Raw genomic sequence first — 57,671 nt, 5'->3', positions numbered from 1 at the left:
GCTCGGAGACGACGGGCGGCACCGGCGTCTCGGGCAGGCCGTCGAGGAGGTCCTCGCACCACACGTCCACCGCGTCCAGCACGCCGGCGTCGTCGGGCTCGGGGTAGTCGGTGTCGCGGGGGTCCAGCTCGTCCGGGTCGAGGACCACGTCGGTGGCGCGGACCAGGGCGAAGCCGGCCAGCACCCCGGCCGCCGCGAGCGTCTCCTCGCCCCACTTGTCCGCCAGTTCGGCGTCGCAGGCGGGCAGTTCGCCCTCCCGGATGACGCTCTCGAAGTCGCTGCCGGGGAAGACCAGTTCGGCGGCGGGGGTGAGTTCGCCGTCCTCGTCGGGGAGGGCGAGGGCGCCGAGCCAGGGCTCGTCGCCGGGGGCGAGGCGGGCGTCGCGGACGAGCGCGAGGACGGTGTCGGCCAGCTCCTCGGGGTCCAGCGGTCCGCCGTCGTCCTCGTCGTACCAGGCGTCCTCGGCGTCCAGCGAGGCGGCGACCGCCCCCCGCACCTGCGGGGTGGTGAGCACCGCGCGGGGCGTGGCGGGGGTGGCGCCCAGCTTCTCGAGCAGCGGATGGGCGGCGTCGGGATGCGCGACCTTCAGGCCGAGCCGGGTGAGGGACTCGGCGTCCACCGCGCTCTCCCCGCCGGGCAGCGGCAGCAGCACCTGGCGCGGCCCGACGGCGGTACGTCCGTCGGCGAGCGGGACGGGCAGGCCGGTCAGCCGGTCGGGGTCCACCCCGGCGAGGGAGTCGTACAGCCGCCGCCACCAGGACGGGGCCCGCTCGACCCCGGCGAGCCGGTCGATCAGCTCGCCCAGCGGCACCCGGGGCACCTGGAGGACGCGCAGCTCGGCGCGGCGCTCCAGACCGGCGGGCAGCAGGGCGGGGAACAGCTCGGCGAGGACGGTGACGGTCTCGGCCCCGGTGCCCTCGGCGAGCTCCGCGTCGGCGGGGCGCAGCGCGTAGGGCTCGCCGTTCTCGTCCCGTGCGGCGCTCGCCAGGAACGGCACCCGCGGCAGCCGCGCCAGGACCAGCCGGCGCAGCTCGGTGTCCAGCTCGGCCCGGCCCAGCGGGCCGGGCACCAGGTCGACGGTGCCGTTCGTCACCGGCGCCCAGTCGCGCAGCAGCGCGGCGTAGGCGTCGGCGGCGCGCTGGAGCAGGAACTCGGTCAGCGGGCCCGGCGCGATGTGGCGGCGGGACGGCTCCAGCGGGAAGGAGGCGATCAGCAGCGCGGGCAGGCCCAGCGGCTCGTCGGTGGGGGTGGGGGCGTGGACGACGGGCGCGGTGCGGCTGGGCAGCGGCGCGCCGTCCGCGTCGACGGGCACCGCCCAGGTGACCGACCACACCGGCCGCTCCCGCTCCTCCAGGGGCCGGTCGGCGAGCAGGGCGGCGTCGGCCCGCCCGGCGTCGGAGGCCACCCGCCAGCGGGTGGCCGCGCCCCGGCCCTCGTCGGCGCCGCTGTCCTCGACCACGACGTGGGCGCCGTCGGCGCGGCGGGTCAGCGTCCGCGTGCCGCCGTCGGTCTCGACCACCACCTCGGCCAGGCCGGGGAGGGTGAGCAGCAGCGCGTCGTCGACGGCGAGGAGCAGCCGGGCGGCCAGCTCGCGGGCGGCGGCGTCGCGCAGCGGCAGCACGACGGCCGTGTCGTAGCCGTCCGGGGCGATGCCCCGCGCGGGCAGCGGCAGCCGCAGCAGCGGGACGTGGCCCTCGCGGCGGCGCAGCTCGTCGGCGAGCCCGGGGCTGCCCTCGGCGGCCCGGGCGGCCAGCTCGCGGGCGTCGGCCAGCGACCAGCGGGCGCCGCCGGTGCGGCCGACGATCGCGGGCTCGTCGCTGACTGCCAGCACGGCGGCGAAGCCGACGCCGAACCGGCCGACGAGCCGCGCCGGGTCCGCCGCCGCCTCCTCCCGCTTGGCGGAGGCGCGCAGCGTGGACAGCGACTCCACTCCGGCCGCGTCCAGCGGCGCCCCGTTGTTGGCCGCCACCAGCACCCCGTCGCGCAGGGTCAGCCGCAGCCGGCCGGGCACGCGCGCGCGGGCGGCGGCGTCGGCGGCGTTCTGCGCCAGCTCGATCACCAGCCGGTCGCGGTAGCCGCCGAGCGCGAGGTCCTCCTCGGCGTTGGCGTCCTCCCGGAAGCGGGCGGGGGACGCCGCCCAGGCGTCGAGTACGCCGCGGCGCAGCCGGGCGGTGTCGAAGGGGTCCGCCGCGTCGTCCGCGCCCTGCACCAGCACCGTGCCGCTCACTGTTCCGTCTCCTCCACCAGCCGACGCGTCCGGGCCGCCTGCCCGGCCGCCCTGCCCGTACGCGGCGACGGTACTGCGTCCGGGGCCCCCGGCGCGCGCGGGGGCGGGGGCCAGGGCGTGGACGGACGAGCCGCCCCGGCCGCCCGTACACCGTCCCGGGCACACCCCGGTGCCCTCGCGCACCGGGAGAACGTGCATCCTGCTGCCGGAGGCGCCCATACGGAACGCGCCGGTACCGGGCGGGCATCCCCGTTCCTCCACCTCCGGCCGCCACCCGGCCTGTCACGTACACCAGGAACCGCCGGAACGCCGAGGCATTCGGCCGTGCGTGTCCGGGGGCACACCGGGAGCACTCGCCGCCCTTGACTCCGCCTGGCCCGGCACGTTGAATTCCGGCCAGTTCCGACAGCCGAAGCACCGTCACACCGACGACGGGTCCGGCCGGTGAGGACCGTCCGGCTCCCGCGACCACGCACCGGAGCCGGCGGTCCGGGCGGGCCGCGTCCCCGACCCCTGGAGTCCTCCTGTGCCTGCGAAGCCGACCCGCACCGGGCGCAAGGCCGCCGTGGCCGTGGCCGCCGGGGCGGTGCTGGTCGTGCTCGCTGTCGCGGTGGCCCGGGCCGGTGGCACCGGGGGTACGGACGAGCCGGAGCGGAGCCCCGCCGCGCAGCAGCCGCGCGAGGTGCGGCTGCCGCCCGCCGGAGCGGGTTTCGACTACCAGATCGGCGGGGGCTACGAGCTGCCCGAGGGCGTCGAGGTGGTCAGCCGCGACCGCGAGGACGACCCCGCGCCCGGCGCCTACGGCGTCTGCTACGTCAACGCCTTCCAGGTGCAGCCCGGGGAGCGGGACGAGTGGGACGACGACCTGCTCCTGCGGGACGGCCGGGGCCGGTTCGTCATCGACGACGGGTGGGACGAGCCGCTGCTGGACATCAGCACGGACGACAAGCGCGCGCGGGTGGCCGAGAAGGTCGGCGACTGGTTCGACGGCTGCGCCGCGGACGGCTTCGACGCCGTCGAGCCGGACAACTACGACAGCTTCCTCCGCTCCGAGGGCCTGACGACCGAGGAGCACGCCCTGGAACTCATGAAGCTGCTGGCCGACCGGGCGCACGCCGCCGGCCTCGCCATCGCCCAGAAGAACACCCTGGAGCTGGCGCCGCACCGCGAGGAGATCGGCCTGGACTTCGCGGTCGTCGAGGAGTGCGGCCGGTGGAAGGAGTGCGGTGGGTTCACCGAGTGGTTCGGGGACCAGGTCTACGTGATCGAGTACGAGCCCGCCGGGATGGCGTGGGCGTGCGACAACTTCGGTGACACGCTCAGCGTCGTGCAGCGGGACGAGTACGCGGTGCCCGCCGGCCACCCGGACCACTTCCGGGCCGTCTGCCCCCGCCCGTAGAGCCCCGGTCCTCCGCACCCCCCACGGAAACAGGACGGAGGGCCGGCAAGGGCCACCGCGCGGTCTCCACCCCCGAGGACCGCGCGGTGGTCTCTTCTCCTGTCCGGCCGTTCAGGGGACCGCACGCGGCCCCCTGAACCCGTGCGCCTGGTGACGGAGTACCCGGTCAGGGGGCACGCGGCGGGCGGATCCGGCCGACCTCCGCACCGGCGCACCGGCGTGAACCGTGCGGCGTCAGGCCGGGCCGACGCCGCACGCTCCGCCGACCGTGCGCCCCGCTCCGTTCCCAGGGCTCACCCCGGACACGACCAGCCGGAACATCCGGTCAGCCCGGGCAGCGGGATCGGGGTGGTGTTCCGTGGCCAGGGCGATGCCGACGGCCAGGGTGATCAGGTCGGCGACGGTGACGCCCGGCTCCACCGCGCCGTCCCGCACGGCGCGGTGGAGCAGCGGGGCCCCCGCCCCCTCCAGCGCCGCCGAGCAGGAGTTCTCGTACACCGGGTCGGGTCCGGCCCCGTCGTGGGCCAGTGCGGCCGCCAGCCCGCGGGCGGAGACGCAGCAGGCGACGAGGTCACCCAGCCATTCCAGCAGCGCGCCCCGGCCGTCCTCCTCGCCCTCCAGTTCGTGTGCGCGGGCGCCCAGGGCCTCGACCCGCTGCCGTGACACCGCCTCCAGCAGGGCGCGGCGGGAGGGGAAGTGCCGACGCACGGTGGCCGAGCCGACCCCCGCGTCGCGGGCGATCTGCTCCAGGGAGGCGTCGGCTCCGTGGGCGGCGACCTCCTTCTCTGCCGCGGCGAGGATGCGCGCGTAGTTGCGCCGGGCATCCGCGCGCTGACGAACGGACATGACGTCACCTCCGGCTTGTTAAACGACGGGCCCCGCCATATCGCATCGACAGCTAAACGGCGGACCCCGCCGTTTTCATGTGCCGCCCTGCCCCGAGGAGCATCATGCCCGCAGACTCCGCGTTCGTCCTGGTCACCGGCGCCACCGGCAGGCAGGGCGGCGCCACCGCCCGCGCCCTGCTCGCGGCGGGCGTTCCCGTCCGCGCCCTGGTGCGCGACCCGGCGTCCGCCCGGGCCAGGGCCGTCGAGGCGCTCGGCGCCGAACTGGTCACCGGCGATCTCCACGACCGCGACTCCGTGGTGCGGGCGGCGGAGGGCGCCCGCACCGTCTTCTCCGTGCAGATGCCCGGCATGACCGAGGACGGCTTCGACTTCGAGGGCGAGATCACCCAGGGCGTCAACCTCGTCGAAGGCGCGAAGGCCGCCGGGATGCCGCCTGTGGGAGCCGCACACGAGTGGTTGAACGTGGTCGGCCAGCCGGCCCGCCCCCAGTACGCCAGGGACCTCGGCCTCCCGCTCACCGGCTTCGAGGAGTGGGTCCGGGAGAACCTGCGGGCCACGGCCTGACGCCCCGGCGCCCGGACACGGGGGTACCCGCGCCGCCGCGGCGGGCGTACCGTACCCGCCGGTAAGGTCGGCACGACCGGCCCGTACGTCCCGTCTGGAAGGCGCGTCACATGAGCAGCAGCCCCGAGCAGGCCGAGCGGCCCGGAACGGCCCGGCCCACAACCGATCCGCTGGACCTGGTGGGCGTCGACGAGCTGCTCACCCCGGAGGAGAAGGACGTCCGGGCGACCGTCCGCCGGGTGTGCGAGGCGTCCGTCGACCCGTATGTCGCCGAGTGGTTCGAGAAGGGCGAGCTGCCCGCCGTCCGCGAGCTGACCCGGGAGTTCGGCCGCCTCGGCCTGCTGGGCATGCACCTGACCGGCTACGGCTGCGCGGGCCTGGGCTCGGTCGCGTACGGGCTGGCCTGCCTGGAGCTGGAGGCGTCCGACTCCGGCATCCGCTCCCTGGTCTCCGTCCAGGGCTCGCTGGCGATGTACGCCATCTGGCGGTACGGCAGCGAGGAGCAGAAGCAGCGGTGGCTGCCGCGCATGGCCGCCGGGGAGGCCATCGGCTGCTTCGGCCTGACCGAGCCCGACCACGGCTCCGACCCGGCGGGCATGCGCACCCGCGCCCGCCGCGACGGGGACGACTGGGTGCTCGACGGCCGCAAGATGTGGATCACCAACGGCTCGGTGGCCGAGGTCGCCGTCGTGTGGGCGCGGACCGACGAGGGCGTGCGCGGCTTCGTCGTGCCCACCGACGCCCCCGGCTTCTCCGCCCCGCCGATCCGGCACAAGCTGTCGCTGCGGGCCTCGGTCACCAGCGAGCTCGTGCTGGACGGGGTACGGCTGCCCGCCGATGCCGTCCTGCCCGAGGCGCGCGGGCTGCGCGGCCCGCTGTCCTGCCTGAACGAGGCCCGCTACGGCATCGTCTGGGGCGCCCTGGGCGCGGCGCGCAGCTCACTGCGCACGGCTCTGGAGTACGCCGGGCAGCGCGAGCAGTTCGGCCGGCCGATCGCGGGCTTCCAGCTCACCCAGGAGAAGCTGGCGAACATGGCGGTGGAGCTGACCAACGGCACCCTGCTGGCCCTGCACCTGGGCCGCCGCAGGGACGCGGTGGGGTCGCTGCGGCCGGAGCAGGTCAGCGTCGGCAAGCTCAACAACGTGGGCAAGGCCCTGGAGATCTGCCGCACCGCCCGCACGATCCTGGGCGCCAACGGGATCTCCCTGGAGTACCCGGTGATCCGGCACATGACGAACCTGGAGTCGGTGCTGACCTACGAGGGCACCCCGGAGATGCACACCCTGGTCATCGGCCAGGCGATGACGGGCCTGCCCGCCTTCCGCTGAGGCCACGTCCCGAGGGGAGCGCCGCGGTACTGCTCAGCGCAGGCGCCCGAGGTGGATCACGTTGACACGGACCTGCTGATCGCTGATTCCGTACAGCACCCGGTAGGCACCGACGTGGATCCGCAGCATGTCCGTGCTGCCGAGAGCACCCCGGGGCCTGGGATCGTCGGCGAGCCGGTCGATCGCGGTGAACACCTGCCGCACTCCCTGCGGGTCGTCCTTGGCGAACCGCTCCGCCTGCGCAAGGGCCTCGGGCTCCCAGACGACCTCGTACCTCACGCCTCGTCCCCGCCGAAGACCCGGCGGTACGCCTCGTCGTGCGGGACACCGGCGTCCTCCCCCTGGGCCTGGCGCGCACGGTAGGCGGCCAGGGCCCGCAACTCCTGGAGTTCCAGGGCGTCGGCGGGGCTGACCAGTATCGCGACGGTCTGCCCGTGGTCGGTGATGGCGACCGGTTCCCGGGTGGCGCTGACGTTGCGCGCGATGGCGCCGAGCCGGGCACGGGCTTCCACGATCGAGTAAGCGATCTCCGTCATGCACACCAGCTTACGGAAGTGTGCACATGTGCGCAGCCACCCGCCGTCGCGCTTCCTCGGTTCCGGCCGTCCCCGGGCGGCCGGGTACGGCGCACCCGGCGGGCACACCGGGGAAGGCAACACGGGCGGGGGAGATCCCGAAACTCAGCGCGTACTACGCCGACACGACGGTGCTCGCCGGCTTCTCCGGCTGAACCGGCTGAACCGGCTGAACCGGCCGGTCCGGGACACCTCCGGGACACACCGGGGTGCCGCGAACCGGCCGGCCCGTCCCTCCCGCCGCCCGGGAACCGCTCAGGCGGCGGTGGGGAAGTCCGTGGCGGGCGCGGTGTCCGCGGTGGCGTCGAGGTTCGCCCGGAGGGCTTCGACCTTGGCAGTCGCATAGGCGTGGGCGTCGGAGCCGAGCAGCTGGCGCAGCGGGCCCGCACCGGCCACGACCCGGTCGATGACGGCCGCGGCGCCCCTGGCCGGGTCGCCGGGCTGGCTGCCCTGGAGCCCGAGGTGATCGTCGACCATCTGCCGGATGGCCGGGTAGTGCCCGGTGGTGCCGGCGGGCAGGGCGAGCGAGTCCCGGGTGAGGAAGTCGGTGCGGAAGTAGCCGGGTTCGACGATGGTCACACCGATCCCGAAGTCGGCCACCTCGGCCGCCAGCGCCTCGCTGAGCCCTTCCAGCGCGAACTTGCCCGCGCAGTACAGCGCCCAGCCCGGGACGGCGGTCAGGCCCAGGACCGACGACACGTTCACGATGTGGCCGCCGCGCTGCTCGCGCAGGACGGGCAGCGCGGCCCGCAGCACGTTCCACACGCCGGCGACCTGGACGTCGAGCATGTCGCGGACCTCGCGGTCGCCGGTCTCCTCCACCGCGGCCAGGAACCCGTAGCCCGCGTTGTTCACCACCACGTCCAGGCCGCCGAAGCGGTCGGTGGTCTCCCGTACGGCGGCGCTCACCTGTGCCTCGTCGCGCAGGTCGACGGTGAGGGGGAGGAGGCCGGAGGTGTCGACGCCGTCACCGAGCGCCCCGAGCAGCCGCTCGGTGGAGCGGGTCGTCGCCGCGACCCTGTCGCCGCGCTCCAGCAACTGCCTGACCAGGTGCAGCCCCAGGCCCCGGGAGGTGCCGGTCACGAACCAGATCGCGGGCCGGTCGGTCGGAAAAGTCATGATCGTCCTTTGCTGGTACGGGGCGGCCCCGGGCGGTCCCCGGGGCCGGCATGCATCCAGCGTGGGCCGCCGCACCCCGCCGTGGACGCGCATATCGCGCCCTGCGCGACCGCGGACGGGGAAACCTGGGACTCGCAGGGCCAGTCGGGAGCGCCCGGTGTCGGCGACACTGGTGGGCGTGGCTGCCACCAACCGCGAACTGGCCGACTTCCTGAGACGGGCCCGCGCACAAGTGGACCCCTCGCGCGCCGGACTCCCCCCGGACGGCCGCGTACGCCGCGTCCCGGGCCTGCGCCGCGAGGAGGTCGCCTTCCTGGCCGGGGTGTCGACCGACTACTACACCCGTCTCGAACAGGGCAGGCGCATCACGCCCTCACCCGCCGTCGTCGAATCCCTCGGACGCGCGCTCGGCCTCGACGCCGCGGGACGCGCGCACCTGCGGGACCTCATCGGAGTGACCCCGGGGGCGCCGGCCCGCCGCCCCCGCGGTGTCCAGCGCGTCCGCCCCGGCCTGTACCAGCTCCTGGACGCCCTCGACGGCGAGCCCGTCCTCGTCCTGGGACGCCGCACCGACGTCCTCGCCGCCAACCGGATGGCCCGGGCGCTGTTCACCGACTTCGAGCGGCTGCCCCCGCGGCACCGCAACTACGCGCGCTGGATGTTCCTCGACGACGACGCCCGCTCCCTGTTCGCCGACTGGGAGGACCAGGCACGGGCCGCGGTGGAGAGTCTGCGGTTCGAGTCCGGCCGTGACCCCGGCGACCGGGCCACGCTCGCCCTCGTCGAAGAGCTGCGGGAACACAGCCGCGAATTCGACCGGTGGTGGGAGCAGCACCGCGTCCACCAGCGCACCCACGGCTCCAAACGCCTCCGCCACCCCCTCGTCGGCGATCTCACCGTCGAGTACGAGACCCTCGTCCCGCCCGGGGACCCCGACACCACCGTGTTCGTCTACACCGCGGAGGCGGGATCACCCTCGAAACGGGCCCTGGACCTCCTCGCGAGCTGGACCCTCACCGACTCCGGCACCGACACCGACACCAGCACCGACACCGCACCGGAGCGCCGCCGCCGGTCCGGCCCCGCCCGGGAACGGTGACCGCGCCGTCCCCGGCTCACCCGCGAGGGCACCCCGGAGACGCACACGCCGGCCGTCTGCCCGGCATCCCGGTCACCACCGCCGCACAACACCTCAGGGAGCGCCTGGCCGCTCGCAGGGCCTCGACCTCCTGACACACGACGCCGCGCTCGTCGCCGTCGTCACCGCGCAGAGGACCGCCGCGAGGGCGAGGGGCACGGCCGCACCGCGCCGACCAGCTATAAACCGCGTGTATACATGCCGTGTATAGTCGTTGTGTGGCCCAGACCTATCTCCTGCCCATCAAGACGGCAGCCGCCCTCTTCCCGCTTCTGGCCCTGCTGACGCTGCTGCCGATGGCCGTCACCGTCTACCGCCGGCACGGGGTGCTGTCCTCCGGCCGGGCGCTGTCCCTCTTCGGCTTCCTGTACTACGCCTTCACCGCCCTGTGCATGGCGCTCGTGCCGCTGCCCGTGCGCACCCCCGACATGTGCACGAGGTTCGCCGAGGTCGCCCGCCCGGGGTGGCGGCCGGGCCACACCCTGGGGGACGTGTGGAAGGAGGCCGACCAACAGGTGTCGCTGGGCGCGCTCGTGCTGCACAACCCGGCCGTCGCCGGCGCGGTGTTCAACGTGCTCCTGCTGCTGCCGATAGGCGTCTTCGTCCGCTGCCACGTCCGCCGCGGGCTGGCGGTGGCCACCGCGGCGGGGCTGGGCACGTCGCTGTTCTTCGAGCTGACGCAGGGAACCGGCATCTGGGGTATCTACCCGTGCCCCTACCGGCTCTTCGACGTCGACGACCTGCTGTTCAACACGGCGGGAGCCGCCCTGGGCTGGCTCGTCGCCGGTCCGGTGGCGCGGGTGCTGCCGCCGCTGGAACGGCTCGACGAGCGGGTGCGCCTGCGGCGGGCGGTCCCGTTCGGGCGCCGGCTCACCGCCCTGACGGTGGACCTCGCCGGTCTGGCGGCCGCCTCCGCCCTCACGGGCGCGGTCCTCCTGCTCCTGGGGGAGGCGACGGCGGCGCTGCTCAGCCCACTGGTGCTGTTCGTCCTCTGGTTCGTGGTGCTGCCGGCCGCGACCTCGACGACTCCGGGGAAGCGGCTGCTGCGGCTGAGGCTGACGGGCCCGGACGGCACCGGGCGGCCGCCGCTCTGGCGGCTCCTCCTGCGGGCGCTGCTCCTCGGGGCGGTCGTCTCTCCCCTGGTCGTCGCGCTGGCGGCCGTGCCGACGGCGGTCGTTCTGCTGTTCCCTCAAGGGGTCTCGACCGTGCGGGACGCGGACCCGTCCGGGCTCGTGCACCTCGCGGACTCCCTCCCCTACGGGGCGCTTCTCCTGACGGCGGGATTCGCCCTCCCCTTCTGGTTCTGGTACGGGACGAGGACCCTGCTGCACCCCCGGCAGTCGGCGGCGCACGAGGCCCTGAGCGGAGTGCGCAACACGGCGCTCCCGCCCACCTCGGCCCGCTCCGCCGAGATGGCCGAGGGCATTCCGGCCGTCAGGGCCGCCGCCGATCCCGCGGCCCCCGGACCGGCCGGGCCGGGGACCGGCGACGGTCACCGGGCGGCCGAACTTCTCCAGGTGTGAGGGCGCCCGCACCTCCGGCCGGAGTCCCCGGGCCGCTCCGGGACGAGAGGCTCGGCGCATGTCACGTCGCGGCAGGAAGACCGTCCTGGCGGCGGTGGCCGTCGTCCCGCTGCTGCCCGCGGGCGCGGCCTGGTTCCGGATCCCGCTGGTGAACGGGCTGGAGGACCCGGACCGGGCATGAGCGGCCGGCAGTGCGACCCTGACGCCGGGAACCGCTGACAGGCGCCGCCTGTCCTCCCCACCCGCGGCCGCCGAGGTCACCCCCGTACTCGGAGGCCCGCAGGCCGGCGGCCGGAACGGGAGCAACGACCAGTGGAAACCGGCCCCGCACGGGCCCCGGCGCCACGCGTGACCGGATCGGAACGCCGGAGGAGGTTCCGTGGCCGGGGCCCACAGCCATGGGGTGCGGTCCGACCCGGTGGCCGCCGTACCGGGGCCGTCGGTACCGCCGGGCTCCCGGTCGGCCGCACCGGCGGCCCGCCCCGTCCGGGGAGCGATGCCCGTGACCAGCCGACAGACGACGACCCTGTGGCGCCCCACCGGCCCGGGGAACTGGAGCTGGTGCGGGAGCTGGGCTGGCGTGCCCGGCCGCCCCGGCTCCCCGAGCAGCCGGTCTTCTGTCCGGTCCTCAACGAGGACTACGCCGTCAGGATCGCGCGGGACCGGAACGTGAGGCACGACGGCGCCGGCTTCGTCACGCGGTTCGAGGCCGAGTCCGCCTTCCTGCGCAGGTACCCGGTCCGGCAGGCGGGCGGGCGGGCGCACGATCCTCGAGCTGTGGGTACCGGCCGAGGAGCTCGACGAGTTCAACGCCCACATCGTCGGCAGGATCCAGCTGGTTCACGAGTTCCGCTGAACCGCGGGGTCCGGCGGGCAGACCCCTCCGGGGCCGGCCGGGGTGACCGGGTACGGCCGACGGCGGCGGCGGCCCGGGTGCGGCGGGCGCTACGCCTCCGGGCCGCCGGAGGTGCCGTCGCCGGAGGCGCCTCCGGCGCTGTCCGCGCCGCCGCCCCCGCCCAGGTCCAGCTCGTCCACCCGTGTCTCGTCCAGCACCGGCGGGGCCGGGTGGGGCGGCTTGGGCATCACGGCGGCCTCCGAGTGGGCGCCGCAGCCGTAGGCCAGGGAGACCACCCGGCCGTCCGCCGGGGAGAACTCGTTGGCGCACACCCCGAACGCCTGCTTCAGCGAGCCGGCCATCGGCACGAGGAAACCGCAGCTCATGCAGGAGGCGGGGGCCGCCTGGGCCATCGGGGTCCCGGGGCCGTACGCCTCCTCCCAGCGGTCGGCGGCGGTGCGCAGGCCGTGGCGCGACAGGACCCGGGGGCGGCCCATGCCGATCTCCTCGGCGACCGCGGCGATGCTGCCGCGCGCCGGGACGCCGGGGAACTCGCCGGGCTCGTTGGTGGAGAGGTCGGCGTCCTCGGCCGCCGCCAGGCCCGCGTCGCCCTCCCAGGCCTCCTCGGCGAGGACGGAGTTCGGCGGCGGGATGTCCTCACCGGAGTACCCGGGCTCCAGCCGCGGGTCGTCCGACTCGGTGGGCAGCAGGTCGCCGGGGCCGAGGTCGCCGGGGCGCAGCCGTTCGCTCCAGGGCACCCATTCGGGTGCCAGCAGCGCGTCGGGGCCGGGCAGCAGGGCGGTCTCGTCCAGCGTCACCGACCTCGCCCGCGAGGCGCGGGCGACCGTGACGGCCCAGCGCCAGCCCCGGTAGCCGATCTCCTGGCACTCGAAGAAGTGCGTGACGACGCGATCCCCCTCGGCGACGACACCCAGATGGTCGCCGATCTTGCCGGGGAAGGCGGCGTCCTCGGCCGCCTCCCGTGCCAGGTCGAGCGCCTCGGCGCACAGACGGTCGGGGGTACGGCCTCGCATCGCAGCACTCACGGAAATCGATTCTCTCCTACGCCGTCTCGCGCGCGCGCCTCCTCGTATGCCCAGGTCGAGCGGGTGCGGACGGAGCGGACCGGAGGGCCGCTGCGACGTCCGGACCGATGCGGTTCCGCCGGGCACAGCGCACTGTCCCTCCACGCTACCCCACCCGGGTCCGGCCCCAACCGTCGCACCTTCAACCAGTCGGCGTCGGGTCGCCGGGCTCCGGGTGGGGCACACTGACGGTGTGGCAGCGTTCAGGACGTCCCGGCACGACGAGGGACGGTTTCGTCGGACGGCGCGGGCGATCGCCCGCGCCGTCCGCACGCCTCCCCTGGCGCTCGCCCGGCGGATCCGCCGGGCCACCCACGCGCAGGGCGCGGGGGAGTCCGGGCTGGGCAAGCTCATCGAGCTGCACGCGGTGAACTCCGCGGGCGACATGATGATCACCGTCGCCCTGGCCTCCACGATCTTCTTCTCCGTCCCCACCGGCGAGGCGCGCGGGCGTGTCGCCCTCTACCTCGCCGTCACCCTGGCTCCCTTCGCGCTGCTGGCGCCGATCATCGGGCCGCTGCTGGACCGCATCCCGCACGGCCGGCGCGCCGCGATGGCCGGGGCGATGCTGGGGCGCGCGCTGCTGGCGCTGAGCATGGCGGGGGCAGTGGCCACCGGCTCCCTGGAGCTGTATCCGGCGGCGCTGGGAGTGCTGGTCGCCTCCAAGGCGTACGGGGTGGTCAGATCGGCGGTGGTGCCCAGGCTGCTGCCGCAGCGGATCTCGCTGGTCAAGGCGAACTCGCGGGTGACGCTCGCCGGTCTGCTGGCCACCGGCGCGGCGGCGCCGATCGGGGCCGGGCTGCACCAGCTCGGGCCGTCCTGGCCGCTGTACGGGGCCTTCACCGTCTTCGTCATCGGGACGTTCCTGGCCTTCTCCCTTCCGCACCGGGTGGACTCCGCCAAGGGCGAGCGGAAGGCGCTGCTGACCGAGTACGAGGCGGCGCACAGCGGCGGGGACGCCGGTGTCCCGGACGGCCCCGACGTCCCGGAGGGCGGGACGGACAGCGGGGCCGGGAGCGCCTCCGGGAAAGGCGCGGGCGGCACGGGCGGCAGGGGCAACGGCAAGGCCCGGCGGCCGGGGCTGCGGACGGTCGGCGCCCCCGTCCTCAACGCGCTGATCGCCAACTCCACGCTGCGCGCCCTGTCCGGCTTCCTCACCTTCTTCCTCGCCTTCATGCTGCGCGAGCACCCGCTGAGCGGGCTGGATCCCATGGTCTCGCTCGGCGTCATCGCCGTCGCCGCGGGCGGCGGCAACGCGCTGGGCACGGCGCTGGGCGCCTGGCTGCGGGACCGCGGGCCGGAGGCGATCATCGCCGGGGTGCTGGCGCTGGCGCTGACCGCGACGGTGGTGGCGGCGGTGCTGTACGGCACGGTCACCGTGCCCGTCGTGGCGGCCACCGCCGGGCTGGCGCAGGCGCTGGGCAAGCTCTCCCTGGACGCGCTGATCCAGCGGGACGTGCCGGAGGTGGTGCGCACCTCGGCCTTCGCCCGCTCCGAGACGCTGATGCAGATGTCGTGGGTGGTCGGCGGCGCCGTCGGGATCGTGCTGCCGCTGATCGGCTCGGTCGGCATGGGGGTGGCCGGGGTGATCGTCGCCACGGGCGCCCTGGCGACCGTTCGGCCGCTGCTGTCCGCCGCCCGGCACGGCACGCCCCACCCGCGCACCGCCTGAGGTCAACCGCCGGGTAGCCTGCCTGCTATGACCCACACGATCTCCCGGGGCCGGGGCGGCCGGACCCTCCGCACTGCCGTAGCCATCGGTGCGGCCACCTTCGGGCTCGTCGCCCTCTCCGCCTGCGGGGAGAAGCCGACCCCGCGGGCGACCGTGACCGTCGGCTCCTCCAGCGTGTCCACGGAAGCGACCTGCTACGAGGACGGCAAGGCGATCGGCCAGGACCGGGTGGAGAGCTGCGTCGGCGACGAGACGGACACCTCCATCGCGGTCGGCCAGGGCGACATGCTGCGCATCGGCGTGGACCCCGAGATCGCCGAGACCGGCTGGGTGGTGTTCCTCGGTGACCAGCCCGTCGTGCAGGACCCGATCGGCAAGACCTACCGCAGCTTCTCCAGCGACGGCCTGTTCGCCCAGGGCGGGGGCGGCGGGGCCGAGCAGGCGGATTCGGTGCAGCTGACCATCGCGGAGAGCGACGGCGAGAAGTTCTACGGCACGTGGACCTTCGAGCTCGAGCGCGAGACCGACTGACCTCCTGAGTCCCCGTCCGGATCCCCGTGCGCACCCTGGTCGTCACCGCCGTTCCCGCCGAGCGCGACGCGGTGGCGGCCGTGTGCGCGGCGGCCGGCATCGCCGTGCTCGCCGCGGGCGTCGGCCCGGCCGCCGCGGCGGCGGGTACGGCGCTGGCGCTGGCCCGGGCGGAACGCGGGAGGCGGGGGTCACGGGAGGCGCAGGAGGCACGGGAGGCGCCGTACGGGCTGGTGGTCTCGGCGGGGATCGGCGGCGGCTTCGCCCCGCTGGCCCCGGTCGGCACCCCGGTCGTCGCCTCCGAGATCGTCGCCGCGGACCTGGGCGCCGAGACGCCCGGAGGGCCCGAGCCCTTCACCTCGGTGGCCGAGCTGGGCTTCGGCACCGCCGTGCACCGGCCGCCGCCGGAGCTGGCGCGGGCCGTGGCGGAGGCGGCCGGCGCGGCGTACGGCCCGGTGCTGACCGTCTCCACCGCCACCGGCACCGCCGGACGCGCCGCGCTGCTGGCACGGCGCCATCCGGGTGCGGTGGCCGAGGCGATGGAGGGCTTCGGGGTGGCCCAGGCGGCGGCGCTGTGCGGGGCGGCCGTGCTGGAGGTCCGGGCGGTGTCCAATCCGGTGGGGCCGCGCGACCGCGCCGCCTGGCGGATCCCGGCGGCGCTGGAGGCGCTGGCGGAGGCGTTCGGCAGAATCGTTCCCGTACTCGACGGCTGGAGTGAGCGTGTCCCAGGAGCGGTCTGAACAGCGGCCCGGGCAGGAGTCCGGGCGGGCGGCGGGCGCGGACCGGCCGCTGCGCGCCGCGTACTCCCCCTGCCCGAACGACACCTTCGTCTTCCACGCCTGGGCGCACGGCCTGGTGCCGGACGCGCCGCCGCTGGACGTGACGTTCGCGGACATCGACATCACCAACGGCCTGGCCGAGCGCGGCGAGCTGGACCTGCTGAAGGTCTCCTACGCCGTCCTGCCCTGGGTGCTGGACGAGTACGCGCTGCTGCCCTGCGGGGGCGCGCTCGGGCGCGGCTGCGGGCCGCTGGTGCTCGCCCGGGAGCCGGGGACGGACGGCGCCGCCCTGCGCGGGGCGACGGTCGCGGTGCCGGGCGAGCGCTCGACGGCGTACCTGCTGTTCCGGCTCTGGGCGGCCGAGAAGGTGCCCGGCGGGGTCGGGCGGATCACCGTGCTGCCGTTCCACGAGATCATGCCCGCGGTGCGCGACGGGAAGGTGGACGCCGGGCTGGTCATCCACGAGGCGCGCTTCACCTACCCGGACTACGGGCTGCACCGCCTGGCCGACCTGGGCGAGCACTGGGAGGGCGCCACCGGGCTGCCGATCCCGCTGGGCGCGGTCATCGCCCGGCGCTCGCTGGGCGCGCCGGTGCTGCGCGCGCTCGCCGCGGCGGCGCGCGCCTCGGTGCGGGCGGCCTGGGCCGATCCGGCCGCCTCCCGGGAGTACGTGATGGCGCACGCCCAGGAGATGGACCCGGCGGTCGCCGAGCGGCACATCGGGCTGTATGTGAACGAGTTCACCGCCGACCTCGGCGCGGACGGCTACGCCGCGGTGCGCGGGCTGCTGGGACGCGCCGCGGCCGAGGGGCTCGTACCGCCCCTCGGCCGCGAAGCGCTGGATCCCGGGTGACCGCCGTCAGACGTCGAGCTGGTCGGCCACGACGCGGAGCATTCCGGCGATCTTGTGCCCGTGCTGGCGGTCGGGGTAGCGGCCCCGCTCCAGCTGCTGGGCGACGCCGTCGAGCAGCGTGGTGAGGTCCTGCACGATCGACGCCAGCTCGTCCGGCTTGCGCCGCTGGGCCGCCGCCACCGAGGGGGCCGGATCCAGCAGCGTCAGGGAGAGCGCCTGGTCACCGCGCTGGCCCGCCACGACGCCGAACTCGACGCGCTGCCCGGGGCGGAGTGTGGCGACCCCGTCCGGGAGCACCGACGAATGCACGAAGACGTCACCGCCGTCGTCGCGGGAGAGGAAGCCGAAACCCTTCTCACTGTTGAACCACTTGACCTTGCCGGTAGGCACGTCTGTCCTCGTCCTCGTACTCGCCGGGTGGTCCGGCTACGACTTCTCGAAAAAACACGGCTGCGAATAACAGTTCAGCGGGCCGAATGACCCGCCGACAACAAGATTAGTGATCTGTGACGGGGTGACAAGGCGGCCTCGGAGGGCTCCCCCGCCGTGTCACACTCCGTCTGCCACGGAACTACCCTGTCCTGGTGACCAGTGAAACGTCCCACCCGGGAGATCTGCTCGTCCGCGTCGGCGCCGTCGTCTTCCTCGTCGGCGCGGTGGCGACGATCGCGACCGTCATGCCCCTCCTCCTCGGCTCCGACCCGCTGCCCACGGCCGCGTACCTCGTCAGCATGCTGATGGGCGTCGGCTTCGCCGTCGCCGGGGCCGGGGTGCTGCGCTCGATCGCGGCACAGCGCCGCCAGGCCCGCTCGGCGGGCGAGGGGTAACCGGCCGGAGCCCGCGGGCCGGGTCCGTACCGGAGCACGCGGCCCGGTACGGGCTCAGCCCTCCGCCGCGCTTCCGGCCGCGTACGAGGCCAGCCAGGCGGGGAACTCCGTCAGATCGCCCAGCACCACGTCCGCCCCCGCCGCCCGCAGCTCCGCCGCGCCGCACGGCCCCGTCGGCACGGCCACCGACAGCGCCCCGGCCGCCCGCGCCCCGCGCACATCGCCCAGATGGTCGCCGACGTAGACCTCGGCTCCGTACTCCACCAGCGCCTTCGCCTTGCCCTCCGCCCACTGCCGGCCGACCACGGCGTCCGGCGCGATGCCCAGGTGCTCCAGATGGAGCCTGGCGCTGGGCCCGTGCTTGGCGGTGACCACCACCGCCCGGCCGCCCGTCCGCCGAACCGCGTCCACCGCCTCGCGGGCACCGGGCAGGGCACGGGTGGGCTCGATGGCGTGGTGCGCGTACAGCTCGCGGTAGCGCGCGGCGACCGAGTCGAGCGCCCCCGGCGGGAACCAGTGCGCCAACTCGGTCTCCAGCGGCGGCCCGAGACGGCTGACGGCGAGATCGGCGTCGATGTACGCGCCGGTCTCGGCGGCGAGGGCCAGGTAGGTCGCCCTGATCCCGGGGCGGGAGTCGATCAGCGTCATGTCCAGGTCGAAGCCGACCGTCACCGCGCGAGAGGTCATGCCCCTCATTGTGCCGTCCTGCGAGCGCGGCCCCGTGACTTTATAGTTAGGTCCGCCTAACCGAACTTAGGTTAACCTTACCGGGGGCCGGCCCCGCCGCGGTCCGGTCGGCCCCTTCCGTACGCGCGAGGTACCTGAGGTCCACATGCCAGTCGCTCCACCGCTCGCCGAGCGCGCCGACCCCGCGCGCCCGGACCGGCCGGCGGACCGTCCGCGCCGCGCACGGACGGTCCGCCGGCTGGCCTGGGTGTCGGCCGCGGTGGCCGCCGTCGCGGTGGCCGCCGTGCTGAGCCTGGCGGTCGGCAGCCGCACCCTGGCCCCCTCGACGGTGTACGAGGCGCTGCTCCAGGGCGGCGACGGACCGGCCGCCCAGGTGGTGCGGACCATGCGCGCGCCGCGCACCGTGCTGGCGCTGCTGGTCGGCGCCGCGCTGGGGATGGCCGGCTGTGTGATGCAGGGCCTGACCCGCAACCCGATCGCCGAGCCCGGCATCCTCGGCGTCAGCCAGGGCGCCGCGCTGGGCGTGGTGCTGGCCATCGCCTACGCCGGGGTGCACACGCTCAGCGGCTACGTCTGGTTCGCCTTCGCCGGCGCGGGCGCCGCGGGGGTGGCCGTCTACCTGGTCGCGGCCCGCGGCCGGGACGGGGCGACCCCGGTGAAGCTGGCGCTGGCCGGGGCCGCCGTCAACGCCCTGCTGTACTCGGTGGTCGCCGGAGTGCTCACCACCCGGGCCGCCGCCCTGGACGAGTTCCGCTTCTGGCAGGTCGGCTCGGTCGCCGGACGCGGCACCGAGGTGCTCGGCCAGGTCTGGCCGTTCCTGGTGGTGGGCACGGTGCTGGTGCTGGCCGTCGCCCGCGGTCTGGACGCCCTCGCGCTGGGCGAGGACATGGCCCGCGGGCTGGGCCAGAACGTGGCGGCGGTACGGATCACCGGCGGCCTGGGCGCCACCGTCCTCACCGGGGCCGGGGTCGCCGCCGCCGGGCCCATCGCCTTCGTCGGCCTGGCCGTACCGCACCTCGCCCGCGCCCTGGTGGGCACCGACCACCGCTGGCTGCTGCCCCTGTCGGCGCTGCTGGGCCCGGTGGTGCTGCTGGTCGCGGACGTGATCGGCCGGATCGTGGTGCCGCCGGGCGAGGTCCCGGCCGGGGTGATGACGGCGCTGATCGGCGCGCCGTTCCTGATCTTCCTGGTGCGCCGGAAGACGGTGGGCTCATGACCGGCACCCTGCTCACCCGGGAGCGGAACGGACGGAACCGGCGGAACGGTCCGGCCGGCCGGGCCGTACGCCCCACCGGGTACGTCCTGGCCCGCCGGGGACGCGCCTCGTTCCTCGTCCACCGCCGCACCCTGGCCGTCACCGCGGCCCTCGCCGCGGCCCTCGCCGCGGCGGCCGTCGCCGCGCTCTCCCTCGGGGAGACCGCCACGGCGCCCGCCGAGGTGGTGAAGGTGCTGCTCGGGCAGCCGTCGCCGGAGGAGCTGGTGGTGGGGACGCTGCGGCTGCCCCGGATGGTCGTCGGGCTGCTGGTCGGCGCCGCGCTGGCGGTGGCGGGCGGGCTCATCCAGACCGTCGCCCGCAACCCGCTGGCCAGCCCGGAGATCATCGGCGTCACCCAGGGCGCCGCCGCCGTCACCGTCGCCGCGATGACCTTCGGCCTCACCTCGCACGACACCCTCCCCTACCTCTCCGTGGCCGGCGGCACGGCCGCCGCCGCGCTCGTCTACCTCTTCGCCTGGCGGCGCGGCATCCAGGCGGCCCGCTTCGTCCTCATCGGCCTCGGCTTCGCCATCGCGCTGCGCTCCCTCACCCAGCTGTTCATGACCAAGGGCGACTTCCTCGTCGCCCAGCAGGCCCAGATATGGATGACCGGCTCCCTCAACGGCCGCGGCTGGGAGCAGGCCGAACCGCTGGGCTGGGCGCTGCTGGTCATGCTGCCCGCCGTCGTGTGGTGCGCCCGCGCCCAGCGCGACGTGGCGCTGGACGACGACACCGCCACCGCCCTGGGGGTGCGGCTGGGCCGCGCCCGGCTGGGGCTGACCGTCACCGGGGTGGTGCTCGCCTCGGTGGCCACCGGTGCCGCCGGGCCGGTGGACTTCGTGGCGCTGCTCTCCCCGCAGATCGCCCGCCGGATGACCCGCACCGCGCACATCCCGCTGGTCGCCACCGCGCTGACCGGCGCGTTCATCGTCACCCTCGGCGATCTGCTGGCCCGCCGGATGTTCGCCCCCGTGGAGCTGCCCGTCGGGGTGCTGACCGCCGCGATCGGGGCGCCCTACCTCATCTGGCTGATCATCCGTAGCCGCACCGGAGGAAAGGCATGACGACCACCGCCGGAACCGGCAGCCCGAACGGCTCCGCCGGACCCGACAGCCCCGACGGCACCACCGGCCCCGCGAGCCGGCTGGCGGCCCGCGGGCTGACCCTCGCCTACGAGGACCGCACCGTCGTCGAGGACCTCGACCTCGACATCCCCGACGGGCGGGTCACCGTCATCGTCGGCCCCAACGCGTGCGGCAAGTCCACCACCCTGCGGGCGCTGGGCAGGCTGCTCAGACCGCGCCGCGGCACGGTGCTGCTGGACGGGCGGGAGCTGGCCGAGGTCCCCACCCGGCAGATCGCCCGGTCCCTGGGGCTGCTGCCGCAGGCCCCGGTGGCGCCCGAGGCGATCACCGTCGCCGACCTGGTGGCCCGGGGCCGCCAGCCGCACCAGCGCTGGTGGCAGCAGTGGTCCGAGAGCGACGAACTGGCCGTCACCGAGGCCATGGCCCGCACCAAGGTGACCGAGCTGTCCGCCCGTCCCGTGGACGAGCTCTCCGGCGGGCAGCGGCAGCGGGTGTGGATCGCGATGGCGCTCGCCCAGGACACCGACCTGCTGCTGCTCGACGAGCCGACCACGTACCTGGACATCGCGCACCAGGTGGAGGTGCTCGACCTGGTGCGGCGACTCAACCGGGAGCGGGGCCGCACGGTCGTGATGGTCCTGCACGACCTCAACCAGGCCGCCCGCTACGCCGACCACCTGGTCGCCATGCGCGAGGGCCGGATCACCGCCCAGGGGCCGCCCGGCGAGGTCGTCACCGCCGGGCTGGTCCGCGAGGTCTTCGGCCTCGACTCCGTAGTCGTTCCCGATCCGGTGACGGGCAGCCCGCTCGTCGTCCCGGGAGCCCCGTGGCACTCCTCCCCCACGGACGCCACTCCCGTCCCCGTCAGCACGCGAAAGGCAACGTCATGACCATCGCTCGCCGCCGTACGCTCGCCACCACCGCCGTGGTGCTGGCCGCCGCACTCGGGCTCTCCGCCTGCGGCGGCTCCGACTCCGGCTCGGACTCCGACAAGGGCTCCGGAGACTCCGGGAAGACGGACACCCGGGTGGTGAAGACGGCCAACGGCGACGTCGAGGTGCCCGTGAACCCCGAACGGGTGGTCGTGCTCGACACCGCCGAGCTGGACTCCGCCATCACCCTCGGCGTCAAGCCGGTCGGCTCCACCCGCTCCGACGTGGCCTCCGGCTTCCTGAAGTACCTGCCGGAGGACAAGGTCGCCGGCATCGAGAACGTCGGCAACATCATGGCGCCCAACCTGGAGAAGATCGCCGCGCTCAAGCCCGACCTGATCCTGGGCAGCAACGTCCGCGACAAGGACCGCTACGACGAGCTGTCCGAGATCGCCCCGACGGTCTTCACCGAGACCACCGGCGCGCCCTGGAAGGAGAACTTCCTGGTCCACGCCGACGCCCTGAACAAGAAGGCCGAGGCGGAGAAGGTCGTCACGGCGTACGCGGAGCACACCTCCGAGGTCAACCAGGCCCTCGGCGGCCCCGAGGCGGCCAAGGACCTGACGGTGAGCGTGATCCGCTTCGTGGAGGGCGCGGACACCCGTATCTACGGCAAGGAGAACTACATCGGCACCCTCCTCGCCGACATCGGCGTGAGCCGCCCGGCCATCGCCGACAAGGCTCCCGACGGCTTCTCGCTCGACGTCAGCCCGGAGAAGGTCGACCAGGGCGACGCGGACGTCGTCTTCTACACCTCCTACGGCGACCCGGCGAAGTCCGGCGAGGAGAAGGCCGTCGGCGGCGCGCTGTGGAAGAGCATGGAGGCCGTGAAGAACGGCCGGGCCTACCGGGTGGACGACGAGACCTGGATCCAGGGCATCGGCTACACGGCGGCCGAGCAGATCCTGGACGAGATGCAGAAGCTGATCACCGCCCAGAGCTGACGCGGCCGGTCCGGCCGCGGGCCGGGCACGGCACGACACACGGGGAGCCCCCGCCGACGGCGGGGGCTCCCCGCGCTCTCCGGGCCCCGGCCGGACGGCCGCCGGACCCGTGCGGGCGGCCCGGCCGTCGCCCGGGCCCGGATTCCGCCCTCCCCCGCGCAGGGGCGCATACGGCACGGCGCCCGGCCCCGGGGCGGGGGGCCGGCCCTCCCGGGCGGACCGGAGGCCCCCCGCCCGGGACGAGGCACGGCACCGCGACACCGAGCAGCCACAGGACCGCCACGCGGTCCGGCCCACCGGACCCCGCGCCCGGACTCCGGAGGCGGCGACGGGCCCGCCCGGGCAGGCCGGAACCGGCCGGAAGTCCCGGGCCACGAGCCCCGGAGGGCGGCACCCGCCCGAAGCGGACGCGGCGCCGCGGGCCCCGGCGCCGCACGGCCGAACGGCCGGGAACCCGCCGCGCGTTCCGGTACGCGTAGCCGCCCGGCGCCGGGGAAGACGGACCGGTGCCGGGGAGACGGTCCCTCCCCGCGCGGGTCCGGCCGTCCGCCGTCCACGGCCCGGCGGACGGCCGGACCCGGCAGCCCGGCACGTACCGGAACAGGCCGGGCCAAGTTCGCCGTTCCCGGTACACGGCCTCCCGAAAAGCCGCTATCCTCGCGGTCCGCCTGAGGGCCAAGGGGGGGTTATGTCAGGCGTTTCGCAGAATCTTCCGCCCGGCTGCCGGGGGAACCACCAGGGCATGTCGACCGATGCCGGGATCGGCGTCCAGCAACTGCTGGAGACGCTGGTGCAGGACTTCCGGGCCGGTGATCCGCCCATGCCCGTCATCGTGCTCCACTCCGAGGACGGCGAGCACGACGACCAGGTGACCCGGATCGTCGACGAACTGCAGGGCGGGCAGAAGCACCACCGCACCCGCTACGCGGCGGTTCCCTTGGAGCAGTCCCCGGACGACCACCCTCCGGAGGACCCCGCGGAGCAGGCCGCACGTCTGCTGTACAGCCTGGGGAGGCCGGGCAAGTGGGGGGACGGATCGGCCGGCTACCGCCCGTACGCCTTCCCCCGGCTGAACCTGGTACGCGCCATCCAGGAGGCCACCGACGACCCCGAGATGACGGAGCACTGGCCGACCGCGCCCGCCGGCACCCCGAGGGGGGAGACACAGCGGGAGGCGGCCCAGGCCCAGTTGCTGCGCATCCTGGCCCGGCAGCGCTGGCGCCCCAGGAAACCCCCGGCGTGGCGCACCCGGCTGCTGTTCGCCGATGTCCAGCAGTTCCTCCCCATGGGGCTGCTGGCCGCGCTGACCGCCCTGCTCACCCGTCCGGAGTGGTACGTCGCCGTGGTGGCCGGCCTCGGGCTGATGGCGCTGCTGACCGGCCTCAACCACGTACCCGGGCGGGCTCCGCTCTTCCTGTGGCTGCGCCGGGAGAGCAAGTGGTTCCTGACCACCACCTTCCTCCAGATCGCCGCGCGCCGGCAGCCGGCCAGCGTGCGGCTGCTGCGCCCGGTGCGCTCCTGGCGGGCCATCGCGACCCGCGCCTACGACGTGGCGGAGGCGCTGCGGGAGGGCGGCTCGTTTCAGTTGCAACTGTGCGTGCTGGCCCTGTTCGAGGATCTGCGCGACAACCACCGCCGGGTCAGCTGGGACCTGCGGGGGCTCAAGCGGACACGCCCGCCCATGCTGTTCCTGAGCCGGATCAGCGAGGAGAACGGCGGGGTGGAGCTGATCAGGGCGGTCAGCGACGTCCGCAGCAGGCGCAGCGAACTGGATCCGCTGCTGATCGTGGCGGACGTGTCCGCGGCCGACGCGGCGCTGCTGGAGCGCGGCATGGTGGGCGAGCCGGCGGACGCGCCGTCCGCTCCGCGGCAGCTCCAGCAGCGGCTGCGGTACTGGTACGACGCGTGGGCGGGGAACCTGCGGGCGGGCCAGTCGCCGAGCCTGGTCCGCGCGCTGCCCTGGGTGCTGCGGATCCCGCTGCCCGCCGACCAGTTGGCGGAGCTGCCCGAACGCGAGTGGCGGTGCGCCAGGGCACGGTCCCGGCCGTCCGCCGCCCGGGTGCTGTGGTCCCTGCACTCGCTGGGCATCGTGTCGGTCCTGGTCCTCACCATGGGCGTGTCGCGGGCGATCGAGCTGCACGAGAACCACTGCTCGGCCGGGTTGCTGACCGCGAACCGCCACACCCAGCTGCGCTCCGGGGAGTGCGTCGGCATCGCCACCGGGGACGTCCGGTTCGGCAAGGAGACGGACGAGCCCACCTCCACCGTCCCCTGGACCATCGGCGAACTGGAGGAGCACATCGCCGAGGCGAACAGGACGGCGATGTCGGGCGACTACGTCACGGTGGTGTACGCGGGGCCGCTGAGCTCCGGCAAGGACGAGAAGCTCTCACCGGTCAAGGGCGCCCAGGAACTCGCGGGTGTCCACCTCGCCCAGCGGGTCATCAACGAGAAGGGCACCAACAACGGCGTGAAGCTGCGCGTCCTGGTCGCCAACGGCGGTGCGGACCTGAAGAAGCAGCAGCACATGGCCAAGGCCGTCGTCGAGTACGCCGAACAGGACACGTCCCTGGTCGGGGTCGTCGGACTCGGACGCAACCTGAAGGACAGCGACGACACCGTCAGGCTGCTGTACGACGCGGACCTGCCCGTCGTGTCCGGCACCAACTCCTCCACCCGTCTGGCCGAGGAGTTCACCAACTGGTTCAGCCTCGCCGCCACCGACAAGTGGCAGACCGACCAGCTCGGCCTGATCGTCGATCAACTGATCGACTCGGAGAAGGGTCCCGCACACGCCCTCGTACTGGCCCGCGACACCGAGAAAACCGGCGACGCGTACACCGAGGAGCAGGCAAAACACGGGCGGGAAATGCTTTCCCGCAAACTAGGCGAAGACGTCGAGGACATTCCCAGAATGCACTACAAGGTCGACGACGGGGGGCCGGACCTGCATACGCACGCCGAGGAGATCTGCCGGGGCGACACCAGGTACTCCGTGATCTACTTCGCCGGCCGCGTGGAGGACCTCGAGTCGCTGGTCCACCAGCTCGACGTGAAGAAGTGCAAGCACGAGATGGCGATCCTCACGGGTGACGACCTGTCGAAGATGAACCGGGTCGGGCTCCCTTCGAACATCACGCTGTACCACGCGGCGCTGGCCGAACTGGAGAGAGCAGCCAAAGGCACCTCCTTCTACGACGCCGCCCTGGAGTACTTCGGCGAACTCTCCTATTTCAGAGACAGGCCGCAGGAGGAGAGACAGAAGAACGCGCGGCCCGACAGCGAGGTCTTCGCCAACGGGCAGTTCGCCCTGGCGCACGACGCCACCCGGGCCCTGTACTCGGCCGCCACCGGCGACGACGAACCGAGCAACAGCCGCGCAGCGACCTGGGTGAACCTCAGGAAGGTCGACCTCGGGGCCATGGCCACCGGAACCATCGACTTCACCGAGGCTCCGCTGGGGGAGAACCGCGAAGGGCAGAGCATCGTGCTCAAGAAGGTCACACGCGCGAGCCAGCAGGGCGGCTTCAGAACCACCGTCCTGTGCAGTCTGAAAGCGGGTGAGCGGGAGAACGAGAACGACGAGGACAGCGAACTCAGGAAGCTCACCGCGAAGGACTGCTCCATCGACCGCGAGTGATCCCCACCGGGCCCCCGCCTCCCGGCGGGGGCCCGGAACACCGCCGGGAGCGGGACCGCCGGGCCGGGGCCGTCAGCCCCTCCGCCGCCCCGAGCGCCACAGCAGGAACAGCGCGCTGGCCACCGCCGCCGTGCGCAGCGCGCCCGGCCAGGCGTCGCCGACCGCCGCGCCCAGCGCGTCCTGGGCGAGCGGCTCGCCCCAGCGCCCCTCCGTACGGCCCCACAGCCACACCAGTACGGCGCCCGCGACGGTGCCGGGCACGCCCAGCACCGCGATCCGGACCTCCCGGCGGCCGAGGCGGGGCGACAGATAGGCCACCACCCAGCCCATGAGCAGCGGGATCAGCGAGCCCAGCACCGCGCCCGCCACCAGCAGGGCGGCGGCCAGCAGTTCCACGACACCCACCCGGGGCAGGCCGAGCCCGCGCGCCCGGCCGCCGGTACCGGCGGCGGCGCCGCCCGGGGCCCCGGCGCCGCCCGCCGTCCGCGGCGCGCGGTCCCGCCACAGCCGGGCGACCAGCCGCTGGGCGGCGGGCCCGGTGGGGGCGGGCGGGGGAACGGGCGGGGGCCCGGCGATCCCGGCGGTCGTTCCCGCGGGGCCCGCCGCGCCGGGAGCCGCGGCGCCGGCGCCGTCCTTCTCCCGCTCCTTCCGCTCCTCCTCGGGGTCCGGCGGCGGCTTGAGCATCTCCGGCAGTTCGATGCCGCCGTCGAAGCCCTCCACCCGCACCCGGCCGCCCGCGGCGTACCGGGCCGTGGGGCCCCCGGACAGCGGGTCGGGGCCGCCGTCCGCCGCGCCCGCCGCGCCGCCCCCGGCGGGCGGCGGTACGGCGCCGGGCGGCGGAGCCGGCGGGTCCGGCGGGGTCCGCTCGGGCGGGGCGGGCTTCGGCGCGGCCCCGGCCTGCCCGGTCCACCAGGCCGCCCCGCCCCGGTGCGCCGCCCGGGGCGGCGGCTCGTCCGGGAGTCCCGGCTCGTCCCGGGGCGGCGGCTCCGCCGCCCGGCGCCGTACCGTCCGCCCGGCTCCCCGGGGCGGCGGTACGGACGCCCCCGCCCCGGCGATCACGTCCTCCGGCCTGCCGATCCGGTCCAGGATCCGGCGCACCCCGGCCACGGTGTGCGCGCCGCCCGCCTCGGTCCGGCGCCGTTCGATGTCGGCCCGCACCCGGTTCACCAGGCGGGCCCGTTCGGCGGCCGTCATGCTCGTGCCGTGCGCCAGATCCCCGATCCGGCTCAGATAGTCGAATACGAGCTGCTCGCTCTCGATCCCCACCGAACACCCCAGCGGCCGCTAGCCCTTGGCTCCCGTACGCCCACGACCGTACCGCGCGCCGCACGGTACGGGGCCGCCCGGCGCGGGAGGCCGGTAACGTAACAAAGATGACGACCGAGCCCGAAGCGAGCCGCCGGGCGGCACCCCGCACGCTCGCCGACGAGCTGCGCGCCCGTCCCGACGAGGCGCTCGCCGAGCTGCTGCGCGCCCGTCCGGACCTGCTCTCCCCCGTCCCCGGCGACCTCACCCAGCTCGCCACCCGCGCGGGCACCCGCGCCTCCGTGGTGCGGGCGCTGGAGCGGCTGGACCGCTTCGCCCTGCAGACCGCCGAGGCCCTGGCCGTCGCCCCCGGCCCCTGCCCGTACGGGACGCTGGCCGCGCTGCTGGACGGCGGCGGGGACGAGCTGCCGCGCGCGCTGGGCCTGCTGCGCACCCGTGCCCTGGTGTGGGGCGGCGACGACCGGCTGCGGCTGGTGCGCACCGCCCGCGAGCTGCTCACCCCCACCGCCGAGCGGCCCTCCCCCACCGGTCTGGGCCCCTCGCTGGCCGAGGCGGCCGCGGGCATGTCGCCCGGCCGCCTCCAGGAGATCCTCACCGCCGCCGGACTGCCCACCACCCACGACCCGGTGAGCGCGCTGGCCGCCCTGACCGCCCTGTTCACCGACCGGGAGCGGATGGCCGCGCTGCTGGCCGGGGCGCCCGGGGAGGCACGGGCGATGCTCGCCAGGCTGACCTGGGGGCCGCCCTACGGCGAGGTGTCCGGGCAGCCCTCGCCCCCGGCCCGGTGGCTGCTGGACCGCGGGCTGCTGCTGCCCGCCGCGCCGCGGACGGTCGTACTGCCCCGCGAGGTCGCCCTGCACCTGCGCGACGGCCGCGCGCACCGTCGGCTGGAGCCGCTGCCGCCCGCCCTGGAGCCGGGCCGTACCCATCCGCGGGCCTCGGTGGACGCCGCGGCGGCGGGCCAGGCGCTGGCCGCGCTCACCGTCGTCGAGGAGCTGCTGACGCTGTGGGGGACGAGGGCCGGGGCACCGCCCGTGCTGCGCGCGGGCGGCCTGGGCGTACGGGACCTCAAGCGCACCGCCGTCACCCTGGACCTGCCCGAGCCGGTCACCGCCTTCTGGATCGAACTGTCCTACGCCGCCGGACTGCTGGCCGCCGACGGCGAGCCCGACGAGCGGTACGCGCCCACCCCCGCCGCCGACGCGTGGCTGGAGCTGCCGCCCGAGCGGCGCTGGACGAGGCTGGCGGGCGCCTGGCTGGCGGGCACCCGGCCGGCCGGACTGGTCGGCGAGCGCGACGCCAGGGGGCGTCCGCTGAACGCGCTCGGCCCCGGGCTGGACCGGAGCCCCGCCCCCGGGCTGCGCCGCCGGGTCCTGGAACTGCTGGCCGAGTGCGCGCCGGCCCCCGGGACCGGCGGGAGCGGTGGGACGGCCGAGGTCACCGCTCCCGCGCCCGACGCGGTCGCGGCCCGGGTGGACTGGGAGTGCCCGCTGCGCGGCGGCAGGGAGCTGCGCGGCCGGATCGTGCGGTGGACGCTGTCGGAGGCGGAGCTGCTGGGCGTCACCGGACGCGGCGCCCTGGCCTCGTACGCGCACCCGCTGCTGGACGGCGCGGACGGCACCCGCGCCGCGGCCACCCCGCCGGAGGCGGACGCGGCGGAAGGAGCACCGGACGAGGCCGCCGCCCGGCTGGCGCCCCTGCTGCCCGAGCCGCTGGACCACGTCCTGCTCCAGGCCGACCTGACGGCCGTGGCGCCCGGCCCGCTCGAACGCCCCCTGGCCGGGACGCTGAACGTGCTCGCCGACGTGGAGTCCAAGGGCGGCGCGACGGTCTACCGCTTCACCCCCCAGTCGGTGCGCCGTGCCCTGGACGCGGGCCGGAGCGCCGCCGAGCTGCACTCCTTCCTGGCCGCCCACTCCCGCACCCCCGTCCCGCAGCCGCTGGCCTACCTGATCGACGACGTGGCGCGGCGGCACGGGCGGCTGCGGGTGGGCGCGGCCGGTTCGTACGTGCGCTGCGACGACGACGCCCTGCTGGCGGAGCTCGCCGCCGACCGCCGCGCCGCCGCCCTGGGGCTGCGGCTGCTGGCACCGACGGTGCTGGCCGCCCGGGTGGACCCGGGCACGCTGCTGGAGCGGCTGCGCGAGATGGGGTACGCCCCGGCCGCCGAGTCCGCCGAGGGCGATGTGGTGATCCACCGGGCCGACACCCTGCGCACCCCGCCGCGCACCGCCCCCGAGCCGGTGCCGGACGGCCCGCCGCGCCCGGACGGCCCGCTGCTGGCCGCCGCCGTGCGGGCCATCCGGGCCGGGGACCGGGCGGCCACCGTCCCGCACCGGCCGCGGTCCCGCCCCGCCGGAGCCGACTCCGCCGGCGACAGCCGCCCGCCGCGCACCGCCGCGGCCGAGACGCTGGCCGTGATGCGGGCGGCGGCCCGTACGGGCGCGGCGGTGTGGATCGGCTACGTCAACGCCGACGGGGCGGCCAGCCGGCGCGTCATCGAGCCGGTCCGGGTGGAGGGCGGTTTCGTCACGGCGTACGACCACACCGCCGACGAGGTCCGCACCTACCCGCTGCACCGCGTCACGGGCGCGGCGGAACTGGCGGACGAGAACTGACGGCCGGGACCGATGACCGACGCCGACGGCTCATGTGCGTCCGTGCCGGGCCCTCCGCAGGGCGTCGACCAGGAGGTCCACGTCCGTCCAGGGGTTGCTCCGCGTGGGCTGCCCGCCCTCGGCCCGCTCCCGGAGGAATCGCGCCCGGTCACGGGCCTTCTCGAAACGATCCCGCAGAACCTCGTACTTCAGGTGCTTGCGCCTGGCCGAATAGCCGCACTCGGCATGCCCCTCCAGCAGCCGCTGCATCCGGTCGGACGTGGCGTAAGCCGTGACGTCGGTGAAGTGCAGAAGCACCCACAGCTCGAAACAGGGATTGGTCAACGCGATGTTCACACTGCTCTTCCGCGCGAGACGCATCGCCTCCGGCAGACCGGGGTGCGGCCGCGGCGCCTCGACGTCCACGACACACCACACCTCGTCGTACGCCGTGCGGCGATCCTCCGGACTGCGCGGTGCTCGTCGCTGATGATCGATCGCGGCCTGTACCAGGGACCTGGGCTCGCCTTTCCCATTCCCCATGCGGATCTCCACGGGGAGACTGCGCAGATCTGACTTGAGGCCCTTGAAGTACTGGTCCTCCGTGCACTCACCCTCACAGTAGATGAGGAACCTCTTCCGCTCCGGAAGAATCCCCTTCTTCCTGCTGAGGTCCCCTCTCCCCCGCCGCACCGTCACTCCCCTGTGCCAACTCTTCGACGATCTCCCTCAACAGGTCGCCGTCGAAGAAAGGTACCGCTCCATACCGCCCCACAAGGTAGCGTTTCTCAAGATTCTCGCACGAATCCCGCACCTTGAATTCGATCATCGAAGTAATGTTCGTCGCCCCGCTGCGGTCCTTCTCCGTGAACCACACCTGGTCCCTGAACAGCTCCGTGCGCGCGTTCCTGCCCAGCAGCGCCGTCTCATGCGTGCTGAAGACGAGCTGCGCCCCGCGGGTGTTGACCTCGGGTGACTGGAACATCCCCACCAGGGCGTCGGCCAGATGGGGATGCAACCTGGCGTCAAGTTCGTCCACGCACAGGGCGGTCCCCCCGGCCAGGGCGGCGAGGACCGGCCCCAGCAGCCCGATCCAGGTGCGGGTACCGCTGGACTCCTCCCCGAGGCCGAGGGTGAAGGCGCCCTCGGGGGTCCTGTGCTCCACCCGCACCCGGTCCCCGAGCGACTCGTGCACCATCACTCGTTCGCCGAGAACGTCCCGCAGCGCCGCGAGGACCCGGTCCTGTTCCTCCTTGTGCTCCCTGTCCAACTCCTGGATCTCAAGTCCGCCCACTCCGAGGTCGGCGAAGCGCAACAGCCCCATCATCGGCTGCGCGCCTCCCTTCGCCCGCTCGGAGAGGCACATCTCCACCGTGTAGTCCAGCCTCTTCTGGAAGTCGTAGTCGGTGGCCACGGCCAGCCCTTCACGGAACCACCTGAAGATCGCTCCGAGCAGTTCGTGTCCTTGCGCCGCCGCCACCGACAGATAGAGGCTGTTCGGTCGCAGCAGTTCCTCGATGGTCCTGCGGCGGCCTGTGAGCCCCCGGCCGAATCGCACAGGCTCGCCGCTTCTCCGCTCGTACAGCCGACGGGGTTTACCGCCCGAGTGCGAGTAGAGCCACTCCTCGAGCACCTGCCGGTCGTTCACGGTGAACCCGTACTCGTACCGGATCGAGTCGAGGGCGAACTCGATACCGAAGGAGCTCGGATGGGCGGCACTGTCCGTTCTGAGGCTGAAGGAGCGCCTCGGCACCCCGCCCGCGGGATCCCAGCGGCGGAACGACCCGAGGACAGCCGCGCGCATCCACGCGATCGCGTCGATGACGTTGGACTTGCCCGAGGCGTTGGGACCGTAGACCGCGGCCACCGGCACGGTGCGGTGCCGGCTACGCGGTACGGCCCGCTCCGCCCTTTCGTCATGCCGGTCGTCCGCGATCAGGGACAGCTCCTGTTCATCGCGGAGCGACGCGTGGTTCTCGACCTGGAAGCGCAGCAACATGTCGCATCCTTGACGTTGCCTTCATGCCGGTTCTTGGGCTGTATCGTCAAGTCTTGACGATACAGCCCAAGAACCGGCATGTCTTCAGCAGATTCACCCTCCGGGGTAGATGTTTCCGCCCTGGTGTCCACATCCTGCCCCGAAAGCGGAGTCCGCCGACCGGAGTCGCTTCGTTCCCCGCGTGCGGCACACTGGACGGTCGGCCCGTGCGCCCGCCGCGTACCGCACGCGCGCCGAAGGCGCCGAGCCAGGAGGGACCCGTACCGTGACCGGACCGCTCATCGTCCAGAGCGACAAGACCCTGCTGCTGGAGGTCGACCACGAGCAGGCCGACGCCTGCCGCCGCGCCATCGCGCCCTTCGCCGAGCTGGAGCGGGCCCCGGAGCACATCCACACCTACCGGCTGACCCCGCTGGGCCTGTGGAACGCCCGCGCCGCCGGGCACGACGCCGAGCAGGTCGTCGACGCGCTGGTCACCCACTCCCGCTACCCGGTGCCGCACGCGCTGCTGGTGGACGTGGCCGAGACGATGGACCGCTACGGGCGGCTGCGGCTGCTGCGGCACCCCGTCCACGGGCTCGTGCTGGAGACGACCGACCGGCCGGTGCTGGAGGAGATCCTGCGCGCCAAGCGGATCCAGCCGCTGGTGGGCGCCCGCATCGACCCCGACACCGTCGCCGTGCACCCCTCCGAGCGCGGCCAGATCAAGCAGGCCCTGCTCAAGCTGGGCTGGCCCGCCGAGGACCTGGCCGGCTACGTCGACGGCGAGGCGCACCCGATCGAGCTGGTGGAGGACGGCTGGGCGCTGCGCCCGTACCAGCGGCAGGCCGTGGAGAACTTCTGGCACGGCGGCTCCGGCGTCGTCGTGCTGCCCTGCGGCGCGGGCAAGACGCTGGTGGGCGCCGGGGCGATGGCCACCGCGAAGTCGACCACGCTGATCCTGGTCACCAACACCGTCTCGGCCCGCCAGTGGAAGAGCGAGCTGGTGCGGCGCACCTCGCTGACGGAGAGCGAGATCGGCGAGTACAGCGGCGCGAAGAAGGAGATCCGCCCGGTCACCATCGCCACCTACCAGGTGCTGACCACCAGGCGGAAGGGCGTGTACCCGCATCTGGAGCTGTTCGACTCCCGCGACTGGGGCCTGATCGTCTACGACGAGGTGCATCTGCTGCCCGCGCCGGTGTTCAAGTTCACCGCCGACCTCCAGGCCCGCCGCCGGCTGGGCCTGACGGCCACCCTGGTGCGTGAGGACGGGCGGGAGTCCGACGTCTTCTCCCTCATCGGCCCCAAGCGCTTCGACGCGCCCTGGAAGGAGATCGAGGCGCAGGGCTACATCGCCCCGGCCGACTGCGTGGAGGTCCGTGTCGACCTCACCGAGTCCGAGCGGCTGGCGTACGCGACGGCCGAGGCGGACGAGAAGTACCGCTTCTGCTCCACCACGGCCTCCAAGCAGCGCGTCACCGAGGCGCTGGTGCGCCGCCACGCCGGGCAGCAGACCCTGGTCATCGGCCAGTACATCGACCAGCTCGACGAGCTGGGCGAGCATCTGGACGCGCCGGTGATCAAGGGAGACACCGGCAACGCGCGGCGCGAGAAGCTCTTCGACGCGTTCCGCTCGGGCGAGCTGTCGGTGCTGGTGGTCTCCAAGGTCGCCAACTTCTCCATCGACCTGCCGGAGGCCACCGTCGCCATCCAGGTCTCGGGCACCTTCGGCTCCCGGCAGGAGGAGGCCCAGCGGCTGGGCCGGGTGCTGCGCCCGAAGGCGGACGGCCACGAGGCCCGCTTCTACTCGGTCGTCGCCCGCGACACCGTGGACCAGGACTTCGCCGCCCACCGCCAGCGCTTCCTGGCCGAGCAGGGCTACGCCTACCGCATCGTGGACGCCTCGGAGCTGCTGGCGGGCGAGCTGGACGCGGACGGACCGGCCTGAGCGCCGCCCGGACCGCCGGAAGGAACGGGAGGAGCACCGGCATCATGCGCGAGCCGTATCCGCCGGGTGAGCCGTACGAGCACGGGATGCTCGACGTCGGCGACGGCCACCTCGTGTACTGGGAGGTCCGCGGCAATCCGGAGGGCAGGCCCGCCGTCGTCGTCCACGGCGGGCCGGGCTCCGGCTGCGGGCCCGGCGCGCACCGCGTGTTCGACCCCCGACGGTACCGGATCGTGCTGTTCGACCAGCGCGGCTGCGGCCGCAGCCGCCCGCACGCGAGCGACCCGACCGCCTCCCTGCGGCACAACACCACCTGGCACCTGGTCGCCGACCTGGAGCGGCTGCGCGAGCACCTGGGCGTCGGGAGCTGGCTGCTGTACGGCGGCTCGTGGGGCTCGACGCTGCTCCTGGCCTACGCCGAGCGGCATCCGGAACGGGTCTCGGGCATCGTGATCGCCGGGGTCACCACCACCCGGCGCACGGAGATCGACTGGCTCTACCGAGGCGTCGCCCGGTTCCTCCCCGAGCAGTGGGAGCGCTTCCTCGACGCCGCTCCCGGCGCGCGGGAGGCCGCGCGCGACGGTGACATCACCGAACTGGTCGGGGCGTACGCGCGGCTCCTGGAGCACCCCGACGCCGCGGTGCGGGAACGGGCCGCGGCCGAGTGGTGCGCCTGGGAGGACGCGGTGGTCTCCGGGGAGCCCGTCACCCCGGAGAGCGGCCCCGGCCCGTACGGCGGCCGGCCGTCGGCCGCCCGGCTGGCGATGGTGCGGATCTGCGCGCACTACTTCTCCCACGCCGCCTGGCTGGAAGAGGGCGCGCTGCTGCACGGCGCGGGGCGGCTGGCGGGTATCCCGGGCGTCCTGATCCACGGCCGGCTCGATCTGAGCAGTCCGCTGGAGACCGCCTGGGAGCTGTCCCGCGCCTGGCCGGACGCGGAGCTGATCACCGTCGGCGGCGAGGGCCACCTCGGCGGCGCCGCCACCCGCACGCTCGTCCTGGACGCCCTGGACCGCTTCGCGGCCCGGTGACGTTATCCACTCCCGGCACACGGGTACGGGTACGTACGCATGTGCTCCCCGGGTGATCAGAGGGAGTCTTTCCATGGCCGACGCCAACGTCCGCGTCCCCGCTCTTTCCGCTTTTCCGCGGTGGAGCGCGCACCGCGGGAACGGGAAAGCCGGAGACGGCGGGTTCCGGCGGCCGGTACGGAACGGACGGGCAGGCGCGGGTCAGTGGTGGTCGGCGGGCTCGTGGGCTCTCTCCGCGCGCGGCTTGCCGTCGTCCGCGGCGTCTTCGGTGTCTTCGGCGGCCTCGTCGCGCACCTCGGCGTAGTCGCCCAGGACCGCGACGTCGAAGGCGGCACTGGCGAACACGGAGATCGCCCGCATGGCGTCGCCCAGGAGGTGCCGGTGATGACGGTGGCCGCCGTCGCCACCGCGGGCCTCGAGCTCGCCGAGCGCGGTGGCGCCCCGGGCCCGGCCACCGGCCGGGCCACCGGAGGCCTGAGGGGGGATGGGTGCGGTGTTCATGACTCCGTTCATGACTCCCATGGTGCTTTTCGCCCGGTTGGTACACCTCCATCCTAGGTCTGATCACAGCATTCGTCCGTATGCAACCCGGGAGCCACCACCCCCTACGGGAGAGTGAATACCGAGTCGCCCGCCAGGATGAGCGGGGCTACAATCACGCCTCTGCCGCCTCCCGCGCACGGTGGCGCACGCCCGCCACCCTCCAAGGCGCCGGGCCCGCCGTGCCGCCGGGGAGGAGCCGGCCGGTCGGCACCGGCCGGCGGACCGCACCCCCCGCAGTACGCGCGCCACACCGGTGCGCCGCCGGGCCCGCGGTCCCTCCCGTTCCCGCAGACCACCGCACCCGGGGTGCGGCGGACCGCCGCGGCAGCACGCCGCCCGGCCCGCCGTACCGCCGTCACGCGTTCCCGCCGGAGGCCGTACCGTGTCCGCACACGCCCCTGACCAGCCCGCTCCCGCTCCCGATACCGGTACCGGATCCGGCCCGCTGGAGCGCGAGCGCGCCCACCTCGCCGCCTCCCGGGCCGCGCTGCGCGCCATGCGCCGGGACGTCGAGTCGCTCGACATCTCCGACGTCACCACGAACTGGGTGAACGCCCAGGTGCTCCAGGGACAGATCGAGGCCCGTATCAAGGCCCTGGCCGACCTCTCCGGCACCCCGCTGTTCTTCGGCCGCCTCGACCGCCTCCCCGACCCGGAACCGGTCCGCTACTACATCGGCCGCCGCCACGTGCACGACGCCGACGGCGACGGCGACCCCATGGTCGTCGACTGGCGCGCCCCCGTCTCCCAGCCCTTCTACCGCGCCTCCCGGCGCGACCCGCAGGGCGTCGAACTGCGCCGCCGCTTCGGCTACACCGGCGGCGAGCTGACCGCCTACGAGGACGAGCGCCTCACCGACCCGGCCGAGCCGGAGCGGGCCAGTGAGCTGCTCCGGCGCGAGATCGAGCGCCCCCGCACCGGCCCGATGCGCGACATCGTGGCGACGATCCAGCCGGAGCAGGACGAGATCGTCCGCACCGGCGCCGACGGCACGGTGTGCGTCCAGGGGGCGCCGGGCACCGGGAAGACGGCCGTCGGCCTGCACCGGGTCGCGTACCTGCTCTACGCGCACCGTGAGCGGCTGGCCCGTTCCGGCACGCTGGTCATCGGCCCGAACCGGTCCTTCCTGCGCTACATCGAGCAGGTGCTGCCCGCGCTGGGCGAGCTGTCGGTGGCGCAGACGACCGTCGACGACCTGGTCGCCGCCGCCACCGGCATCGAGGTCCGCGGCACCGACGAGGCGGCGGCGGCCCGGATCAAGGGCGACGCGAGGATGGCCGAGGTGCTGCGCCGGGCGGTGCGCTCGGGCGTGACGGTGCCCACCGAGCCGTGCGTCGTCGTGCGCGGCTCGCGCCGCTGGCGGGTACCGGTCCACGAGCTGGCGGAGATCGTCCGCGAACTGCTGGACCGCGGCATCCGCCACGGCGCCGCCCGCGAGGCCCTGCCGCAGCGCGTCGCGCACGCCGTGCTGGTGCGGATGGAACGGGCGGGCGAGGCCCCGGACGACCGGGTGCAGGACGCGGTGGCCCGCAATCCGGCGGTGAAGGCCCTGGTCAGGGCGGTGTGGCCGGAGGTGGACCCGGCCAGGCTGGTGCTGCGGCTGCTCTCCGACGCCGACTTCCTGGCCGAGTGCTCGGCGGGGATCCTCACCGACGAGGAGCGCGAGACGATCCGCTGGGCGAGGCCGCCGCGCGGGGTGAAGTCGGCGAAGTGGTCGGCGGCCGACGCCGTCCTGGTCGACGAGGCCGCCGACCTGGTGCGGCGTACGCCCTCGCTGGGCCATGTGGTGCTGGACGAGGCGCAGGACCTGTCCCCGATGCAGTACCGGGCGGTGGGCCGCCGCTGCTCGACGGGCTCGGCGACGGTGCTGGGCGACCTGGCCCAGGGCACCACCCCGTGGGCGACGGCCGCCTGGGCCGAGGCCCTGTCCCACCTGGGCAAGCCGGACGCGGCGGTGGAGGAGCTCACCCGGGGGTTCCGCGTCCCGCGCGAGGTCATCGCGTACGCCTCCCGGCTGCTGCCGCGCATCGCCCCGGGACTGGCCGAGGCGACCTCGGTCCGCGACGCGCCCGGCTCCCTGCGGGTGCGGGCGGTGGCGGCGGCGGAGTTGGACGGCGCGGTGGTGGCCGCCTGCCGCGAGGCGCTGGGGCGGGAGGGCTCGGTCGGTCTGATCGCCGCCGACGCCCGCGTCCCCGCCCTGGCGGCGGCGCTGGACGCGGCGGGGCAGGCGTATGTGTCCCCGGGGACGGAGGCGGACGCCGGCGCCCGGCTCACCCTGGTCCCGGCGACGCTGGCCAAGGGCCTGGAGTACGACCACGTCGTCCTGGACGAGCCCGCCGCCGTGGTGGCCGGCGAGCCCGACGAGCGCACCGGTCTGCGCCGTCTGTACGTGGCCCTCACCCGCGCCGTCTCCGGTCTCGCCGTCGTCCACGCCGCGCCGCTGCCCCGGCCGCTGAACGGGCCGCCGGCCGGGCGCTGACCGGGCGGCGGTGAGGGCGCCGCACCGGTAACCGGTCGCTTCCCCGTCCCGTGCCGCGCTACGTTGACCGGATGCCCGAACTGCGCACCGAACGCCTCCTGCTCCGCGCCTGGCGGGACTCCGACCTGGAACCCTGGGTGGCGCTGAACGCCGACCCGGAGGTCAGCACGTACTTCCCGGCCCCCCTCACGCGGGAGGGGAGCCGGGAGGCCATGAACCGCTACCGGACCGGGATCGAGGAGCGGGGCTGGGGGTGGTGGGCACTGGAGGTGCGCGCCACCGGGGAGTTCATCGGATGCGCCGGGGTGGACCCGCTGGACGGGCGGCGGCCGCCCTACAGGGGAGTGCAGACCGGCTGGCGGCTGGCCCGCTCCGCCTGGGGCCGCGGCTACGCCACCGAGGCCGCCCGGGCCGCCGTGGAGTTCGGCTTCGGCGGGCTCGGCCTGCCCGAGATCGTCGCGGTGGCCGTCGCCGGCAACCACCGCTCCCTGGCGGTGATGCGCCGGCTGGGCATGGTCCACGACCCCGCCGGCGACTTCGACGACCCGGACGTCCCCGACGGACCGCTGCGCCGGAACGTGGTGTACCGCCTTCCGGCCGGGGAGTGGCGGACCGGCGGGCGGGCCGGCTGACGGGCCGCCGGGCACGGCGGGGCCGGGCGGCGGGCGTCCCGCCGCCCCCGGAGGGCGGGGCGGGCTCCGTCCCGGTCCCATGACAGTCCGGCGGCCGTCCGGCGGGGAAACAGGGCGGCGGGCCGCCCGGCGCGTACGTACCCTGTGGCAGATGGAGATCCGCACCGCCTCCGACGAGGACTGGCCGCACATCCACCGGTTCTACTCGGCGGTCATGGCCGAGGGCCGGACGTACGCGTTCCCCGAGGGGCAGAGCCTGGAGGAGGCGCGGCCGTGGTGGATGGAGCGGCCGCCGGGGCGCACCGTGGTCGCCGTCGGGGAGGGCGGCCGGATCCTCGGCTCGGCGAAGATGGGCCCGAACCGTCCCGGCCGCGGCTCACACATCGGCACCGCCTCGTTCCTGGTCGACCCGTCCCACCGGGGCAGGGGCGTGGGGCGGGCGCTCGGCGAGCACGTCATCGGCTGGTGCCGCGCGGCGGGCTTCCACGCCATCCAGTTCAACGCGGTGGTGGAGACCAACACCCCGGCGGTGCGCCTGTGGAGGTCGCTGGGCTTCGAGGTGGTCGGCACGGTGCCGGAGGCCTTCGACCACCCCGAGCACGGCCTGGTCGGCCTGCACGTGATGTACCGGCGGCTCTGAGCGCCACGACCGGCCACAGGCCCTGCACCAACCTGTGCGCACTCCTGGCCGCCGTTCCCCCGGCGACGGCGTTCCCCGGTGGCGTCGCCGCCTCTTCCACGGTGGCCGCCGCACCCGGCGGGCGGCCACCCGGAAGCGCCGAAGCACCGGCCTCCTCTCGTCCGCCGCCGGACGCGCCTGCCATCATCCGGGCATGGACGTCGCACAGGTTCTCGACGCCGCGGACACCCACCCGTGGGGTTCGGCGGAGCACGCCTACGGCAGCGCGGCGGACGTGCCCGGGCTGCTGCGGGCGCTGGCCGGTGCGGACGCGGAGGCCGCGGCGGAGGCGCTGAGCGGGCTGTACGGCTGCCTCCTCCACCAGGGCACCGTGTACGCCGCCACCGCCGAGGCCGTGCCGTACCTGGCGCGGCTGGCGGCGGCCGGGTGCCGGACGGCCGAGCTGCTGGGGCTGCTCGGCGGCATCGCGGAGAGCGAGGACGAGCACGGTGTCGCGCGGGGCGCCTGCCGGGCGGCCGTCGCCGCGCAGTCGCCGCTGCTGCTGCCGCTGCTGTCGGACGCCGACCCCGGGGTGCGGTCGGCCGCCGCCTGGGCGGCCGGGCACACCGCGGCCCCGCGCGAGGTGCTTCCGGCGCTGCGCGAGCGGTGGGCGGCGGAGCCGGCGGCGGCCGTACGGGCGGAGCTGCTGGACGCGCTGGTGCGGCTCGACCCGGTGGGCGGCGCCGGGGCGGCGTTGGCGGCCCTCGGTCCGGCGCAGCCGCCGCGGGTGCGCGTCGTGGCCGTGCTGGCCTGCCTGGACGCCGGGCTGCCCTGGACGGCCGCCCACCACGAGACGCTGCTCTCCCTCCTCCCGGCCGGTGAACTGGTCGCCGGGCGGTTCGACGCCGAGCGCGCGGAACCGCTGCGGTACGCCGTCGGGGCGCTGCTGGAGCGCGGCACCGCCGACGGGCGCGAGGCGGCGTTCGCCCTGCTGGAGGCGGGGCTGCGCACGCCCCAGCCCGGGGTGCGGACGGAGGCGCTGTGGGCCGCCCGCCATGCCTGTCTGCTCTCCCGGAGCGCCCCGGCGCGGCTGGTGCCCGCCCTGCCACCGCTGCTGGACGAGCCGTCCTCGGCCCGGGACGCCCTGTCCGTCCTGGAGCTCCTCCCGCACCACGCGGCGCCCGCCGTGCCCGCGCTGGCCGCGCTCGCCGCGGGGGAAGCCGAGAGGGAAGGGGCCGGGGACGACGAGCTCGCCGACCGGGCGCTCGCCGTCCTCGCCGTCGCCGACCCCGAGCGGGCCGCCCCGCTGCTCGCCCGTGACCTGGCCGGGCGGCCGCGCGCGCTGGACGCCGCCGCCGGTTTCCGCGCCCCGGACGGCGCGCCGCCGTTCCCGTTCACGCCTGAGCTGCTGGACGCCGTACGGGCCCGGCTGGCCGCGCCGGGCTCCGACCTGCACCGCAACGAACCCCTCCAACTGGCGCGGTTGCTGACCGGCTGGGGCGAGCGCGCCGCCGCCGCGCTGCCGGAGCTGCGGGCCGCGCTGTCCCGCTTCCCGCGGGCCGTGCCCGGGGCGCTGGCGGCGGTGTGCCCGGAGCGGAAGCGGGAGAAGGTGGCCGGCGAGCTGCGCGACGCGGTGGCGATGGGCCCGGCGGAGGGCCGGCTGGTGGCGGCCCGCGCGCTGTACGGCATGACCGGTGAGACGGGTCCGCTGCTGGACGCCCTCGCCGCCGAGCTGGCGGACGGCGTGACCGCAGGCGTGGAGGTGCGGTGCGCCGAGGCGGCGCGCACGGCGGGAGAACTGGGGCCGGACGCGGCCGAGTTGGTGCCCGCGCTGCGCGCGGCGCTCGGCGGACCGGCGGCCCCGGGGAAGGCCCGTACCGCCCCGCGGCTGGAGGCTGACGCCGAGGTGGCCGTCGCGCTGTGGCGGATCACCGGTGAGGCCGGCGAGGCGGTACGGGTGCTGGACGGGGTGCTCGCACGGGCGGCGGAGGAGCCGTGGTTCCGGTGGACCGGGGTGCGGGCGGCACGGGCGGCGGCGCTGCTCGGGCCCGCCGGGCGCCCGCTGCGGCCCCGGCTGGAGCGGCTCCTGGCGGACCCGGACCGCGGGCAGGCCCCGGCCGCGGCGCTCGCGCTGCTGGCGTGCGCGCCGGACGGGGTGGACCGTACCGCCGTGGCCGACGCCGTACTGGCCGCCGCCGAGGAGGGCGCCGACCCGGAGACCGCGCTGGAGGCCCTGGCCGCCCTGGCCGACGGTGACACCGGTGTGCCGGCCGGCGAGCGGCTGCGCAGACTGGCCTCCCTGGCCGAGCGCGACCGGCGGGTGCGGAGGTGGGGCGCGGAGCACGGGATCGTCCGGGCGGACGAGCGCTTCCGGGAGCGGGCCCGGGCGGTCGCGGCCGCCGTGGCCGGCCTCTCCTCGTGCCCCCTCCCGGCGGGCGGATGTCCGGAAGGGGACGGTTTCCCGGCGGGCGGCGCGGGCACTGGCCGGGGCGACCCGTAAGCGTCCGGTGAGGAGGACTCCCGTGAAGGCGTTACGCAGAACCGCCGGTGCCGCCACCGTACTGGCCACCGCCGCCGCCCTGGCCCTGACCGCGCCCACCGCCACCGCCGCCCAGGACCCCGCTCCCGTCACCTGCCGGGACCCGGACACCGGGGAGGAACTCCCCGCCGACCGGGTGGGCACCGACGGGGACGACCACTTCACGATCCACGACGGCGTGGTCGTCACACTCGCCGGCGACGACACGGTGTTCGTCGAGCACGGCAGCCTGGCCTTTCCGGTCGCCTGTCTGGGACCGGGCGACGACTGGTTCGGCAACGTCTTCCCCGACACCTCCGGGATCCTGACGGCGTTCCACACGGCCCACGGCGAGGACGGCGACGACACCCTCCTCGGCAACCGGGACCACGACGACCTGCTGGGCGGCCCCGGCCACGACACCATCGACGGCCGGGGCGGGGCCGACGACCTGCGGGGCGGCCCGGGCGACGACACCATCGACGGCGGCCGCGGCGACGACACCGTCATCGGCGGCGAGGGCCACGACACCGTCGACGGCGGGCCGGGCATCGACCGCTGCGAGGCCGAGGTCGAGATCAACTGCGAGCGCTGAGCCCGCTCAGGCGTCCAGCAGCGCGCGCCAGGCGCGCACCGCGTCCGCCGAGACCGGGGTGTCCCAGCCGCCGGCGCGGGCGGCGCCGCCGATGTGGAAGGCGGTGACGCCCGCGGCGCGCAGCGCGGGGACGTGGTCCGCCGTCAGTCCGCCGCCGGCCATCAGCAGCGGGCGGTGGCCGGGCTCCCCGGCCGCCGCCCGGGCCGCCTCGGCGCACAGCGTCTCCAGGCCCGCGGCCACGCCGTCCGCCGAGCCCGCGGTGAGACAGGCGTCCAGACCGGGCAGTCCGTCGAGCCGCTTGCGCAGGCCGTCGCGGTCGGCGGCGTGGTCGATGGCGCGGTGGAAGGTCCAGCGGCAGCCGGGGACGGCGGCGAGGAGGGCCGTGATCGCGGCCAGGTCCGGGGCGCCGGTGTCGTCGAGGAAGCCGAGCACGAACTCCTCGGCGCCCTCGGCCCGCAGGGCGCGGGCCCGTTCGCACAGGGCGTCCAGGGCACGCGGGCCGCCCGCGGCGAAGCCGTCCGTGTCCCGCAGCATCACCCGCACCGGGACGCGGACGGCGGCGCGGACGGCGGCGAAGGTCTCGCGGGCCGGGGTGAGTCCGTCGCGGGCCATGTCGGCGACGAGTTCGAGGCGGTCCGCCCCGCCGTCCTGCGCGGCGGCCGCGTCCCGGGCGTCGAGGGCGATGACCTCGAGCAGCGGCCTGGCGGGCGTCGATCTGGCGAGCATTGGTCTAGACATATGCCGGAGCCTGCCACATCGCCGGACACCACGGGAGTGGGCGTCCCACAATTACCGCCATGGCCACGCCACAGAACCACCGCCCGGACCGCCACCCGGACCACGACGAGCTGCGCGAACGCTGGGCCGGCGCCCTGCTGGCCGTCCGCCGCCGGGACGTCTCCCCCGACGAGGTGCCCTCGCCGTACGCCTACGCCGAGGACCTCCTCGCCCGCTGGGCCGAACCCCACCGCCGCTACCACACCACCGGCCACCTGATCGCCGTCCTGGACCGGATCGAGCTGCTCGCCCCGCACTGCGAGGACCCCGGGGAGCTCGCCACCGCCACCCTGGCGGCCTGGTTCCACGACGCGGTCTACCGCCCGGACCGCTCCACCAACGAGGAGCGCAGCGCCCGGCTCGCCGAGCGCGCCCTGACCGAGGCGGGCGTACCGGCCGAACGCGCCGCCGAGGTGGCCCGGCTGATCCGCCTCACCGCCGGCCACGACCCGGCGCCCGGCGACCGGGCCGGCGAGGTGCTGTGCGACGCCGACCTGGCGGTCCTGGCCGCGGGCCCGCGGGAGTACGCGGCCTACGCCGCCGCCGTGCGCGAGGAGTACGCCTTCGTCCCCGACGACGCCTTCCGCACCGGCCGCGCCGACGTGCTGCGGCACCTGCTGGCCCTGCCCGCCCTGTTCCGCACCCGCCACGGCCGGGAGAACTGGGAGCGCGCCGCACGCCGCAACCTGACCACCGAACTGGAGCTGCTGACTGCGGGCTCGGCGGACGCGGCGGGGTGAGGGGCGCCCGGCGCCCCGTGGGGATCGCGCGGGGAACGGGCCCCGGCGCTCCAGCGGCCCGGGGCCGGGGCCGGGCGCCCAGCGGTCCGGCGTCCGGACCCGGCGCCAGGGCCCGGCGGCCCGGCGGCTCAGCCGTCCGGCAGGCAGTCGGTCCGGGTCTCGATCGCCCGCAGCACGGCCGCCATGTCCTCCCCGCCGTACCCCAGCTCCGCCGTCTCGGCGAAGAGGGCGTGGCAGACGTCCAGCAGCGGCGAGGCCACCCGGGCCGCCCGGGCCGCCTCGGCGATCAGCCGGTTGTTCTTGAGCACGTCCGCGATCGCGGCCTGGACGGAGAAGTCGCGCGCCAGCAGCTTGGGCGCCTTCATGCGGGAGACGGCGCTGGCCATCGGCCCGGCGTCGAGCACGTCCAGGAACAGCTCGCGGTCCAGGCCGTGCCGGTCGGCGAAGTGGAAGGCCTCGGCGAGCCCGGTGACCGTGGTGATCAGGAACAGGTTCACCGCCAGCTTCGTCAGCAGCGCCCCCGGGACCGGACCGCACTCGAACACCCGCCCGCACATCGGCGCGAGCAGCGGGCGTACGGCCGCCACCACCCCGTCCTCCCCGGCCAGCATCGCCACCAGCCGCCCCTCCTCGGCGGGCACCCGGGAGCCGGAGACGGGCGCCTCGGCGTAGTCGCCGCCCGCCGCGCGCACCTCGGCCGCCAGGGCGCGCGAGTACTCGGGAGAGGTCGTCCCCATGTGGACGACCGTGCGCCCGGCGACGCGCGCGGCGAACTCCGGGGTGCCGCGGGCCAGGACGGCGTCGATCGCGTCGCCGTCGGCCAGCATCAGGAAGACGGTACGGGCCCGGGCGAAGACCTCGGCCGGGCCTGCCGCGACCTCCGCCCCGGCGGCGCGCAGCGGTTCGCTCCGGGCGGCGGTGCGGTTCCAGACGGTCAGCCGCTCCCCCGCCTCCCCCGCCGCCCGCGCCAGATTGAGGGCCATGGGCTGTCCCATGACACCGAGCCCGATGAATCCCGTGCCCATCCCGCACCACCGCTTCCCTCGATTATGACGGTCGTCATAGTAGCGGCGTCCCGACACCGCCACAGCCGGTCCGGGCGGCGTCTATAAGCTGACCGAAGCCCCCGAGGCGGCAGCCGCCCGCCCGGTTCACCGATCGTCCGGAGGTCCGCCATGCCGGGTACCGAGCGGGGGCCGCGCGAGCGGATGGTCTTCAGCGCGGCCCAGCTCATCCGCCGCGGCGGAGTCGCCGCGGCGGGCATGCGCGAGGTCGCCGCACACGCGGACGCGCCCCGCGGCTCGCTCCAGCACTACTTCCCCGGCGGCAAGGAACAACTGGTCAACGAGGCCCTGGCCTGGGCGGGCCGCTACGCCGCGAAGCGCGTCGACCGGTTCCTCGCCGAGCTGGCCACGCCCTCCCCCGGCGCCCTGTTCGCCGCGATGGCCCGCCAGTGGACCGACGAGCTGGAGCGGACCGGCTCGCTGGCCGGCTGCCCGGTCGCCGCCGCGACGGCGGACCGCGCGGACGCCTCCGACTCCACCCGCGAGGCGGCCGCCGCCGCCTTCGCCGCCTGGACCGCCCCGGTGGCCCGGGCGCTGACGGCACTGGGCGTACCGCGGGAGCGCGCCGAGCCCCTGGCCACCGTGATGATCAGCGCCCTGGAGGGCGCCATCGTGATCGCCCGCGCCGAACGGGACCCCCGCGCCCTGACCACCGTCGTCCGGGAGCTCACCCCCCTGCTGGACGGCGCGGCCGTTCCGGACCGGGATCCCGCACGTCCCGATTCGGCCACAGAGACCGGGCCGTTGACCGCATAACCTCATCAACTCGCTCGTTCCGGCCCTAAAGTTGACCGGTCACAGCACCGCGCACCGGGGAACGGAGCAGCATGGAAGAGCGTTCGGCGTCCCTCGACGAGGCCACCCTCCCCTTCTGGGTCGAGGTCACCGAGGAGGACGAGGAGGAGCAGGACGACTCCATGGGCCTGGTCCGCCGGAGCGGCGACGCCGTACTGCGTTCCGTTCCGCTGGGCGCGCTCCGCAGGAACCTGGCGGAGACCGTCGACGCCCTCCAGAAGCTCTTCGCCGACGTGGAGGCGCGCGGCGGCGCGCTCCCGCTGGCCGAGGCCCAGCTGTCGTTCCAGGTGACCGCGAGCGGCGGCGTCCAGCTCATCGGCACCGGTCAGATGCAGAACGCGCGGGGGCTGACCCTCACCTTCCGCCGCCCGTGAGCCCGTGGACCCGCGAGCCCGTAGGACGCCCATGGCCCGGCACAAGGCGCTGCTCATCGGCGCGAGCGAGTACGACGACCCGCACATCGGCTCCCTGCCGTTCGTCCCCGGCGACCTCCAGCGGCTGGCCGAGGCCCTCGCCGAGCGGGGCTTCGAGTCGGCGGAGACCGCCGAGTCGCCGCGCGGCATCACCCCCAACCTCGTCAACCGGGAGGTGGGCCGGTTCCTGCGCGAGGCCGGGCGCGGCGACACCCTGCTGATCGTCCTCAGCGGACACGGCCAGCACTTCCAGGGCAGGGACTACCTCGTCCCCGAGGACGCCGGCTTCGACATCCGGCCCTTCGCCGAGAGCTGTGTCGAGATCGGCTGGCAGCGCGAGCTGGAGAACTCCCCCGCCGCACGGGTGGTGTTCCTGATCGACGCCTGCCGCGAGGGCCTGGAGACGGACACGGACACCATGGCTCCGCCCCCCGGCGTCGGCGGGTGGAGCAGGCGGAAGATCGAGGCCAACCTCAGGCGCAAGGTCGCGTACGTGTACGCCTGCTCACCGGGGCAGCTCGCCCGGTTCGTCCGCGAGAAGGACACCGTGCGGGACGGCGCCGCCCCCGGCACGGAGCCCGGCGCGTCGTTCAGCCTCTTCTCCCGGGCGGTCCGCGACGTGGTCGCCGGTCACCGGTACGCCCTGGACCTCGGCGGGTTCGAGGAGGCCGTCCAGGAGCGCATGGACGAGCTGCGCGCCGCGTACGGCAAGCCGCGGCAGGACGTCCGGGTCCGCACCGACACCGAGAAGCGGGAGTTCGGCGTCCTGCCGGGGCCGACGCGCGAGGTCCGGACCCATCCCTGGGTCGGGGCGGTGGAGACCCATCCGGCCTGGCACCGCACCGATCCGGAGCGCGCGGCCGCCCTGGACGCCATGAAGGAGGTCTGCACCGCGCTCGCCGCCCGGCTGGCCGAGGTCTGCGAGCGGGCCAACACCGCGCTGGCCGAGGACCCCTGGTACGACGGGGAGCTGGCGAAGCGCGCGGGCGACCGAATGGGCTTCCTGCTGGGAAAGGTGAACGGGGCGGAGCGGCTCTCCCCGAGCGAGGCCGGGCTGCTCGTCCTGCTCCCCCTCCTCCACCAGGCGTTCTGGGCCCAGGAGGCCGCCCGCCGGGCCGATGTCCCCGCCGCGTACGCCGCCGGCCACACCCCGGAGGGCGACCGCTTCCGGGCCTTCGTGCAGCGGTACCCGCGACTGCACCGCAGGCTCCGCCGGATCGAGCAGACCGACCGCCGGGACGGCTCGGACGGGCACGTCCTGTGGTGGCTGTTCCACCGCTGGCTGCTCCAGCAGCCCGACGTGTACGCCCCGCCGTCCTTCAAGGAGCTCGTCGGCACCCTCACCGCCGATCCGGAGCACCGGGAACGTCCGGCGTGGATCCACGACACCCTGGCCGCCGAGCGGCTGCTGCGCTTCGTGAAGGACCAGCGCACCACCCCGTTCGCCGTGCCCCGGCCCGGTGACCTGGAGGAGTGCGCACTGATCGCCGCCAGCACCGCCGACGAGCACGAGCTGCGGGAACCGCTGGTGGCCTGTCTCACCAAGGCGGCGCAGGCGCTCGCCGTCGACCCGGTCGACCTGCCCGAGGTCGTCGTGGAGCACCTCGGCATCTCCGACAGCGTGGACCTGGCCGAGCTGCGCACCACCCTGCGCTCCTCGCAGTGGACCCCGTCCGGTGTCGGACGCGTCCTCAATGCCGTCTGCGGGCACCCGGCCGTGGAGATCGCCCTCCACGACCACGCCGGACGTGTGGACTGCCTGCTGCGCGACATCAGCCGCGCCGCCTCCGGCCGCACCGCCCCGCTGGCCCCGCTGAGCGGTCTGCCGCCGTACGCCAACGCCGACCGCGTCCGCCTGAACGGCAGCACCCCCGAGGAGCTCTCGGCGGGCATCCGCTTCCATCTGGCCGAGGACCGCGTCCAGGAACTGCTGATGGGCGAGGAGCTGTACGGCGACCGCGGCCTGGCCGTCCGCGAGCTGTACCAGAACGCGCTGGACGCCTGCCGCCACCGGGAGGCCCGTACGGCCTACCTGCGGCGCACCGGGCGCGAGCTGCCGGAGTGGAAGGGGCTGATCGAGTTCACCCAGGGCACGGACGAGGACGGCCGCCCGTACCTGGAGTGCCGCGACAACGGCGTCGGCATGGGTGTCAACGAGCTCAGCCGCACCTTCTCCCAGGGCGGCGCCCGTTTCGTGGACCTGCCGGAGTACGTGGAGGAGGCGGCCCAGTGGGCGGAGCTCGACCCGCCGGTGGAGCTGTTCCCCAACAGCCGCTTCGGCATCGGCGTGCTGAGCTACTTCATGCTGGCCGACGAGATCACCGTGCACACCTGCCGGCTGGGCCGCGACGGGCGTCCCGGCCGGGTGCTGAGGGTGACGATCGCGGGTCCGGGCAACCTGTTCCGCATCGAGGACCGGGGGCCGGGCGACTGGGCGGGCACCCGGGTGCGACTGCACCTGACACCGCAGGCGGCGGGGACGTCGTGCGTGGACGAGCTGCTGAAGGTGCTGTGGGTGGCGTCCTACCGCACCCGGGCCGTGCACGGCTCCCGTACGCACGAGTGGGTGCCGGGGGAACTGGACGCGAGGGCCGTGGAGTACGAGGCGAGGGGCCGCATCACTCCGCCGATCCCGTTCTTCCCCTCGTCGCACCCGGGCCTGTGGTGGACCTCCGAGGAGGGCAGGCTGCTGGCCGACGGCCTGGTGCTGAGCCAGCAGACCAGCGGACCAAACCCGCTCCCACCGTACGGCGCGATCGTCGACCTCCGCGGCCGGTACCGCCCCGAGCTGACCGCCGACCGGAGGGCGGCCCGCTCCTACGACGCCTCCCACGTCGCGGCGGTGCTGCGGACGGCCGCTCCCCTTCTGATCGACACCGCACGGCCCGTGGTGACACCGGCCTGGTTGACCGAGGTCTGCCAACGCGTCCCGGTCATCGCCGACGAGGTGGCGGAAGGCGCCGTGCGGGCGAACATCGACTGGCCCGTGGGCGATCATGAGCTGTCGTTCGGGCTGGTCGGTTTCTTCCCGCCCGACAGGACACTGCTGCATCTGCTGACCGGGGAGCACGGGGCGTTCCTGGAGAACCCGCCCTGGCCCGCCTCGCTCGTGCGCACCCTGCCCGAGCCGGTCCTGCGCCGGCGCCTGCGGACCCTGTACTCGGCCGTGGACCGCGCCGGTGTCCCACGGCTCGCGCGGGCGACGGCACCATCCTGTCCCGCCCTGCCCTCGGATCTGATCCTGCTGAGCACCGACTGCCGCGAAACCGGGCTGGCATGGGACCGGCCCCCCTTCCGCTGGATCCCCCGTTCCCTACCAGGTCCCGGTGCTCTACGCGAGAGCGGCTGGGTGGCCTTGCAGGACTTGTTCTTCTGGCGGTCGCCCGCTCAGCCCCTCGGCCCGGCCGACATCCTCCGCTGCGTCCAGGCCACCGGGCACCCGGCGGCCCAGGTGGTGGAAAGGCTCGGCCGACTCGGCTTCCCCGTCTCGCTTCCGGACGGCATGGAGACGGTGACCACCGAGGACCTCCCCCTGCTGAACGTCCCGGGCTCGTCCCACCAACCGCCGGATCCCGGTGTCCCGCTGTCACCGGCCCGGATCTCCTACAGCGCGGCCCTGGCCGGCCGCTCCCCGGCCGAGGCCGCGGAGCGGCTGGCGGCGCTCGGCCACCGCGTGTCCGCCGGAGCGCTCCGCACCCGCCCGTGGTCCCCGGAGGACCGGAGAGTCCTGGCGGAGCTGTGGCAGTGGCACGAGCACGACGATCCGGTGGAGTGGGACCGGGAGGTCTCCACGGCCCGGATCGTGCGCACGGCCTTCGAGGCGAGACGCTCCGTGCGCTCGGTGGTCGGACTGCTCGAAGAGGCCGGTTTCACCCCGTCCCCCGGGGCGGCCGGGGTGGACTTCCTGCACGACGACGACCGGGTGCTGCTCGGCCACCGCCCCCCGGTCGACCGGCCCGTTCCCCGGTTCCTGCTCGCCCTCGGGGCGTCCCGCCTCGGCTGCGGGGAGTCCGAGGTCGCGCAGCGGCTCCGCCGGCTCGGTTACGAGGTGCCGGACCGTCGCCCGGAGCACGGCCGACCCACCGGGGAGGACATACGGGTCTTCGAGGCCCTCGTCGGTCTCCACTTCCTGCGACTGGCGGAGGGCGAGGTGCTGAGCGCCGCCGTCTTCGCCCATCTGCTGCGGCAGGTGTCGGCCAGCACCGTCCCGGAGCTGGCCGGACGGCTGCGCGCCGCGGGGTTCCGCCTCGCCCCGGACACCGACTTTCTGAACCGCCTCAGCAAGAGGGACCTCGAAGCGCTGGCCAATATGCCCTACCTCACCAGGCCGTCACGTTTCGACCCCGTCACACCGGAGCGGCTGTACGCCGCCGCACTGCACACCCACCGCACCATGGCGGACGTGGCCGCCGACCTCGCCCGGCTCGGGCTGGAGGTCCGGCCCGTCCCGGAGGAGTTCCGGCGCGACATCGAGCAGGAGGAGTTGCTGTACCGCTCCCTGTCCTCCATCGGCCTGGTCCCGGCGGTGCCGGCGCCGCCCGGCTCCCGGATCTCCCTGCCCGCCCTCGCCTGTGCCGCCATGCGCGCCCGTACCACCTTCCACACGGCGGCCCGCACCGCCACCCGCCTGGGGATGTCCCACGAGGCCGAGGACTGGTTCGAGGAGCCCGGGGAGGAGACCGCGCCCGTCTCCGCGCAATGACGTGTCCAACATTCCCGACGGGGAGGAATGCTGTCGCCACCTGCGGTGTTGTCGGCTGACATGCCCAGACCCACCACCGGCGCCAAGCCCCGCATGCCGCTCGCCGTCTACGTCCTCGGCCTGTCCGTCTTCGCCCTCGGCACCTCGGAGTTCATGATCGCCGGGCTGCTCCAGCCGATGGCCCGCGACCTGGACGTGTCCATTCCGCGGGCCGGGCTGCTGGTGTCCGCCTTCGCCATCGGCATGGTGGTCGGGGCGCCGGTGCTGGCCGGGGCCACCCTGCGGCTGCCCCGCCGCACCACCCTCGTCGCGCTGCTGACCGTCTTCGGGCTCGGGCAGGTGGCCGGGGCGCTGGCGCCGACGTACGAGGTGCTGTTCGTCTCCCGGGTGATCAGCGCGCTGGCCTGCGCCGGGTTCTGGGCCGTGGGCGCGGCGGTGGCCGTGTCGCTGGCGCCCGAGGGCGCCAGGGCCCGGGCGATGTCCGTGATGATCGGCGGACTGAGCGTCGCCAACGTGCTGGGCGTACCCGCCGGGGCGTTCCTGGGGCAGCAGGCGGGCTGGCGGTCCGCGTTCTGGGCGGTGGCCGCCCTCTCCGCGATCGGCGTGGCCGGGGTGCTGACTCTCGTCCCCCGCTCCGGACCGCCCACCGGCGCCGACCGGCCCGTGCTCCGCCGGGAGCTGCGGATCTACCGGGAGGGCCAGGTGTGGCTGACGCTGGTCCTCATCGCGCTCAACGCCGCCGCCACCTTCTGCCTCTTCTCCTACCTCTCCCCGCTCCTCACCGACACGGCGGGCCTGGACGAGAGCTGGGTGCCGACCGTACTGGCGCTGTTCGGGGTCGGCGCGCTGCTCGGCACGGCCATCGGCGGCCGGGTCGCCGACGGCCGCCTGTTCGGCACCATGTACACCGGCATCACCGCCACCACCGCGGCCCTGGCCCTGCTGGCGCTCACCGCCCACATCCCGGCTGCGGCCGTCGCCCTGGCGGTGGCGCTCGGCGTGACGGCCTTCTTCACCGCCCCCGCGCTCAACGCCCGGATGTTCGAGGCCGCCGGTGCCGCTCCCACCCTGGCGGGCGCGACGAACACCTCGGCGTTCAACATCGGCAACACCATCGGCCCCTGGGTGGGCGGCCTGGTCATCGGCGCGGGCCTGGGGTACAAGGGCGTCGCCTGGGCCGCCGCGCTGCTGTCCGCCGCGGCCGTCGGCACCACGTTCGCCGCCTCCCGGCAGTACCGTCGTACGGCCGCCTCCCGCAAGGTGGCCGGCTCACCGCCCGAGGGCGCGCCCGCGCGGGCCGCCGGACCGGCGGTCTGACGGATGGTAGGCCCGGCGAATCCCGGGAACACGGCCCCTCCGGGAGGGGCCGCCCCCGACGGCCCACACCCGCCGACCGCGGTCGGCGACCTCCGGTGACGGAAGGACACACCCTGATGGACGTGCGTACCAAGAACAACATCACCGTCACCGGCCGGGACGACGGACCGGTGATGATGCTGGCCCACGGCTTCGGCTGCGACCAGAACCTGTGGCGCCTGGTGGCGCCCGCCCTGGCCGAGGAGTTCAAGGTGGTGCTCTTCGACCACGTAGGCTCCGGCCACTCCGACCCGGCCGCCTGGAACCCCGGGCGCTACTCCTCGCTGGACGGGTACGCCGAGGACGTCCTGGAGATCATTCACGAGCTGGACCTGCCCCCGGTGGTGTTCGTCGGGCACTCGGTCAGCTCCATGGCCGGGGTGCTGGCGGCGATACGCGAACCGGAACGGTTCGCGAAGCTGGTGCTGCTCACGCCCTCGCCCAGCTACCTCGACGACGGCGACTACCGGGGCGGCTTCAGCCGCGCGGACATCGACGAACTGCTGGAATCGCTGGACAGCAACTACCTGGGCTGGTCGGCGGCGATGGCACCGGTGATCATGGGCAACCCGGACCGGCCCGAGCTGGGCGAGGAACTGACCAACAGCTTCTGCCGCACCGATCCGGAGATGGCCCGGGTCTTCGCCCACACCACCTTCCTCTCCGACAACCGCGCGGACCTGTCGAAGGTGCGCGTGCCGACCCGGGCGATCCAGTGCGTGCCGGACGCGATCGCCCCGCCCGAGGTGGGCGAGTTCGTCCGGGACAGCATCCCCGGCTGCGAACTGGTCACCCTGGACGCCGCCGGGCACTGCCCGCAGCTGAGCGCCCCCGAGGCCACCACCGAGGCGATCGCCTCCTTCGCCCGGACCCGGTGATGAGCGCCGCGGGACCCGGGCCCGGTCCCGGAAGAGACGGCGGCGCGGGAAACGGGAGCCCCGACGACGCCGCCTTCTCCGCCCTCCTGGAGGACAGCGTGGAGGACCTGTACGAGAACGCGCCGTGCGGCTACCTGTCCACCCTCATGGACGGGAAGATCGCCAGGATCAACGGCACCCTGCTGAACTGGCTGGGCCGCACCCGCGAGGAACTGGTCGGCCGCCGCACCTTCGCCGACCTGCTCACCGTCGGCGGGCGGCTCTACCACGAGACCCACTTCGCCCCGCTGCTGCGCATGCAGGGCCACCTCGGCGGCATCGCCCTGGAGATGCGCACCGCTTCCGGCGAGCGGCTGCCGGTGCTGATCACCTCCACCGTCAAGACTTCCTCCGAGGGCCGCCCCCTGCTGATCCGCACCACCGTCTTCGACGCCCGCGACCGCCGCGCCTACGAGCAGGAGCTGCTGCGCGCCCGCCGGGCGGCCGAGGCCGAGCGTGAGCACGCCGTACAGCTCGCCCGCACCCTCCAGCGCAGCCTGCTGCCCCCGGTGCTGCCCGAGGTGCCGGGCGCCGAGGTCGCCGCGCACTACCACCCCGCCTCGGCGGACGAGGTCGGCGGCGACTTCTACGACCTGTTCCCGCTGGCCGACGGCCGGTGGGGGTTCTTCCTGGGCGACGTGTCCGGCAAGGGCGCGGAGGCGGCGATCGTGACCTCCCTGACCCGCTACTCCCTGCGCGCCGCCGCCGTCCACGACCCCGATCCGTCCAGGGTGCTGACCGCCCTCAACACCCTCCTGCTCCACCAGAACGACTCAAGCCACGACCCGCGCCACTGCACGGTCGTCCACGGGGTGCTCGCCCCCGGCGAGCACGGCTGCTCCCTCACCCTGGCCTCCGGCGGCCACCCGCCGGCCCTGCTGCTGCGCGCCGACGGCACCGCCGACTACCTGTACACCCCCGGCGGGCAGCTCGTCGGCGCGCTGCCGGAGGCACGTTTCACCACCGTCGAGACCCGGCTGCGCCCCGGCGACACCCTGCTCCTCTACACCGACGGGCTGACCGAGGCCCGCACCGACGAGGACCGCGGGCGCTACGGCGAGGAGGCCCTGCTCGACTTCGCCGGGGAGCTGGCCCCGGCCGGGGCACCCGCCGCCGTCGCGGCGGTCACCCGGCTGCTGGACGGTTTCGGCGAGGGCCTGGACGACGACACCGCCGTCCTGGCCCTGGGCGTCCCCGCCTCCGGCGACGCGCCCCACGGCGCCCGCCGCCGCGGCGCGGGGCGGCCCGTCCGGACGGGGTGAGGGGTGCCCTGGGCGGGCACGGGGGTGCGTGCCCGGGCTGTGCCCGGGGTGCGGGTTCTGTGGGTGCGGGGGTCGGGGCCGGTCCGGGGCGACCATTCCGGACGGCATGATTTACGGCCGTTGCCGCCCCACGTTCTGTTGCTCGCTCATCGGCCGCAAATCACGCTTGAGTGTCCGGAACGGTCACCCCTCCCCGTCCCCTCCCGCCGTCGCCCGACTGCCGGAAGTACGCCACTGCACGTCTCCTGCGGGACCGGCCGCAGCGACAACTCCCGCACACACCCGGCGCCTGCGTGGCCGTAGACCACCGCCCGCCCGGCACACAGCAGCCGGCGCGTACGGCCGGTGCCCGCCTCGTGCGCCCAGGTGAGGAACCGCGCGGCAGCCGGCCCCGGACTCGCCGCGATCCGCACCGCCCGCTCCCCCGCCCACCACTGCACACCTCCCCCACCTGCGGCGAGAAGCAGTCCCCCAGAGGGAACATGCCCGGCCCGGGCACCCCGCAGCAGGCGACGACCTCGGCCCGGTACGCCACCGGTCCGCTCACCCTTCTTCCGCCGGGCCGGCCGGCAGCACGGTGAACCACACCCACTTACCCCCGGCACACACGTGCAGCCCAGCCCGTCGGCCATCTCCCGCAGCAGCCACAACCCCCGCTCGGAATCCCACTGGGGCACCCGCTGCGACCGGTCGAACAAGCGCACCAGCGCTGTGCCCCGCCCCTGACGCACCTCCAGCCGACACCGCCGGCCGGCCACGTGCCGGCACACATTCGCCAGCAACTCCCAGACCCCCAGCCGCGCCACCTCCACCGCCGCCCGGGCCCCGCCCACGGCCCGCACCACCGCCGCGACCTCCCGCCGCCACACCTCGGTCTCCCACGCCTCAGCGGCTATCTCCCAGGCGCAGAAGTGCCGGTCCTCATGGATGCGCGCGGAGATGGTGATGGAGCCTCCAGCGAAGGGATGGCGTGCCTCAGCAGGACGCACAACCACTCTCGGCAACGATTTCGGCGCCGTACGTCACCGCCAGGGCGGGCTACCCGATCTACGAACCGCAAGACAGGAAACTGCAAGTTCTCACTTATCCACCCTGCGAAGCATTGTTCAATTCTATTTCTGATCTACAGATTGCAAGGGGACATTCATATTGGCGCCGATATCGCCTGAAACGGGGAAGGACTGATGGGACGACCCGTCACCACGGTGCGCAGGATGCGCCTGGGTATGGAACTGCGCCGTCTGCGGGAGCAGGCGCAGGTCTCACAGATCAATGCGGCGGAGGCCATCGACGGCAGCGATGCCAAGACCAGCCGTGTCGAGTCGGGCAAGACCGGCCTGAACCGGCTGGAGTTGACAGCACTGCTCGATCTCTACGGAGTCACCGACGAGCGGTTCCGCTCCGGCCTGCTGGAACTGAACCGCACCAGCCGTCAACGCGGCTGGTGGCAGCAGCGGAGCGACATCGTGAACCCACAACTCCAAGAGCTGATCGAGCTGGAGTCCACCGCATCCCAGATCTTCGAGTACGAGGCCATCGTCATTCCCGGTCTCTTCCAGACCGAGGAGTACGCACACGCCGTCATCAGCGGCTTCCCACCGCCGCACAACCCGCCCATCGGGCAGGCCGTCCAGATCCGTCTGGAACGACAGAAACTCCTGGAGCGTGACGACGCACCGCGCATCATCTGCATCCTCGACGAGGCGGTCCTGCACCGCCAGGTGGGCACACCGAAGACGATGGCCGCTCAGCTCCGAGCGCTCAAGAAGGTCAACAATCCACCGCGCCTCTCAATCCAGGTGATCCCCTACACCTCAGGGGCACACACGGGTACCGACGGGAGCTTCCGCCTCTTCACCTACCCGGCTCCGGCCGACATGGACATCTGCTTCCCGGAGCAGAAGGCGAGTAGGGTCTTCATCGAAGAAGAGACCGGCCTGGAGCCTTACCGCGTCGCGGCGGAACACCTTCGCACGCAGGCACTGTCATCGCCCGAGTCGATGAGGCTGATCGCCGGTATCGCGGCGGAGTTCGACGGTAAGGGCTGACACCATGCGATACGACCTGCCGACCGAACGCTGACAGAAGTCCAGCTACTCCAACGGCGGAACCGGCAACTGCGTAGAGGTCCACGTCACCGACGACGGCCTGATAGCCGTCGGAGACAGCAAGGACCGTTCCCTGGGCCCGTTCGTCTTCCCCTTGGGCGAGTGGAAGGCATTCGCGAACACGCTCAGGACAGAGCCGAACGCCCCGTAGCCGGAGCGACCGCCAACCACGGGGCAGGCGTCAGGGCCGCGACACCGCCGGAGACGGCCGACCGGGACTCGAACCGGCAGCCGGGCGACGGCGGGAGGGGACGGGGAGGGGCGACCGTTCCGGACACTCAAGTACTATTTGCGGCCAATGAGCGGGTGACGACGCGTGGGGCGGCAACGGCCGTAAATCGTACCGTCCGGAATGGTCGCCCCGGACCGGCCCCGACCCAGCACCCACCCCGCCCGCACCCCGCACCCGAGCCCCACCGGCCCGGCCGGAAACGGGGTGCGGACCGCCGGTGCGGTGGTGTGTGCTCGGGGGTATGGCGATCGTGTTGGGCAAACCGGGAGTCGACGAGCTGAACGAGGCCGTGGGCGTACTGCGGGAGTGGCAGCACGACGGGGCGCCGGTGCAACTGCATCCGGGAGACCTGGGCTGGTTCTGGCGGTCAGGCGCGGAAGCGACCGCCGCGGCGGTCAGGACGTGGCGCCGGGACGGACGGATCCTCGCCGTCGGACTGCTGGACGGTCCCGGGCTGCTGCGGCTGGCGGTCGCGCCGGACGCCCAGCGGGAGGAGGAACTGGCACGGCAGTTGGTCGGGGACGTGACCGAGCCGGAGTGCGGCGCACTGCCCGGGGGAAGGGCCAGCGTCGAGTCGCCGAGAGGCGCACGGGTCCAGGATCTGCTGTCCCAGGAGGGCTGGAAGACCGACGAGCCGTGGACACCCCTGCGCCGCGACCTCACGCACCCGGTGAACGACCCGGACGTGCGGATCGAGGTGGCCGGACCGGAGCGGGCGCGCGTGTTCGCCGCCGTACTCCGGGCGGCGTTCGACAGGTCGAGGTTCACGGCCGAGCGCTGGCACGCGATGGCGGCCGGATCGCCGTACGCCGACGCCCGGTGTCTGCTCGCGTACGACGACCACGGTGACGCGGTGGCGGCGGTGACGGTGTGGTCGGCCGGTCCGGGCAGGCCCGGGCTGCTCGAACCGATGGGCGTGCACCGGGAACACCGCCGTCGCGGCTACGGCAGGGCGATCACCCTCGCCGCGGCGGCCGCGCTCCGGGAGCTGGGCTCGTCGAGCGCGATCGTCTGCACCCCGAGTTCCAATACCGGCGCCGTCGCCACCTACCGGTCGGCCGGCTTCCGGCAACACCCCGAGGTCCGGGACCAGTACCGGGACGCCCAGGTGCCGGGATCGTGACATCGGATCAGGCGCGGGATATCCGGTGGTCGCCGGACCGGCTGACGGGCAGGCTTCAGGTCATGGACTCCCCGCTCAACGACGTGCCGAGCCCCACCAGGCGCGGCCCCCCCCTCGACGCCCCCACGCG

The 57,671-nt window shown here is 74.7% G+C and carries 46 protein-coding genes and 3 pseudogenes (1 of these 49 running past the window's edge); 35 read left to right on the top strand and 14 right to left on the bottom strand.

The genetic code is table 11. The features are described from left to right. Positions 1–2,227 carry the 5' portion of a sacsin N-terminal ATP-binding-like domain-containing protein gene (locus V1L54_RS02625; RefSeq protein WP_330116178.1) on the bottom strand. The gene continues 929 nt to the left of window position 1, outside the view, so only the first 2,227 of its 3,156 coding nucleotides appear in the window; it begins with the start codon at positions 2,225–2,227; the stop codon falls past the left edge of the window. 526 nt (positions 2,228–2,753) lie between these two features. Here V1L54_RS02625 and V1L54_RS02620 point away from each other — a divergent pair. Next, entirely contained in the window at positions 2,754–3,626 is an 873-nt protein-coding gene (locus tag V1L54_RS02620; protein ID WP_330116177.1) for an endo alpha-1,4 polygalactosaminidase, read from the top strand. Positions 3,627–3,860: 234 nt separating this feature from the next. Here V1L54_RS02620 and V1L54_RS02615 read toward each other — a convergent pair whose 3' ends face one another. Further along, complete coding sequence (locus V1L54_RS02615) at positions 3,861–4,472, bottom strand: TetR/AcrR family transcriptional regulator (protein ID WP_330116176.1); 612 nt, start codon at positions 4,470–4,472, stop codon at positions 3,861–3,863. Positions 4,473–4,576: 104 nt separating this feature from the next. Between V1L54_RS02615 and V1L54_RS02610 the strand changes: the two are divergent. After that, a pseudogene (locus tag V1L54_RS02610) lies at positions 4,577–4,903 on the top strand (NmrA family NAD(P)-binding protein); the annotation flags it as partial. A 245-nt stretch (positions 4,904–5,148) separates the two neighbouring features. After that, positions 5,149–6,366: an acyl-CoA dehydrogenase family protein gene (locus tag V1L54_RS02605; protein WP_330116174.1), complete on the top strand. Its 1,218-nt coding sequence runs from the start codon at positions 5,149–5,151 to the stop codon at positions 6,364–6,366. A 33-nt stretch (positions 6,367–6,399) separates the two neighbouring features. On the opposite strand, the gene V1L54_RS02600 is transcribed toward V1L54_RS02605, so the two are convergent. The 3 genes from V1L54_RS02600 to V1L54_RS02590 all read right to left on the bottom strand — a co-directional run bounded on the left by V1L54_RS02600 (position 6,400) and on the right by V1L54_RS02590 (position 8,060). Further along, the gene (locus tag V1L54_RS02600; RefSeq protein ID WP_330116173.1) at positions 6,400–6,645 is read right to left on the bottom strand and encodes a type II toxin-antitoxin system RelE family toxin; all 246 of its coding nucleotides are present in this window, start codon (positions 6,643–6,645) and stop codon (positions 6,400–6,402) included. Further along, entirely contained in the window at positions 6,642–6,902 is a 261-nt protein-coding gene (locus V1L54_RS02595) for a type II toxin-antitoxin system Phd/YefM family antitoxin (RefSeq protein ID WP_330116172.1), read from the bottom strand. Before V1L54_RS02595 ends, V1L54_RS02600 begins: the two co-directional genes overlap by 4 nt. A 294-nt stretch (positions 6,903–7,196) precedes the next feature. Further along, positions 7,197–8,060 carry an SDR family NAD(P)-dependent oxidoreductase gene (locus V1L54_RS02590; protein WP_330116171.1) on the bottom strand — a complete coding sequence of 288 codons (864 nt, stop codon included), beginning with the start codon at positions 8,058–8,060 and terminating at the stop codon, positions 7,197–7,199. Positions 8,061–8,238: 178 nt separating this feature from the next. Here V1L54_RS02590 and V1L54_RS02585 point away from each other — a divergent pair, with 178 nt between their 5' ends. The 4 genes and pseudogenes from V1L54_RS02585 to V1L54_RS02570 all read left to right on the top strand — a co-directional run bounded on the left by V1L54_RS02585 (position 8,239) and on the right by V1L54_RS02570 (position 11,577). Continuing rightward, complete coding sequence (locus V1L54_RS02585) at positions 8,239–9,159, top strand: helix-turn-helix transcriptional regulator (protein WP_330116170.1); 921 nt, start codon at positions 8,239–8,241, stop codon at positions 9,157–9,159. A 257-nt stretch (positions 9,160–9,416) separates the two neighbouring features. Then, positions 9,417–10,721, top strand: a complete 1,305-nt coding sequence (locus V1L54_RS02580; RefSeq protein ID WP_330116169.1) for a VanZ family protein — start codon at positions 9,417–9,419, stop codon at positions 10,719–10,721. A gap of 58 nt (positions 10,722–10,779) precedes the next feature. After that, positions 10,780–10,902: a hypothetical protein gene (locus tag V1L54_RS02575; protein ID WP_330116168.1), complete on the top strand. Its 123-nt coding sequence runs from the start codon at positions 10,780–10,782 to the stop codon at positions 10,900–10,902. A 315-nt stretch (positions 10,903–11,217) separates the two neighbouring features. Next, positions 11,218–11,577 (top strand): annotated as a pseudogene (locus V1L54_RS02570) (hypothetical protein). A gap of 89 nt (positions 11,578–11,666) precedes the next feature. Here V1L54_RS02570 and V1L54_RS02565 read toward each other — a convergent pair. After that, positions 11,667–12,590 carry a DUF3027 domain-containing protein gene (locus V1L54_RS02565; RefSeq protein WP_330116439.1) on the bottom strand — a complete coding sequence of 308 codons (924 nt, stop codon included), beginning with the start codon at positions 12,588–12,590 and terminating at the stop codon, positions 11,667–11,669. Positions 12,591–12,834: 244 nt separating this feature from the next. On the opposite strand from V1L54_RS02565, the gene V1L54_RS02560 reads away from it, so the two are divergent. From V1L54_RS02560 to V1L54_RS02545, 4 genes are read left to right on the top strand one after another with little or no spacing between them, the layout of a single operon-like run. Further along, entirely contained in the window at positions 12,835–14,313 is a 1,479-nt protein-coding gene (locus V1L54_RS02560; protein WP_443076451.1) for an MFS transporter, read from the top strand. A gap of 27 nt (positions 14,314–14,340) precedes the next feature. Then, positions 14,341–14,844, top strand: coding sequence for a DUF2771 domain-containing protein (locus V1L54_RS02555; protein WP_330116167.1), 504 nt, complete (start codon positions 14,341–14,343; stop codon positions 14,842–14,844). 26 nt (positions 14,845–14,870) lie between these two features. Then, positions 14,871–15,581 carry a futalosine hydrolase gene (locus V1L54_RS02550; protein WP_330116166.1) on the top strand — a complete coding sequence of 237 codons (711 nt, stop codon included), beginning with the start codon at positions 14,871–14,873 and terminating at the stop codon, positions 15,579–15,581. 49 nt (positions 15,582–15,630) lie between these two features. Further along, complete coding sequence (locus tag V1L54_RS02545; protein WP_330116437.1) at positions 15,631–16,473, top strand: 1,4-dihydroxy-6-naphtoate synthase; 843 nt, start codon at positions 15,631–15,633, stop codon at positions 16,471–16,473. A gap of 6 nt (positions 16,474–16,479) precedes the next feature. On the opposite strand, the gene V1L54_RS02540 is transcribed toward V1L54_RS02545, so the two are convergent. Further along, the gene (locus V1L54_RS02540; protein WP_100201685.1) at positions 16,480–16,863 is read right to left on the bottom strand and encodes a cold-shock protein; all 384 of its coding nucleotides are present in this window, start codon (positions 16,861–16,863) and stop codon (positions 16,480–16,482) included. A gap of 194 nt (positions 16,864–17,057) precedes the next feature. Here V1L54_RS02540 and V1L54_RS02535 point away from each other — a divergent pair, with 194 nt between their 5' ends. After that, the gene (locus V1L54_RS02535) at positions 17,058–17,300 is read left to right on the top strand and encodes a hypothetical protein (RefSeq protein ID WP_330116165.1); all 243 of its coding nucleotides are present in this window, start codon (positions 17,058–17,060) and stop codon (positions 17,298–17,300) included. Between the two features lie 54 nt (positions 17,301–17,354). Here V1L54_RS02535 and V1L54_RS02530 read toward each other — a convergent pair whose 3' ends face one another. Further along, a complete protein-coding gene (locus tag V1L54_RS02530) occupies positions 17,355–17,987 on the bottom strand; it encodes an HAD family hydrolase (RefSeq protein ID WP_330116164.1) in 633 nt (210 codons plus the stop codon). Between the two features lie 145 nt (positions 17,988–18,132). Here V1L54_RS02530 and V1L54_RS02525 point away from each other — a divergent pair, with 145 nt between their 5' ends. From V1L54_RS02525 to V1L54_RS02505, 5 genes are all read left to right on the top strand, one after another. Beyond that, entirely contained in the window at positions 18,133–19,203 is a 1,071-nt protein-coding gene (locus V1L54_RS02525) for a FecCD family ABC transporter permease (protein WP_330116163.1), read from the top strand. Continuing rightward, a complete protein-coding gene (locus V1L54_RS02520; RefSeq protein WP_330116162.1) occupies positions 19,200–20,306 on the top strand; it encodes a FecCD family ABC transporter permease in 1,107 nt (368 codons plus the stop codon). The genes V1L54_RS02525 and V1L54_RS02520 overlap by 4 nt, the downstream gene beginning before the upstream one ends. Continuing rightward, positions 20,303–21,217, top strand: coding sequence for an ABC transporter ATP-binding protein (locus V1L54_RS02515; protein WP_330116161.1), 915 nt, complete (start codon positions 20,303–20,305; stop codon positions 21,215–21,217). The genes V1L54_RS02520 and V1L54_RS02515 overlap by 4 nt, the downstream gene beginning before the upstream one ends. Then, positions 21,214–22,203: an ABC transporter substrate-binding protein gene (locus tag V1L54_RS02510; protein ID WP_330116160.1), complete on the top strand. Its 990-nt coding sequence runs from the start codon at positions 21,214–21,216 to the stop codon at positions 22,201–22,203. The genes V1L54_RS02515 and V1L54_RS02510 overlap by 4 nt, the downstream gene beginning before the upstream one ends. A gap of 742 nt (positions 22,204–22,945) precedes the next feature. Further along, on the top strand, positions 22,946–25,843 hold the full coding sequence (locus V1L54_RS02505) for an ABC transporter substrate-binding protein (protein WP_330116159.1): 2,898 nt from the start codon (positions 22,946–22,948) through the stop codon (positions 25,841–25,843). Between the two features lie 72 nt (positions 25,844–25,915). Here V1L54_RS02505 and V1L54_RS02500 read toward each other — a convergent pair whose 3' ends face one another. After that, positions 25,916–27,109: a hypothetical protein gene (locus tag V1L54_RS02500; RefSeq protein ID WP_330116158.1), complete on the bottom strand. Its 1,194-nt coding sequence runs from the start codon at positions 27,107–27,109 to the stop codon at positions 25,916–25,918. A gap of 107 nt (positions 27,110–27,216) precedes the next feature. Between V1L54_RS02500 and V1L54_RS02495 the strand changes: the two genes are divergently transcribed. Then, positions 27,217–29,727, top strand: coding sequence for a helicase-associated domain-containing protein (locus V1L54_RS02495; protein ID WP_330116157.1), 2,511 nt, complete (start codon positions 27,217–27,219; stop codon positions 29,725–29,727). Positions 29,728–29,757: 30 nt separating this feature from the next. Here V1L54_RS02495 and V1L54_RS02490 read toward each other — a convergent pair whose 3' ends face one another. After that, positions 29,758–30,399: an RloB family protein gene (locus V1L54_RS02490; protein ID WP_330116156.1), complete on the bottom strand. Its 642-nt coding sequence runs from the start codon at positions 30,397–30,399 to the stop codon at positions 29,758–29,760. Continuing rightward, positions 30,323–31,705 carry an AAA family ATPase gene (locus V1L54_RS02485; RefSeq protein WP_330116155.1) on the bottom strand — a complete coding sequence of 461 codons (1,383 nt, stop codon included), beginning with the start codon at positions 31,703–31,705 and terminating at the stop codon, positions 30,323–30,325. The genes V1L54_RS02490 and V1L54_RS02485 overlap by 77 nt, the downstream gene beginning before the upstream one ends. Positions 31,706–31,970: 265 nt before the next feature. Here V1L54_RS02485 and V1L54_RS02480 point away from each other — a divergent pair, with 265 nt between their 5' ends. Both V1L54_RS02480 and pip read left to right on the top strand, forming a co-directional pair. Next, the gene (locus tag V1L54_RS02480; RefSeq protein ID WP_330116154.1) at positions 31,971–33,635 is read left to right on the top strand and encodes a DNA repair helicase XPB; all 1,665 of its coding nucleotides are present in this window, start codon (positions 31,971–31,973) and stop codon (positions 33,633–33,635) included. Positions 33,636–33,679: 44 nt separating this feature from the next. Further along, positions 33,680–34,666, top strand: coding sequence for a prolyl aminopeptidase (gene pip / locus V1L54_RS02475; protein WP_330116153.1), 987 nt, complete (start codon positions 33,680–33,682; stop codon positions 34,664–34,666). A 201-nt stretch (positions 34,667–34,867) separates the two neighbouring features. On the opposite strand, the gene V1L54_RS02470 is transcribed toward pip, so the two are convergent. Further along, positions 34,868–35,179, bottom strand: a complete 312-nt coding sequence (locus V1L54_RS02470) for a hypothetical protein (protein ID WP_443076450.1) — start codon at positions 35,177–35,179, stop codon at positions 34,868–34,870. Positions 35,180–35,591: 412 nt separating this feature from the next. On the opposite strand from V1L54_RS02470, the gene V1L54_RS02465 reads away from it, so the two are divergent. From V1L54_RS02465 to V1L54_RS02445, 5 genes are all read left to right on the top strand, one after another. Continuing rightward, on the top strand, positions 35,592–37,688 hold the full coding sequence (locus tag V1L54_RS02465; RefSeq protein WP_330116152.1) for a HelD family protein: 2,097 nt from the start codon (positions 35,592–35,594) through the stop codon (positions 37,686–37,688). 71 nt (positions 37,689–37,759) lie between these two features. Beyond that, the gene (locus tag V1L54_RS02460; protein ID WP_330116151.1) at positions 37,760–38,320 is read left to right on the top strand and encodes a GNAT family N-acetyltransferase; all 561 of its coding nucleotides are present in this window, start codon (positions 37,760–37,762) and stop codon (positions 38,318–38,320) included. A 151-nt stretch (positions 38,321–38,471) separates the two neighbouring features. Next, positions 38,472–38,960, top strand: coding sequence for a GNAT family N-acetyltransferase (locus V1L54_RS02455; protein ID WP_330116150.1), 489 nt, complete (start codon positions 38,472–38,474; stop codon positions 38,958–38,960). Between the two features lie 193 nt (positions 38,961–39,153). After that, the gene (locus V1L54_RS02450; RefSeq protein ID WP_330116149.1) at positions 39,154–41,439 is read left to right on the top strand and encodes a HEAT repeat domain-containing protein; all 2,286 of its coding nucleotides are present in this window, start codon (positions 39,154–39,156) and stop codon (positions 41,437–41,439) included. A 22-nt stretch (positions 41,440–41,461) separates the two neighbouring features. Further along, positions 41,462–42,052 carry a calcium-binding protein gene (locus V1L54_RS02445; RefSeq protein ID WP_330116148.1) on the top strand — a complete coding sequence of 197 codons (591 nt, stop codon included), beginning with the start codon at positions 41,462–41,464 and terminating at the stop codon, positions 42,050–42,052. Positions 42,053–42,058: 6 nt separating this feature from the next. Here V1L54_RS02445 and V1L54_RS02440 read toward each other — a convergent pair whose 3' ends face one another. After that, complete coding sequence (locus V1L54_RS02440; protein ID WP_330116147.1) at positions 42,059–42,790, bottom strand: copper homeostasis protein CutC; 732 nt, start codon at positions 42,788–42,790, stop codon at positions 42,059–42,061. A gap of 59 nt (positions 42,791–42,849) precedes the next feature. Between V1L54_RS02440 and V1L54_RS02435 the strand changes: the two genes are divergently transcribed. Continuing rightward, on the top strand, positions 42,850–43,569 hold the full coding sequence (locus tag V1L54_RS02435) for an HD domain-containing protein (protein ID WP_330116146.1): 720 nt from the start codon (positions 42,850–42,852) through the stop codon (positions 43,567–43,569). 128 nt (positions 43,570–43,697) lie between these two features. Here V1L54_RS02435 and V1L54_RS02430 read toward each other — a convergent pair whose 3' ends face one another. Continuing rightward, positions 43,698–44,594, bottom strand: coding sequence for an NAD(P)-dependent oxidoreductase (locus V1L54_RS02430; RefSeq protein WP_330116145.1), 897 nt, complete (start codon positions 44,592–44,594; stop codon positions 43,698–43,700). A gap of 150 nt (positions 44,595–44,744) precedes the next feature. Here V1L54_RS02430 and V1L54_RS02425 point away from each other — a divergent pair, with 150 nt between their 5' ends. From V1L54_RS02425 to V1L54_RS02385, 9 genes and pseudogenes are all read left to right on the top strand, one after another. After that, positions 44,745–45,389, top strand: a complete 645-nt coding sequence (locus V1L54_RS02425) for a TetR/AcrR family transcriptional regulator (RefSeq protein WP_330116144.1) — start codon at positions 44,745–44,747, stop codon at positions 45,387–45,389. Positions 45,390–45,460: 71 nt separating this feature from the next. Further along, complete coding sequence (locus V1L54_RS02420) at positions 45,461–45,802, top strand: Pepco domain-containing protein (RefSeq protein ID WP_330116143.1); 342 nt, start codon at positions 45,461–45,463, stop codon at positions 45,800–45,802. Positions 45,803–45,833: 31 nt separating this feature from the next. After that, positions 45,834–50,543 carry an HD domain-containing protein gene (locus V1L54_RS02415; RefSeq protein ID WP_330116142.1) on the top strand — a complete coding sequence of 1,570 codons (4,710 nt, stop codon included), beginning with the start codon at positions 45,834–45,836 and terminating at the stop codon, positions 50,541–50,543. A gap of 60 nt (positions 50,544–50,603) precedes the next feature. Beyond that, the gene (locus V1L54_RS02410; protein ID WP_330116141.1) at positions 50,604–51,860 is read left to right on the top strand and encodes a Cmx/CmrA family chloramphenicol efflux MFS transporter; all 1,257 of its coding nucleotides are present in this window, start codon (positions 50,604–50,606) and stop codon (positions 51,858–51,860) included. A gap of 116 nt (positions 51,861–51,976) precedes the next feature. After that, positions 51,977–52,777 carry an alpha/beta fold hydrolase gene (locus V1L54_RS02405; RefSeq protein WP_330116140.1) on the top strand — a complete coding sequence of 267 codons (801 nt, stop codon included), beginning with the start codon at positions 51,977–51,979 and terminating at the stop codon, positions 52,775–52,777. Further along, entirely contained in the window at positions 52,777–54,078 is a 1,302-nt protein-coding gene (locus V1L54_RS02400) for a SpoIIE family protein phosphatase (RefSeq protein ID WP_330116139.1), read from the top strand. Before V1L54_RS02405 ends, V1L54_RS02400 begins: the two co-directional genes overlap by 1 nt. Positions 54,079–55,262: 1,184 nt before the next feature. Further along, positions 55,263–56,126 carry a helix-turn-helix domain-containing protein gene (locus V1L54_RS02395; protein WP_330116138.1) on the top strand — a complete coding sequence of 288 codons (864 nt, stop codon included), beginning with the start codon at positions 55,263–55,265 and terminating at the stop codon, positions 56,124–56,126. A gap of 46 nt (positions 56,127–56,172) precedes the next feature. Then, positions 56,173–56,337: pseudogene (locus tag V1L54_RS02390) on the top strand (DUF397 domain-containing protein); the annotation flags it as partial. Positions 56,338–56,659: 322 nt separating this feature from the next. After that, the gene (locus V1L54_RS02385) at positions 56,660–57,541 is read left to right on the top strand and encodes a GNAT family N-acetyltransferase (protein ID WP_330116137.1); all 882 of its coding nucleotides are present in this window, start codon (positions 56,660–56,662) and stop codon (positions 57,539–57,541) included. Positions 57,542–57,671 lie beyond the last annotated feature (130 nt).

The sequence above is a fragment of the Streptomyces rubellus genome, from assembly GCF_036323805.1.
Classification (GTDB): Bacteria; Actinomycetota; Actinomycetes; order Streptomycetales; family Streptomycetaceae; genus Streptomyces.
The sequence above is the reverse complement of the archived record's forward strand: the minus strand, read 5'-3'. Positions and strand labels throughout refer to the sequence as shown.

Excerpts from the sequence above, each read along its gene's own strand:
- V1L54_RS02530 (WP_330116164.1), bottom strand. The coding sequence starts at position 17,987 with ATGACCTCTCGCGCGGTGACGGTCGGCTTCGACCTGGACATGACGCTG.
- V1L54_RS02575 (WP_330116168.1), top strand. The coding sequence starts at position 10,780 with ATGTCACGTCGCGGCAGGAAGACCGTCCTGGCGGCGGTGGCCGTCGTC.
- V1L54_RS02595 (WP_330116172.1), bottom strand. The coding sequence starts at position 6,902 with ATGACGGAGATCGCTTACTCGATCGTGGAAGCCCGTGCCCGGCTCGGC.
- V1L54_RS02385 (WP_330116137.1), top strand. The coding sequence starts at position 56,660 with ATGGCGATCGTGTTGGGCAAACCGGGAGTCGACGAGCTGAACGAGGCC.
- V1L54_RS02520 (WP_330116162.1), top strand. The coding sequence starts at position 19,200 with ATGACCGGCACCCTGCTCACCCGGGAGCGGAACGGACGGAACCGGCGG.
- V1L54_RS02440 (WP_330116147.1), bottom strand. The coding sequence starts at position 42,790 with ATGTCTAGACCAATGCTCGCCAGATCGACGCCCGCCAGGCCGCTGCTC.
- V1L54_RS02510 (WP_330116160.1), top strand. The coding sequence starts at position 21,214 with ATGACCATCGCTCGCCGCCGTACGCTCGCCACCACCGCCGTGGTGCTG.
- V1L54_RS02405 (WP_330116140.1), top strand. The coding sequence starts at position 51,977 with ATGGACGTGCGTACCAAGAACAACATCACCGTCACCGGCCGGGACGAC.
- V1L54_RS02485 (WP_330116155.1), bottom strand. The coding sequence starts at position 31,705 with ATGTTGCTGCGCTTCCAGGTCGAGAACCACGCGTCGCTCCGCGATGAA.
- V1L54_RS02455 (WP_330116150.1), top strand. The coding sequence starts at position 38,472 with ATGGAGATCCGCACCGCCTCCGACGAGGACTGGCCGCACATCCACCGG.
- V1L54_RS02420 (WP_330116143.1), top strand. The coding sequence starts at position 45,461 with ATGGAAGAGCGTTCGGCGTCCCTCGACGAGGCCACCCTCCCCTTCTGG.
- V1L54_RS02450 (WP_330116149.1), top strand. The coding sequence starts at position 39,154 with ATGGACGTCGCACAGGTTCTCGACGCCGCGGACACCCACCCGTGGGGT.
- V1L54_RS02605 (WP_330116174.1), top strand. The coding sequence starts at position 5,149 with ATGAGCAGCAGCCCCGAGCAGGCCGAGCGGCCCGGAACGGCCCGGCCC.
- V1L54_RS02470 (WP_443076450.1), bottom strand. The coding sequence starts at position 35,179 with ATGAACGGAGTCATGAACACCGCACCCATCCCCCCTCAGGCCTCCGGT.
- V1L54_RS02505 (WP_330116159.1), top strand. The coding sequence starts at position 22,946 with ATGTCGACCGATGCCGGGATCGGCGTCCAGCAACTGCTGGAGACGCTG.
- V1L54_RS02565 (WP_330116439.1), bottom strand. The coding sequence starts at position 12,590 with ATGCGAGGCCGTACCCCCGACCGTCTGTGCGCCGAGGCGCTCGACCTG.
- V1L54_RS02415 (WP_330116142.1), top strand. The coding sequence starts at position 45,834 with ATGGCCCGGCACAAGGCGCTGCTCATCGGCGCGAGCGAGTACGACGAC.
- V1L54_RS02430 (WP_330116145.1), bottom strand. The coding sequence starts at position 44,594 with ATGGGCACGGGATTCATCGGGCTCGGTGTCATGGGACAGCCCATGGCC.
- V1L54_RS02515 (WP_330116161.1), top strand. The coding sequence starts at position 20,303 with ATGACGACCACCGCCGGAACCGGCAGCCCGAACGGCTCCGCCGGACCC.
- V1L54_RS02460 (WP_330116151.1), top strand. The coding sequence starts at position 37,760 with ATGCCCGAACTGCGCACCGAACGCCTCCTGCTCCGCGCCTGGCGGGAC.
- V1L54_RS02495 (WP_330116157.1), top strand. The coding sequence starts at position 27,217 with ATGACGACCGAGCCCGAAGCGAGCCGCCGGGCGGCACCCCGCACGCTC.
- V1L54_RS02410 (WP_330116141.1), top strand. The coding sequence starts at position 50,604 with ATGCCCAGACCCACCACCGGCGCCAAGCCCCGCATGCCGCTCGCCGTC.
- V1L54_RS02435 (WP_330116146.1), top strand. The coding sequence starts at position 42,850 with ATGGCCACGCCACAGAACCACCGCCCGGACCGCCACCCGGACCACGAC.
- pip (WP_330116153.1), top strand. The coding sequence starts at position 33,680 with ATGCGCGAGCCGTATCCGCCGGGTGAGCCGTACGAGCACGGGATGCTC.
- V1L54_RS02615 (WP_330116176.1), bottom strand. The coding sequence starts at position 4,472 with ATGTCCGTTCGTCAGCGCGCGGATGCCCGGCGCAACTACGCGCGCATC.
- V1L54_RS02395 (WP_330116138.1), top strand. The coding sequence starts at position 55,263 with ATGGGACGACCCGTCACCACGGTGCGCAGGATGCGCCTGGGTATGGAA.
- V1L54_RS02555 (WP_330116167.1), top strand. The coding sequence starts at position 14,341 with ATGACCCACACGATCTCCCGGGGCCGGGGCGGCCGGACCCTCCGCACT.
- V1L54_RS02425 (WP_330116144.1), top strand. The coding sequence starts at position 44,745 with ATGCCGGGTACCGAGCGGGGGCCGCGCGAGCGGATGGTCTTCAGCGCG.
- V1L54_RS02400 (WP_330116139.1), top strand. The coding sequence starts at position 52,777 with ATGAGCGCCGCGGGACCCGGGCCCGGTCCCGGAAGAGACGGCGGCGCG.
- V1L54_RS02525 (WP_330116163.1), top strand. The coding sequence starts at position 18,133 with ATGCCAGTCGCTCCACCGCTCGCCGAGCGCGCCGACCCCGCGCGCCCG.
- V1L54_RS02590 (WP_330116171.1), bottom strand. The coding sequence starts at position 8,060 with ATGACTTTTCCGACCGACCGGCCCGCGATCTGGTTCGTGACCGGCACC.